The sequence below is a fragment of the Corynebacterium sp. KPL1814 genome, from assembly GCF_000478175.1.
GTDB lineage: Bacteria > Actinomycetota > Actinomycetes > Mycobacteriales > Mycobacteriaceae > Corynebacterium.
In genome coordinates, this window is sequence record NZ_KI515776.1 from 256,866 (window position 1) to 313,952 (window position 57,087).

Below are 57,087 nucleotides of genomic sequence, written 5' to 3' on the forward strand. Positions count from 1 at the left end.
AGATTCAGGTCGTGCTCGTTGCCATGGGTATCACCATGATGGTGGTCTCCTGGGTACCACCGCTGAACGTGCGGTGGAAGCTGGCCCTCTTCTTCGTCGCCGCCATCGCCTCAACCGTGCACTACGCGCCGTTTACCCTGCCGCAGGTCTATCCGTTGCTGGCCTGGATCGCGTATTTCATCGCCGGCATGCTGCTCTTTGAGGTCTACATCCGCCCAGGTAGCTTCCGCACGACGCTGCAATGGATTGTTACCGCGGTCAGCGCGGTGATTGCCGCGGTTGGCACCTACTTCCGCTTCGAGCCGGATATTCCCGGCTGGCTGCGCTTTACCGGCCACACCGGTGTCGCGGGCGAAATCCTGCTCTCCGTTGCAGTGGCTGCCGTGGTGCTGCACCTGTGCCTGCTCATCGGCAGCGCGGTACCCAAGCTCGTCTACCCCTTGGCCGCAATGGGCACGATGTCCCTGACCGTGTATGTCTTGCACGTGCTCTCCGCTTATTACTGGCAAAGCCACATCTCACTGCACAACACCGCGTGGGCGTGGGCATTTATTGGGCTATTCCTCGTACTCGCCACCATCTGGCGGAAATTCCTGGGTCAAGGCCCGCTTGAAAAGGCCGTCTCCTCCGCCGTTAAACTTGCCGTTCCTGCTGGAAAGAAGGACTAACATGTCGCGTAAAATTGCTACCGCTTTGACCACCGCTGGCATCATCGGGTTATTGGCCGCCCCCGCCAGCGCCCTTGAGCACGGCGAACCCGCCCCCGATAACGCCGAGTCCCAGACCGTCGCCGCTCTCAAGATGGGCCGCATAGGCAACTTCGGCGACTGCACCGGCACGCTGGTGGACAAGCAGTGGGTGCTTACCGCCCGCCACTGCCTGCAGTCCGTCAATAACGAAGGCACCCAGGCCCGCCTGGGAGGCAAGGTCTACGACGCGGATTCGTGGGCGCTGTCCCCGCTTTCCGATGCCGGATTGCTCCACCTCACCGAGCCCGTCACCGATATCAAGCCGGCCAAGATCTCCACCGATATTCCAGAGACCGGCGACCTTGGCACCCTGTACGGATGGAGCAGCAGCTCCTCCATGGCGCGCAAGGGCCAGCTGCCGATGGCAGAGATGAAGGTCTCCGAAATCCTGGGCGGCGGCCCAAGCGATGACTCCGCACAGAAGCCAGGCGCCGACAAGGAAGCCCCTGAAGGCTACGAGTCCGTGCCCGCTGAGGAAGCCATGCCGGGCCTCAAGATGCCGGGCGGCTCCAAGCCGGATGCAGACATGAAGGTCCCTGAAGGCTACGAATCCGTGCCGGCCGAAGAGGCCATGCCCGGTCTCAAGATGCCGGGATCTGGTTCGGGATCGGATAAGCCCAAGGTGGTCTCGCCGGGTGCCACCAAGCCGGGCGCCGAGCAGCCGCAGGTTGTCAAGCCAGACGGCAACGGTGGGGAAGTAATGCAGCCTGGCCAAGGCGGCATGGCCCCGATGATCAGCAGCCCGATCCTCGATGTCCACTCCACCGGTAATGCCGGCATGCAGGGCGGCGATTCCGGCGGACCGTTCTTCGTGGGCGGAAAGCTTGCGGGCCTAGCTACCGCGGGTACGTCCAATGCGGACCCGGATTTGCCCTCCCCAAGCGCGGCTATCACCACGCTCGCCGGCACCAAGGACTGGGTAGACGGCGTGATTAGCGGCAAGGATAAGGACGCCATCTTGACCGCGGAGACCACGCCTACCCCGCAGGCAACGCCGCAGACCAGCGGTGACCGCCCGTGGATCTACTTCACGGTAGCGGCCATTGGCCTTATCGGTGCCGCGGCGGCTGCGCGCACCTTCGCTACCGGTGCTGGCAACGGTGCCGCCCGCACGTCGCGCCGTTAAAAAATCTCGATGCGCCCGCCCAAGGATTCGGTCTGGCGCAGCTGCGCCACCCACTTCGGGCCGCCGGGGTGCAGGCGCAGCACCGGGCGGGAAGAAATCTTGACCGGGGAGACCGATTCCTTGCGCGCGCCCGACCTGGCCTCGATGCGGGTGCGGGCGCGGTAGCCGGCATCGGCAAGCTCGGCGATGGAAGGCTCGGGGGCGGCGAGCTTCTCCCGGGCATCGTGAAGCAGCTCCAGCGCCTCATCCAAGGCCTCCACCAGAGCCGGGGCATTAGTCTCGCACATCTGCCGCACGAGATCCGGGCGAGTGCCTGCCACCCGGGTCGCATCCTTGAAGGAACCGGCAGACAGGGACTGCGCCAAAATGCCGCCATTATCGCCCACCGTGGCGAGGGTCTCCGCAAAGATATGCGGCAGGTGGGAAATGCGAGCGACCGCCGCATCGTGGTTGGCCACGCGGATGGGCACGGCCTCTGCATGCACCATCTGGGTCATGCGCACGACGTCCGTAAAAGTCTCAATCCATTTCTTGGGAATCTTTTCCCCGCGCGCCTCATACTCGGCGGCGTAATCGTAGGTAATGCCCCACGCTGCGCGGCGGAAAAGCCCCGTTTGGGAGTGATCCCACCCAGATTTCGAGGTACCCGCCATGGGGTGCCCGCCCACGTAGCGATCCTCCATGCCGCGGTCACAGACCTGCTGGCGCACGGGAGTCTTTACGGAGACCACGTCCGTAATGCCGCAGCTAGGGGCGTGTTCCTGAATGGCATCCAAGACGCTGCCCACCGCGGTCATGGGAACGGCGATCACAATGAGCGCCTCTTCAATCTCGGCGCGGTTAAGCACCGCCGGCAAGTCATCATTGACGTCAAAGCCCTGCTTGACTGCGGTGCGGGCGGCGGACGTCGAGTGGTTGTATCCGAATACGTCGTGGTTATAGCCGGCGAGATCGCGCAGCAGGGAACCGCCGATGAGGCCGAGGCCGATAATGCAGATGGGGCGTTGAACATCTTGAGAACTCACGGTGACAATTGTGGCACAACACGACTAATCTCACGAGGTATGAGCAACGAAAACTACTCTTTCGCGGTTACCGTCGCCCGCAACGAGGGACAATGGGTCGTGCGCAGCTTCGATGATGACTTTGAGGATCCGCAAACCTCCATCACCGCAGTGCGCTCCCTGCGCTCCGAAGGCGCAGCTTTCGCCCTTCTCTGCGTCGAAGACGCCTACTTCATTGCCGTGCGGCCCGTGCCCGGTGGGGTGAAAATGTTAATTTCAGACGCCACCTACGGCGTTGACGATGACTTTGCCGCGGACTTCATGGAGCTCAATGACTACGAGATTCCAGACGTGGACCCGGAAGAGGCTGACCCCTACGGTGAGGGCGATTTCGATATCTTCGCTGACCTGGGCCTATCCGAGGACCAGGTGGGCTACATCATCGACGATGAGGACGATTGGCCCTCCGACATGCTCCTGCGCATCGCCGGCGACCTGGGCTTTGGGGATGAGCTAGAAGACGTCATTGATAACGCCTAAGCCCCTGCAGCGCGCGCAGGAACGGATGCGGCGCGCCCTCGCGGTGGCGCGCCAGACCCCCGCCGGGGATGTGCCGGTTGGGGCGGTGCTTTATGATGCCGCCGGCCGCGAGCTCGCCACCGGCGTCAACCGCCGCGAGCAATTGCGCGATCCCACCGCCCACGCCGAGGTCGAGGCGATCCGCCAGGCGGTGCGCATCCATGGCGATGGCTGGCGCTTGACCGGCTGCGAGCTCGTGGTCACCTTGGAGCCCTGCGCCATGTGTGCCGGCGCCCTGCAATCCGCCCGGGTGAGCTCGCTGGTTTTTGGCGCCTTTGAGCCGAAGACGGGTGCGTGCGGCTCGCTTATCGATGTCCTGCGTGCCCCCACCGCACCCTTTACCCCTCAGGTCCGCGGTGGCGTTTTGGAAAAGGACTGCGTGGCGTTGCTAGAAAAATTCTTCGCCACACTCCGCGAAAAGTGAGTATAGTGGCTGGCACACTGTAAGCGACTCATTTAAGGAGAGAGAAAATGGGCGATTTGGAAAATAAGAAGGACGACCTCGCAGGCAAGGCAAAGGAAGCTGTCGGCGAGGCAACCGGTAACGAAGACGTAGCCAACGAGGGCAAGGCCGACCAGGTCGTTTCCGATGCTAAGGACAAGCTGTCCGATGCTGCAGACAACATCAAGGACAAGGCTAACGACATCATCGGTGGCCTGAAGAAGGGCTAATTTTATAGTCTCCTTCATAGCGAAATCGCTGCGCCGGCTTAATGCTTGCGCAGCGATTTTGTTGCATCGGGGGTCCTCCCGTAATCTGGAACGCGGTGGCGTGTCCGAGCGGCCGAAGGTGATCGCCTCGAAAGCGATTGTTGGGTAACCCCCAACCGCGGGTTCAAATCCCGCCGCCACCGCGCAAGGCCCCGACCTGTTAATGCAGGTCGGGGCCTATTTTAGTTTTTCTCCGCCAGGGAGATATGGGGTGTTGGGGTAGCTAAAGCGTCCTGCTTTGGGCGTGCAGCCCGCGCGCGGCGGCGCTGCAGGGTGGGGAGGAACCACGTTGCGATGGCCGCGATGACAGCAATAATGCCCGCGCTCCACGCGAGGTATTTCACGGGGGTAAACCACCACGCCAGGGCCGCGATTATTGCGATGACGATCCATACGGCGGGCACGAGGAGGCTGGGTTGTTCGGCCCACGGTTCCCGGGGGAATCGGCTGCGGGCCTCTGCGCGGATGCGGCGTGGCGTTTTACGGGCAAGTGCCAAGGAACAGGCAACCACAGAGGCCAAGCCGATACCGGCGATGAGCAGGTTGCCGCTTACGCCGCCGAACATAAATACGCCGACGGAAAGAGCTAAGGATAAGCGTTCACCAATCGTGAGTGGGAAGTTCTGCGTGGGATCCACATCTGGATAGATGCTGGTGAAGATGTCTTTGCGGGGGTCGTTTTGCATTCTTTGCTTCTTATAGGGGTGGTTTATTGACAATCGGAAGAAGTTAGGTCAGGATACACTTACTTCACTAAGGCAAGCTTAGCCTATATGATTTTTAGGCACGAAAACAAGGTTCTTAATATGATTGGAAAACTGTGTAAGTCGGCGTTCGGCATCATCGTCGCTGCTTTTCTCGTCGCGGCATTCGCCCCACTTCTGTCATCTGCCCCAGTTGCCCACGGAGATGAATCCTGCACATGGAAATGGGGCATCAAGCAGTCATTCCGCAGCTACGTCAAAGGCAATATCGCCCACGGTGGATGGGGTGCCAATGGCATTGGCTTCACAGGCGACGAACAGGGCGATGGTGCGTTCGTCTTTACCCCAGGAAAGCCCGATGCGTCTGGTGGAAACGTCACGATACCGTTCAACGGAACGCTGAACTTTACCGGCCACGATGGGGTCCTGGACATGACGATGTCGGACTTCAAGGTCAAGGCCTCTGGTAAACAGGCGCAGATTTCCGTGGACTACGTCTCCTATGAGATGAACCGCCAAGACCTCAGCCGCGGTAAAAAGATCCAAGGCAATGATGAGGTAATCGCCACCATTGATCTGGCCAACCCCGTCGAAGATGGTGCCGGGAAGGTTGATTTGTCTGGATCTACCGCTCTGACCTCCGGCGGGGCCAAGCTATTTACCGGCTTCTACCAGCCGGGCGAAGCCTTAGATCCGTCCTCTGGCAGCATTGCGCTTGATGGCTCGTGCGCCGGATCTGGTTCCGGATCTGGCTCCGGTTCCGGTTCCGGTGAGAACCGCCCATTGACGTCTATTACGGGTTCCTTCACGGGCTTTAACAAGGAAGCCATGGACATCCTGTCTGAAACCAATGACACGATGAACGGGATTACTACGTTCATGGGCAATACCCAGGCGTTCCTGGATGAGTTGGAGTCTTTCAACAATCGGGGTGGATCGAACTCGAATTCGGGTGGTTCCACTTCGGGTACGTCGAACTCCACTGGAGGAAACTCAGCTTCTACTAACTCTGCAGCGGGAAATCCATCACCGAGCAACTTTGGTTCGGGCGGAGGCGGCGGTGCCTCAGGAACTGGCAAAGCAGCGGGATCTGGTCCTGCGCACTCTGGATCTGCGAACTCCGGTGCCCCGAGCTCAGGTAGTTCGGGCGAGGAAGGATCTGGCGGGGACGATGCCGTCTGTGAGGCCACTGGTGTAACTCAAGCCACCGCTCAGTGGGGGTTAAAGAAATCCTTCCAGTCCTATATCACCGGATCCATTGCTCAGGGCCGATGGGATCTCTCTGGTGTTGGCTATGACAATGGGCGTTTCCAATTCACGGGTAACTCCGGTGCCGTAAAAGATGGCGCGGGCTCCGTGCAATATGGCGGAAGCATGCAGTTCACCGGGCACCACGGCAAGCTGGACCTCAACATCGCCAACCTGGAAATCACCTTTAACGGCAATTCTGGCGAGCTTATCGCTGACGTGCGCTCTTCCAATATGGAAGGCAAGAAGAAAGACTTTGGACGCACTGTTATTGGCACCTTGAACTTCAATTCCCTCGACGTCGGCACGGACGCCGTGTCCGGTGAAGCTGCGGTATCGCTTTCTGAAGCCGGTTCCCAGGCACTCGCTGAGTTCTATGAACCAGGCACCCAGTTGGATCCGTTGAGCTTCCACGCCACCTTGGGCGGAAGCGCTGATTGCGGCGCCGTATCCGGTGGCGGCAGTTCTAGCTCCGGTTCTGGATCCGGCGGATCCGGCGGATCTGGCGCAGGCGGAAATGGAAAGGGAACTCCTGGTTCCAAAGGCGGCGCGCATGCCGCAGCCGGGGACCCAGTGCTAGCCGGTGACTCGGGGCAGGGATACGAGGACGGATCGAACAAATTTAAGGTCAAATCCGCGACGTCTCCCGGCGGGAGCCTAGAAAACCCGACCACCTATCTACTGCTCTTCATCGTCGGATTGATCATCGCCGGTGGTTCCACCAGCCGGCTTGTCATGAACAACTCTTAGAAAGATTGCCGTGAAACTCGTTCTTCGTTTCCTCGTACCATTCCTGTGCATCTTAGGCCTTACCGCGTGCGGTGTGCAGGGAAGCTATACCGATCAGCTGCCGGATCCCGCCGATCTCTCGGACCCCAGGTCCTTTGAAGGCGTCAGTGACGTCAAGGACTTTGACGATATCGAGCCGGTTACTGATAAGGCAGAGCCGGCGCTTCCGGTGGAGCTTACCGATGCCGATGGTAATGACGTCACCGTCACCGATGCCTCCCGCATCCTGGCTTTGGATATCTATGGCACCTATACCAAGACCCTTAGCGGCTTGGGGCTTGCGGATAATATCGTCGGCCGCACAGTTTCTTCTACCGAGCCTAACCTGGCGGATCTCCCGGTGGTGACCGAAGGCGGCCACAATATCAACGTGGAGGCGGTGCTGGAGCTGCAGCCGACGCTCGTCATTGCAGACCATTCCATTGGCCCGCGCGATGCCATCGAGCAAATCCGCGCGGCGGGTGTCACCACCGTGGTGATGGAACCTGAGCGCACGATCGATTCGGTGGGCGAGGACATCACCACACTTGGCGATGCCCTCGGCCTGCCCGACGAAGCACGCGAGCTGGCGGATCGTTCCACCAAGGAAATCGACGAGGCAAAGGAAGCCATCAAGGAGTTGGTTCCCGATGATCCGATGCGCATGGCGTTCCTTTACGCACGCGGAAACGGTGGCGTCTTCTTCATCATGGGTGATGGTACCGGTGCGCAAGATCTGATTGAAGGCATCGGCGGTGTGGATCTGGCTGCAGAAAACAACCTTTCCCATGCGGAACCGGCTAATGCTGAGGCGCTGGCGCGCATCAATCCAGAGGTGATCATCATGATGACCAATGGCCTGGAATCCACCGGTGGAATTGACGGCTTGCTGGAGCGGCCCGGCGTTGCTCAAACCACCGCCGGCCAAAAGAAGCGCATCGTGACCATCCCGGACGGCCAGTCGTTGGCATTTGGCCCCATGACTGGGCAAACGCTGGTGAAGCTAGCAAAGGCTGTGTATGACCCAGACAATGAGTAAGGGCACGGACACCTTCGCGCGCCGACGCACGCAGCGCACTTGGGTATTCGTACTGCTGGGGATCCTCACCGTTGTCGCGGCGCTCATCTCCGTCGTGCTGGGGCAATACTATGTACCGCTGTCTGATCTCTTTCCCATTTTGGCAGCTGGCCACGGGGAGGATTCCTTGACCGCAAGCGTGGTATGGGACATCCGCCTACCGCGTTTGGTCTTGGGGCTTGTGGTGGGCGCGGCCTTGGGCGTTGCCGGCACGCTGATGCAGGCGGTATTTGCCAACCCCTTGGCAGAGCCCTCCATTATCGGCGTTACCTCCGGTGCGGGCGTTGGTGCGGCCGTGGTCATCGTCTTTAATATCGAGTTCTTCGGCACCTTTACCGTTCCCGCCGCAGCCTTTCTGACGGCGCTGCTGGTTACCTTCATTATCTATCAGCTTGCGCGCCACAACGGACGGGTTGCCGTGGTGCACCTGATTCTTACCGGCATCGCCATCAATGCGGTATGCAACGCCATCATCTCTTTCATGGTGTACCTAGCGCCGACCGCCAACCGCGAAGCGATCATCTTCTGGCAGATGGGCTCCCTCAACGGCTCACAGTGGAAACACGTCTGGGCGGTACTGCCCATCGTGGTGGTTGGCCTCGCAGTGGCCTTGCGCCTGGGCAAGCAGTTGGACGTCCTCGCGCTCGGCGAGTGCGCCGCCGCACATACCGGCGTGAACGTGCCGCGGCTGCGCATCGTGGCGATTGTGGCATCGGCAGTGCTGACCGCCGCGGCCGTTTCCTTCGCCGGCCTCATTGGCTTTGTGGGACTTATCGTTCCCCACCTGCTGCGCAGCATCGTCGGACCAGAAAACCGCATCCTGTTGCCGGCTTCCGCCCTTGGCGGTGCTGTGCTCATTGGTTTCGCCGACGTGGCAGCGCGCACGATGATTCCCTTTGCGGATCTTCCCATCGGCATTTTCACCGCGCTGGTGGGTGGGCCAACGTTCTTCATCTTGCTGCGCCGCATGATGCGCAAAGGAGTGCACTGATGATAAACGTCAAAGACTTAACTGTTCGCGTGGGGGAGCACACCCTCGTGGACCAAGTGTCCTTTACCGCCCACGCGGGCGAAGTTACCGGGCTCATCGGTCCTAACGGCGCCGGCAAATCTACGGTACTTGCCGCTGTCGCCGGAGACATCGATTATTCCGGCGAGATTACCGTGGGTGGGTTATCGCCCAAGGCTCCACCGCGGGAGCTCGCACGCACGCGTGCGGTGATGCTCCAAGACGTCTCGGTGTCCTTCGAATTCCTCGTCCGTGATGTCGTTGCGATGGGGCGCCGCCCGTGGGAAGGAACTGCCTACGCAGACCTTGATGATGACTTTATTGACTCAGCCCTCGATGCCGCCGGCGTCGCGCACCTAGCGGGCCGAGACATCAGCACGCTGTCTGGCGGTGAGCGCGCCCGCGCGGCCTTCGCACGGGTGCTTGCCCAAAATACCCCGGTGATCTTGCTGGATGAGCCAACGGCCGCGCTGGATATCCGGCACCAAGAACAACTGTTGGGCTCAGTAAAAGCCCTTGCCCGCGAGGCAGGCGTCGCCGTCCTCGTGGTGCTGCATGACCTCAATGCGGCAGCAGCATATTGCGATCATCTCGTATGCCTGTCGTGCGGGGGATTAGCAGCCCAAGGGCGCGTAGATGAGGTCTTTACCAGTCCCACATTGTCTCAAGTGTATGGCTGGCCGATATCCGTCGAGGGGCTGCGGGTACATCCGCAGCGTGCTACGCCCACCATCAACCCACTCTTCTCACACAAATTGGAGGATTTCCATGTTTAAGAAAGTAGTGGTCACCGCTCTCGCGGCGACCGCACTCACCGTGCCGCACGCTTCTGCGGAAGAAACTTGCACCATCGAATCTGGTTCCTTGAACTGGGGAATTAAGCACTCGTGGCGTTCCTACCTCAAAAGCGGCTTTGCTGCTGGTGATTGGTCCACTAGTGGCCCAGTGACGCAAACCGGTGATCCTAAGGGGAAGGATTTCTCTTTCGGCTTCGAGGTCGATCCTGAAACCTCTACGGTAACGGTAGATGAGGAGGGCAATGTGGTGTCGTCCAATATCGAGAGTAAAGACTCCTCGATCACGTTTACCGGTCACCACGGCGCTCTACATTCCACGGTTGTGGCACCTTTTATCAAGACCTCCGGTAATGAAGCCCAGCTCGGTTCCGGCTACGAGGTCTATCACGTAGAGGGTAAGAATATGCTTCAATACACCGAGGACGATCACATCGACGCCAATAAGCGCACCGGGGAAGGGATCTTTGGCCACGGCACGGCGCAATGGACCAAGGAGGGTGATACGCTCACCCTTTCCGCCAGCGATGTGCGGTACAAGGAGCAGCAGGGAACAAAAGATGGAAAAATCGAGGGCGTAGACCAACTTTTCATGGGCATGTATAGCTCGGAGAACAAGCCTGAGCTTGATGATGCCCACCTAACCCTCAAGGTCTCCCCTGGTTGTGGCCAGAAGAAGGAAGAAACGCCGCAGGATCAGGAAAAGCCGCAGAATGAGCCTGCTCCCAAGCCGCCGGTAGCTTCGCCGGAAAAGGAAGAGAAGCCACAGAGTCAGCCACCAGCGACCTCGCAGACTCCGGCACCGCCGAAGGATCCGGAGACTCCAAAGACCCCTGAGACTTCGGAGCCTAAGAAGCCGGGCACTGATAAGCCAGAGAAGGACACTCCCTCCGGTTCTAGCTTTGCCAAGGTGTGGAACTACATCTTGGGCGTGGCAACCATTGGCAGCATGTTTGCCATTCTTGGGCAGGCCTTTATAAAGTCGGGCGCCCTTGAGAGCGTGCGTGCTCTTCTCCATTGGTAATAGGTGGTCAGCTAAGCGCGTCGTGATGGCAGCCGCATCCTAATGACGCGCGCACCGCAGGCGGTGGGGTAGGGAGTTAGTTCTTTTGGTTGATTTCTCCCCACAGGCCTTGTAAATAAGGATTGCCTAACCTTAAATTTAATTTTAGACATTAGGTAAGCATTACTTTGGAGGAAGTCAGTGACTGTGACGCTTAAGAAACCATTATCCGCCGCATTGCGCGAGGAGACCGCCCACGCTCACGAGAACGCGGAGGGTTCGGCGTTTATGCAGCGACTTATGTCAGGTCAGCTGAGCGCTGAGGCCGCCGCCGATTTAAGCGGCCAGCTGTGGTTTGTCTATGAGTCTCTGGAGCGTGCAGTCCGCAGTGTGGCGCATACTCCAATCGCCGGAGCGGTGGCCGATCCACGCCTTGAGCGGCGCTTTGCTCTGGAGGCGGATTTGGCGGCGCTCGTCGGTAGCGACTGGCGCGAAAAGATCCGGATCCTGCCGGCCACGGCATCCTACGTCGCCCGCCTAGAGGCGGTATCTGGCAGTGCAGCGGAAGTGGTGGCCCACCACTATGTTCGGTATCTCGGTGATATCTCCGGCGGCCAGGTGATTGCCGCGCGCCTCGGCACGCTTTATGACATCGAACCGGATGCACTGAACTTTTATGACTTCAGTGCCATCGGCAAGATTCCGCCGTACCGCAAGGGCTACCGCGAACGCCTGGATAGTCTCATGCTGACTGCGGAGCGGCGCGAGGCTTTGCTCTCGGAGGCGCAGCGCGCATTCGCTTTCAACTCGGGGATCTTCGCCGAGCTTGATAAGCGCCACTGATTTACTTTTTCTAATTTTCCAATTAAGGTAAGGCTGGCCTAATACTTTGGGCAAAGCTTCACCACTGCTCTCAAGAGGAGAAATTCATGAAAACAACATCCGTCATCGCCGTTGGAGCGGTTGCACTCGGCGCCGTCACCGCACCGGTAGCCTCTGCCGATGAGGCTCCAGCCGATGTCCCCGCCGTGGAATCCGGCCAATTGAACTGGCCCATCAAGGAATCCTTCATTCACCACGTGGACACCAACCCGCTTGCCAAAGGCATAATCAATACCACCGAAGGCGCGGAGAAGGTAGGAAAGGACTTCACCTTCCCGGTCGATGCGGCCCACACCACGCTGGATGCTGAGGGAAACGGCACTATTGGCACTCAGGGATCCGTGCAGATTCAAGGCTATCCAGGCTTCGGCCCTAATGGTTCCTACGGCGTCGATCTCACGTTCTCGGATATCAAGGTAGAAGTAGAAGGCCAAAACGCCACCATTACTGCGGATTATAAACTTACGGGCGCCTCCGGCCCGCTTAAGAACAAACCGGTTGAATTGTCTGGCGATGACGCCGCAATCTCTACCTTCACGCTTACTGAGCCCTTGGTGCCGGAAACCGGCAAGTCCTACGCCACAACTGATGCCCCCACCTCGTTGACCCAGACGGGCTCCGACATTTTCTTGGGCAAGTACTCAGTGGGGCAGCCGCTTGACGATGCCAACTCGGATCTCACCGTGGCATTCGACGGTGCCTCCGAAAACGCTAAACCATCTGACCAGGTAACCCCAGAAAAGAAGCCTTCGGGCGACAACGCTGCAGCCGATGGCTCCTCTTTCCACGGTTCTTCCTTCGGCACACTAGGCGAGACCATCGCCGCTGTTATCGAGCGGGTAAAGAAAATTGGCGCCTTCTTCTCTGACCTCGTTCTTCCTGGCCTGAGCTTGTCAAAGTACGTTTAAACAGCGAGCGCTCTCTCGCGGCCGTATTGCCTACGCCGCTCCGCCGTGGCCACCCGATCTAGTCCTTGACTGCATCGGGCGGCCACGGTTCTTTTTGGCCCGCCGCCTTGGCATCGTCTGTGAATACGGGCTGCCCGGCGGCTAAGTAATAGGGAATAAGGGGCACGGCAACTACACTAGGGCGAAGTTAAATCCGTCCGACTACGCGAATGCGAAGGTACATTTCCCGTGGCTAAACTCCTCTACCGGCTCGGGCGCTGGTCTTTCCTTAATAAATGGAAGGTCATCGTCACCTGGGTGGTCCTGCTTGCCGCCGCCGGCGGCGCTACCGCCTTGTTGATGAAACCGATGACGAGCGAGTTCGCTATCAAAGGCACCCCGTCCATCGATGCCACCTACAAAACGATGGATCTCTTCCCGGAAGGCGGCAATCCCGCCAACTCCCCATCGGTGAACTTGGTCTTCCAGGCCCCGGAGGGCCAAAAGCTCTCAGATCCCGCCAATGAAAAGGCCATCAAGGCGGTCATCACCCACCTCGAGGATAACCTGGAGATGGGCGATACCATGCGTTTGGGCAACCCCCTTGAGGTCTCGCCGCGGCTGCAGGATGAGGTCATCCACCAGTTCACGGAGATGGGGCTGCCGGAATCGTCCGCGCATGCCGATGCCGATAACCTCGCCATGGTCAACGAAGACAAGACCATTGCCTATACCACCTTCAACTTCGATGCCGAATCGCCCTATAGCGTGGACCAAGCCGATAAAGACATCGTGACGGAAGCGATGGACATCGGCAGGCAGCAGGGGCTTACCGTCGAGGCCGGCGGCGCCGGGTTTGGCGATGAGATTCGGGTTAACTCCACTTCCGAGATTATTGGCCTGGGCGTGGCCTTCCTCGTCCTCATTTTTACCTTCGGCTCCCTGGTCGCTTCTGGAATGCCGTTAATTTCGGCCGTCATCGGAGTCGGTCTGGGCGCATGCGGCATGCTGATTACCACGCACTGGATAGAGCTCAACAACATGACGCCGGTGCTGGCCATCATGATTGGCCTGGCGGTGGGCATCGACTATGCGCTATTTATCCTGTCCCGCTACCGCGCCGAGCGGGCCCGCATGTCCGCCCCAGCGGCCGCAGGTATGGCAGCAGGAACGGCGGGCTCGTCCGTGGTTTTCGCCGGAACCACCGTCTTTACCGCGCTTTTTGCCCTGCTCATTGCGCGCATCGAATTCCTCACCGCCATGGGGCTTTCCGCCGCAGCAACCGTGGCTATCGCCGTCCTTGTCTCCCTCACACTCATCCCCGCGATGCTCGGGCTTTTGGGGGACAAGGCGTTTAGCGGCCGCATCCCCGGCGTGGCCGGCAACCCTTCCCGCAAGGGCAAGGCGCGCCGCGGGCCTACCATGGGCCATCGCTGGGTACGACTGGTACAAAAGGTGCCCGGCTTGGCGATGGCCCTCGTCGTCCTCGCCCTCGGCGCCATGACCGCCCCCGTGCTTCACATGGAGTTGGCGCTGCCTGCCGATACCACCTCGAATCCCGATACCACCCAGCGCAAGGCTGCCGACCTGATGGCCGAGGGCTTCGGCCCCGGCGTCAACGGGCCGTTCCTCGCGGTTGTCGATGCCCACACCATCAACGCCGATTCCGCCGCACTCGCCCCATTGGTGGCGGCCCAGGGCGGAGAAGCCGAACCCGAAGAAGGTGCCGGCGAGCCGCCCGCCGAAAACCCGGAGGATCATGCGCCCGATAACGCGCCTGGGCCCGCGCCCAACGGGGCGCCCGATCAGCCATCGGACCAGCCAGCTGACCAGCCCGGCGATCACCCCGCGGACCAGCCTGGCGACCAGCCAGCGGAGCCGGAAATCGCCCCCGTCGCAGAGGTCGAGGACAAGGAAGACGCCGCCGCGCCGACCAGCGCCGAAGACAAGGCAGCGCTGGCGTCCTTCCTCTACACCGCGGATCAATTGAAGACGCTCGGCGGGGTAAAGCATGCACAAATCGTTTCGCTCAGCGAGGACCAGCGCTCGGCACAAATCATGGTGACTCCGGAAACCTCGCCAACGGAAGCCGCAACCATTAATGTTGCGCACGCGCTGCGCTCCGCCACCAAGGAGATCGAAGGCACCACCGGCACCGAGATCGGCCTGACAGGCCTGACCGCCGTGCAATTGGACATTACCGAGCGCTTGCGCGGTGCGATGGTGCCGTACCTCAGCATCGTTGTGGGGCTGGCGATCGTGCTGCTACTCGTCGTCTTCCGATCCCTCCTGGTGCCACTGGTGGCGGGCCTCGGCTTCCTGCTTTCGGTGGGCGGCGCCTTCGGACTGACGGTGCTGGTATGGCAAGACGGCCTGTGGGGCCTCGTCCCGGGCCCCGGCCCGCTGCTATCATTCATGCCGATCTTCCTCATCGGTGTGACCTTCGGCTTGGCCATGGACTACCAGGTCTTCCTGGTCACCCGCATGCGCGAGCACATTGCGCGGCATCCGAAGGGCACGTCGGGACCCTATAGCGCCGTCGATGAGGCCACCATCACCGGTTTTACCCAGGGCGCGCGCGTGGTGACGGCCGCGGCCATCATCATGATTTCGGTCTTCGTGGCCTTTATCAATCAGCCGCTGCCGTTCATCCAGATCTTCGGCTTTGCCTTGGCGGCGGGCGTGCTTTTCGATGCCTTCTTTGTCCGCATGACCCTCGTCCCCGCCTCCATGTTCCTCATGGGCCGCGCTACGTGGTGGATGCCCAAGTGGCTGGATAAGATCCTGCCCACCGTAGACATCGAAGGCACCGCGCTTGAGGAAGAATGGGAAGCACAACACGCGGATGACGGCCAGAAGACCAGGGAAGAAGAGGAAGAAAAGGAATGAAGGACTTAAGTTTCGACATCGATAAGCGCCTGCCCGAAGGCCCCGGCAAGCATGGTCGCAGTGGTGTTATCCACACCCCGCACGGCGATATCGCCACCCCGGCGTTTATCCCAGTGGCGACCAAGGCCACCGTGAAGACACTGACACCGGAGCAGATTCGCGCCACCGGAGCGCAGGCCATTTTGTCCAATGCCTATCACCTCTACCTCCAGCCGGGCCACGACATCGTGGACGAGGCCGGCGGCGTGGCGAAATTTGAGAACTGGCACGGGCCGACCTACACCGATTCCGGCGGATTCCAGGTGATGTCTTTGGGCGTGGGCTTTAAAAAGGTCATCGCCATGGACTTGGCGGATCTCACCGAAAAGGATATTCGGGCCGCGAAAAGGGAGCGCATGGCCAAGGTGGATGAGGAAGGCGTGGACTTCCGCTCGATTATCGATGGCTCCAAGCACCGCTTTACGCCCGAAAAGTCCATGCAGATTCAGCACGGGCTGGGCGCAGACATCATGTTTGCCTTCGACGAGCTGACCACGCTCATTGATTCGCGCACCTACCAGGAAGAATCCGTCGCCCGCACCCACCGGTGGGCGCAGCGCTGCCTGGAAGAACACGACCGGCTTACCCGCGAGCGCTACCACCGCCCGAAGCAATCGCTGTGGGGCGTGGTGCAGGGCGCGCAATACGAGGACCTGCGCCGCCAGGCCACCCGCGGCCTCTTGGACCTGGACCGCGCCGCGCGGGAGAAGGGCCAGCGCGGTTTCGGCGGCTTCGGCATCGGCGGCGCGCTGGAAAAGCAGAACCTCGGCACCATCGTGGGCTGGGTCTGCGATGAACTACCGGACGATAAACCGCGCCACCTGCTCGGCATCTCCGAACCCGATGACATCTTCACCGCGGTCGAGGCCGGCGCCGATACCTTCGATTGCGTCGCGCCGACCCGCCTGGCTCGCCGCGGTGGCGTCTACACGCTCGATGGCCGCCTGAACCTCACCAATGCGCGGTTCAAGCGGGACTTTAAGGGTGTAGACGAGGAGTTCGGCGGCTACGTCACGGAGAACTACTCGCGCGCCTACTTGCACCACCTGCTCAAGGCGAAGGAATTTTTGGCCGGCACGCTGTGCACCATCCACAACGTGGAATTCATGGTGCGGCTAGTAGATAATATCCGCGCCGCCATCAACGGCGGCTACTACGAGGACTACCGCGATGAATTCCTGGGCCGCTACTACGCGGCGTCGAAGGCGCGGTAATCCTCGCGCTTTTTCACCAGCTTGATAACAGTGGAGGTAATGGGCAAGAGGACGACCTCAATCAGCGTCTTCCACACAAAGCCCACCACCACGTAGTTGATGAAACCGCTCGTGGTGTCGATGCCGATGACGGGCGCGGCGATGGCGCAAAACAGCAAGGTATCGCCAAACTCGCCCACCACGGTGGAGGCAATCAGCCGGGAGAAAAGGCCCTTTTCGCCGCTGCGCTTCTTCATCGCGGTCAGCGTCCACGCGTTGAGCAGCTGGCCCACCAGGTAGCCGGCCAGGGAGGCCAAAACGATGCGCGGCACCAAGCCCAGCGTGGCGGCGAAGGCCTCCTGGCCCTCATAGAAATCCGCCGCGGGCAGCCAGATGGCGATGTAGAAACACACCACAGCGAGCAGGGCCATCGCAAAGCCGATGTAGATGGCGCGCCGGGTGGACTTGAAGCCGTAGCACTCGGACAAAACGTCGCCGACGATATAGGCCAGCGGGAAGAGGAAGAAGGCGCCGTCGGTCACGAGCGGCCCGAGCTGGACGCCCTTGGTGGCGTTGATATTAGAAATCAAAAACGTCACGACGAAGATCGTGACGAGCCAGGGATAGAGAGTGGAATGAACGGGGATAAAACGCACTTGAGAGGAGGGGGATTTTTCCATGCCCACCATTGTGCCAAACCGTATGCTGGGAATATGAATTCCGCGACCACCGGGGCGGGCCGCTACGCCCCGAGCCCTTCCGGCGACCTGCACTTTGGCAACCTCCGCACGGCGCTTCTCGCGTGGCTCTACGCGCGCTCGACGGGGCGCAGGTTTGTGGTGCGGGTGGAGGACATCGATAAGCAGCGCTCCTCCCGCGCGGCGGCCGAACGCCAGCTTGCGGACCTTGCGGCCCTGGGGCTGGAGTGGGATGGCGAGGTCATTTACCAGCAGGATCGCGATGCCGCCTATGCCGCGGCGCTCGAGCAGCTGCCGGTCTACGAGTGCTACTGCTCGCGCAAGGATATCCGCGAAGCCTCCCGCGCCCCGCACGCCATCCCCGGCCAGTACCCGGGCACCTGCCGCGCGCTTTCCGATGCCCAACGTGCCACCAAACGCGCCCAGCTCGCCGCCCAAAACCGCCAGCCGGCGCTGCGCCTGCGCGCCGATGTCTCCACCTTCACCATCCATGACGCCCTGCACGGCGATTACACCGGCGACGTCGATGATTTCATCTTGCGCCGCGGCGGGCAGGACGGCGGTTGGGCCTATAACCTGGCGGTGGTTGTGGATGATGCCTACCAGGGCATCGACCAGGTGGTCCGCGGCGACGATCTCTTATCCTCCGCCCCGCGCCAGGCTTATCTTGCTTCCTTATTGGGGATTGCACCGCCGAGCTACGTGCACGTGCCGCTGGTCCTGAATACCGCGGGCAAGCGCCTGGCCAAGCGCGATGGCGCGGTGACGATGCGGGAAATGGGGGAGCAGAGGGGCATCGTCAAGCAGCTGGCGCAGTCTTTGGGCTATGAGGCGGAGACCGCCGCCGAGCTCCTCGCGCAATTCCGGCCGGAGGAATTGCGCCGCGAGCCGTATATTTGGCGTCCGTAATACTATCGAGCCCATGGAAGTTTTATTGGTTCTCATCGGGCTCATGCTGCTGACCGTCTTCGTTGTTGCGATCGGCGATAGGGTCGGGCTGCCCTGGCCCGCGCTGCTGACGATTATTACCGCCTGCGCCGTTTTCGTGCCGGGGCTGCCGCAATTCGACATCCCCACCGAGCTCATCCTTCCCATCTTCTTGCCGCCGCTGCTGTGGGCGCTGGCGCGGCGCACGTCCTGGGGCGTGATTCGCGGGCAGTGGGTGACCATCCTGAGCCTGTCCGTGCTCCTCGTTGTCGCCACGACCCTCGCCGTGGGCGCGACCGCCTACGCCTTCCTGCCGGGAATTAGCATCGCCGCCGCCATCCTCATCGGCGCGGCCATCGCCCCGCCGGACCCCGTGGCCGTGGATGCGGTGGCCGAGCCCGCCGGCATCCCGCGCCGCATCATCACTACCCTGCAAACAGAGGGGCTATTTAATGATGCCGCCTCCATCGTCGCCTTCCACCTCGCGCTTGCCGCTGTGACCCAGGGCGGCGATATTTCCTTTGGCAGCGGCGTGCTGAGCTTCCTTTATTCGTCCGTCGTCGCGCTTGCCATTGGTTGGCTCATCGGGCGGCTGACGGCGCTGTTTATTACCCACGTCCACGATGTGGTCGCGCGCAACGCTTTGACCTGGGTGGTTCCTTTCGCCACCTTCCTCGTGGCCGAGGAATTGAAAGCCTCCGGGGTTATCGCCGTGGTCATCGCCGCCGTCGAGCTCAACTCGCGCGCCGATATCCAGGCCGAGGACCGGCTTTCCGGCCAGTCATTCTGGGAGACCATGGAGCTGCTGTTTACCGGCGTCGCGTTCGGCCTTATCGGGCTGACGGTTAATACGGCCATCGCGGAGGTCGGCTCGGATTTGTGGCACTCGGTTATGGTCGGCGTAATCCTCTCGCTGGTAGCCTTCGTGGTGCGTTTCGTGTGGATGTTCTTCTACTACCGCCTCAACGTCTCGCGCGGGCGCCCGCACGTTGCCCCGCTGCGGATGCAGGAGGTGCTGCTGATGACCTGGTCCGGCATGCGCGGCCTGGTGACCCTGGCGCTGGTTCTATCCATTCCCACCGGCGTCTTCGCCTTCCACCACGAGCTGGCCGTTATCGCCCTGACCGTCCTGTTGGTCACCATGGTGCTGCCCGGCCTGCTGCTGCCGTGGTTGATGAGGCAGCTCGATCTCACCGAGGCCTCGCAGGCCGCCAACGATAAGATGCGCGCCGCGGTGGTCTCGCGGGCGCGCGCCGCCAGCATCGATGCGCTATCGCAATTCCGCCCGGAAGACGATGCCACCGGCGAGGCCGAAACGGTCGATCCGGAGATTTCCGCCAACGTCATTCAGTGGTTCGAGGACCGCCTGGGCGATGGCGAAAACCCCGCCGAGAATAACGATATGCGCAAGCAGCGCGCCGAGGAGGCCCGCCGCGTCGCCCTGGAGGCCCGCCGCACCGCGCTGAACGCCGCGCAGAGCGAGCTCTTAGTCCTGCGCAAGGATCGGGCCTTCAATCCGGCCATCGTGGATGAGATACTGGAAGAGATCGACCGCATGGTCATCGGCACTAATCACCGGGAGATCTAGCCCATGGATCCACAACACTATGCCGAGCTCGAGGACGCGATGGACTACCTCTACGATTTCCTCGATGAGGATTTGGCGGACCGCGTGCGCGCCGAGCGCGAGTTCGTTCCGGCGGGCTTAGAAAGCTTGCTTGCCGATGACTCCCTCGACGACTACGTCTGGCTCTGGATCAAGGATTCCGGGCCGAACGGCTTCCGGCAGTACCTGCGCGATGGCGGTTATTCCGAGGCCGAGGTGCGCCAGACCTTTGCCTGGGCGCGCAGCGAGTGGGGCATGAATACCCCGCCGCATATCGCGTGGCTTAAAGAGGACGGCTACGAGCCACCGCGCATCGACTAGGCGAGGCGGTACGGCCCCGCCTTGCGCACCGCCGCATCGATGACCTCTGGGTCCACCGTGACGGACTCGGAGTGCTTGATGACGACATCCGCGGTGGCCTCCCCGGTCATCTCGAAGGTGGCTTGGCCCATTCCCGTATCGGCAAAGATGCCGTAGAGCTTTTGCAGGCACTTGCGCACGTCATTGTCGTTGCGGACGCCTTCGATGGCGATGCGGGTTTCGGTGACGGAAGATTTATCAGTCATAGAAACAGATTCTAATCCTTCGGTGTTAGATGCGGCCGTTGAAGGCCTGGAGCGCGGAATCCTCGCGGGTGCCGCCGCGGCCATCGCCGTAGTCGGCGTAATCACCAATCCAGGCAATGCGCGATACCCACTTCACGGCCTTATACCCGTGGTTCGACTCCACGCGGGCGCGCACTGGGGCGCCCAAGTGCAGATCGATGTCCTGGTCATTGCGCGAAATCGCCAAAATGGACTGATCTTCCATGGCGGTCTCGATATCGAAGGCCGCGTAGAAAGGCTCGCGCGGGCGGTTATCGTACATCTTTTGCGCCAAGCCATAGGACTCGATGAGCACGTAGTTGGCGCCTTCGGGGCGGGGGCAGAGTAGCTCGAGGACATCGGCAAGCTTGGGCCCTCCCCACTTGGAGGTCGCCGACCACCCCTGCATGCAGGTATGCGTGGCGATATAAGACGTCTGCGGCAGCTCCCGCAACTGCTCAAGGGTGACGGTCTTTTCGGTGCCGTTGACATCATCAGCCACGGTAATGGCGTAATCCTGCCAGCCATTGCGCTTGTACTCGGTCCACTCAGGGGACTCCTTCTCCGTCGGCGGCAGGCCGTTGGTCCAGTGGAAGGAGGAAATGGGCATCGGCGAGTCCTTGGTCTCCTTGGGCTTGCGCGGGTGGAAGTGATTCAGCGAAAGCTTGCGGCCGATTTCGGTGAACGAGACCAAGAAATTATGCGCCCGGGCGCGGTCTGCCAAGGTCCAGTAGGACAGGGCAATCCAGAAGATGATGACCGCCACGATGGTGATGACGACGGTGGTAAAGGCCTGCACATAGCGCTCGGTGGAGACGTCGCCGAAGACGATGTGGACCATGTTGTGCTCGCGGTGCACGAAGAAGACCAGCACCACGTGGACCAGGATGAACGCGGACATCAAGACCATGCCGATAAAGTGCAGTGAGCGAGCGCCCTGGTGCCCGCCCAACATCTTCACGAACCACGGGAAACGCACGCGGATGGCCGGCGACATGCCCAGACCGGTCACCATCATGAAGGGCGCGACGATGAAGATGACGAAGGCGTAGGCAAGCTGCTGGAGGGCATCGTAGGGCGTGAAGTGCTCGATGCCGGGCGCGCTGAGGCTGATATAGACCTTGAAGGTATCCCAAGCCTCCGGGATGATGTCCCAGGACGTGGGGATGAGGCGCTGCCACAGGCCAGTGGCAAAGAGCAGCACGACATATACCAAGCCATTGAGGACCCACAGCATGACCGATAGGCCGTGCCAGTGGCGGCCGAGGCCCACGTTTTCGCGGCCCGGCAGGGTCACCAGCGGCGACCACGAAAGCTCGTCCATCAAAGAGGTATATACGCCCTCTTCCTTGGGCAGCTTGCGCTTGGTAAATCGCAGCCATTCGGTGCCAGGGGCGCAGTCATTGCGCCACCACAGGCGCGGCATGGAAGAAAGCATTTCCAGCCCGGAGCGCAAGAGCATGCCGATGAGTACAAAGTTGATGAGGTGCGTCGCGCGAAGCCACAAAGGAAAATCGGGGTTTTCGCCGAGAGCCAAGACATAGTCCATGGGGGAGAGCGTCCTAGTGAGATAGTTTATGGGGAAAGGAACTATCTCTATTTTGACGGGTTTTCACGGATTAAACAAGCAGGCTGTAGATATGCGGAAATCCCGACCCTTTCGAGCCGGGATTTCCAGTGGCGGAGGATGTGGGATTTGAACCCACGAGGGGCGTGAACCCCGCACGCGTTCCAGGCGTGTGACATAGGCCGCTAGTCGAATCCTCCGAGAAGAAACATTAGCAGCCGTGGCAATTAGAATACCAATCGCCTGGTCAACCGTAATTTTTGGGCAATTATTGGGTTCCGGTGGGTCAGGGCGGTGCGCTCATCGTGCTGCTGCCGCTTGCCGATGCCTCCCACAGCCTTCCGCCTCGCCCAGGCAAATGCCGCGAGGTGGTGTATTTGGCTAATGCGGGCCGCGGGCGTTAAAGTGAAAGCAGGATTCCGCGTGGCGTCCATCCTCTGAACTCCCCCAGGGCAGGAATGCAGCAAGGGTCAGGAGGCTCTGACGGGTGCGCGGGGTCCCTTTTTTATGCAGGGTGCGTTAGTATTGGTGGCTAAACGTCGCACCACACTACGGAAGGTAAGACATACTAATGTCGCTTCTCACTCTGGAATCGTCCGCCTTGGCAGAACTTGCCGCGAAAGTCCGCGAAGAATATGCGGACCTGAAAGCAAAGGGCCTCAAGCTGGATTTGACCCGTGGCAAGCCATCGAAGGCGCAGCTCGATCTCTCCAACGCGCTGTTGTCGCTGCCGGGTGAGGGAAACTACACCGATGCTGAAGGTGCTGACCTGCGCAACTACGGCAACCTGAAGGGCGTTAAGAAGCTGCGCGAGCTGTGGGGCGAGCTTACCAATATTGACCCAGAGCTCTTATTGGCCGGCGATAGCTCCTCGCTCAACATCATGTTCGATCTCATTTCTTGGGCCTATACCTTCGGCACCAATGATTCGCCGCGCCCGTGGAGCGAGGAAGAAACCGTCAAGTGGATCTGCCCGGTTCCCGGCTATGACCGCCACTTCTCCATCACGGAGCTTTTCGGCTTCGAGCTGGTGACGGTGCCGATGGAAGACGACGGCCCAGATGTTGAGGCCATCGCAAAGCTCGCCCAAGACCCACAGGTCAAGGGCATGTGGATTATCCCCATGTTCTCCAACCCCACCGGCGTGCTCATTTCGGAGGACAAGACCCGCCGCCTGGCAGAAATGGATACCGCGGCGCCGGATTTCCGCATTGTGTGGGATAACGCCTATGCAGTACACACGCTGACAGACGAGTTCCCGGAAATCTTGCCGATTCTGGACATCGCCAAGCAGGGCGGGCACCCCAACCGCTTCTGGGCCATGTCCTCGAGCTCCAAGGTCACTTTCGCGGGCTCTGGCGTGAGCTTTTTCGGGTCCTCGGCAGAGAACCTCGACTGGTACCTGGCGAACGCGGGCATCCGCGGCATTGGACCGAATAAGATCAACCAGTTCGCCCACGCCGAGTTCTTTGGCTCCGCGGACGGCGTGCGCGAGCTAATGCGCAGCCACGCCGAGCTGCTGGCGCCGAAGTTCGCTGCCGCGCGCCGCATCCTGGATGAGCGTCTGGGCGAGTACGGCGTCGCGGAATGGACCGACCCTAAGGGTGGCTACTTCATTTCCATGGACGTCGTCGACGGCACCGCCACCCGCGTGTGGGAGTTGGCCAAGGACGCAGGCATCGTACTCACCAAGGCGGGCGCGGCCTACCCGCACGGCCGCGATGAGAACGACCGCAATATCCGCCTTGCGGTTTCGCTGCCGCCGCAGGAGGAAATCGAGGAAGCCATCGACGGCGTTGCCACCTGCGTGCTCCTGGCGGCCATCGAAAAGGCGGAGGGCTAAAATCAACGCCGACGAATCCGCCGTGTGGCTCAGCGAGGTCATCCCGGCTCCGCTGGAGTTCCGGTACGTCGACGGGCGCAGGCTGGGTTTAGCCACGCTTGCCGATGCCCAATCCCTCGCCCTCACCACCACCTTCAACGACGTCGATACCGGCCTGCGCAGCGATGCCGAAGGCCTGGATGTGCGCTGCGAATTGGTCACGGTGGCGCGCGTGGGCCAGCCCGAAGTCGCCGCCGCAGTGGGGGCTGCCGCCGCGAAGCTGGAGAAGGCGGGCGGCCTCTTGCCCGCGCAACCCGGCGTCTTGCTGCCGTCGCTTTTGGATCTCCCCGGCGAGCTGACCGTGCACCACGGACTGCTCATCGCCCCGTACCTTTGGGGCGGGCAGACGCCGCAGTACCGCGAGGATGACCGCCTGACGCTCGTGCTGCAGTTGGTCATGCTGACGGATGCGGAATATGCGTTTGGGGTGGAAGAGGGCGTCGGCAAGCTGCAGGAGGCCGTGGCCGAGCAGGGCATTGACCTGCTGGACTGGTCGCGCGAGGGTTAGCCGGTAAACTGGCTAACCGTGGCTTTATACCGGAAATACCGTCCAGCAACGTTTGCCGAGGTCGTGGGGCAAGAGCAGGTCACCACGCCGCTATCTGCCGCCCTCGACGCGGGGCGCATCAACCACGCCTACCTCTTTTCCGGCCCGCGCGGCTGCGGTAAGACGTCTTCGGCGCGGATTATGGCCCGCTCGCTCAACTGCGAGCACGGGCCCACGTCGACGCCGTGCGGCAAGTGCGATTCGTGCGTGTCGCTCGCGCCCGGCGGCCCTGGCAACCTGGACGTGACGGAGCTCGACGCCGCCTCGCACAATGGCGTGGAGGACATGCGCGAGCTGCGCGACCGCGCCTACTATGCGCCGGCGGAATCGCGCTACCGCATCTTCATCATCGACGAGGCGCACATGATTTCCCCGTCCGGTGCCAACGCGTTGCTCAAGGTGGTCGAAGAGCCGCCCGAGCACGTGATTTTTATCTTTGCGACGACGGAGCCGGAAAAAATCATCGGCACCATTCGCTCCCGTACGCACCACTATCCCTTCCGCTTGCTTACCCCGCCCGCGATGAAGGGGCTGCTGCAAAAGACCGTGGCCGCCGAGGGCGTGCAGGTCGAAGACGCCGTCTATCCCATGGTCATCGAGGCCGGCGGCGGTTCCCCGCGCGATACCCTGTCGCTGCTGGACCAGCTTTTGGCCGGCGCGGGTCCCAATGGTCTGACCTATGACCTCGCGCGCCCGCTGCTGGGCGTTACGGACGTCACGCTTCTCGATGACACCATCGCCACCCTCGCCGAAAACGACAAGGCCGGTCTTTTTGCGCAGATAGACAACGTCATCGAGGCCGGCCACGACCCGCGCCGGTTTGCGGTGGATTTGCTCGACCGATTGCGCGACCTGATGATCCTGCAGGCCGTGCCGGGCGCTATCGATGCCGGCCTAGTTTCCGCGCCCACCGACCGCGCCGAGGTGCTCACCTCCCAAGCGCAGCGTTTTTCCGGCCCGCAGCTAACTTATCTTGCCTCCACCGTCAATGACCGCATCAGCGATCTGACCGGGGCCACCTCGCCGCGCCTACTGCTCGAAATCATGTGCGCCCACTTGCTCATTGGTACCTCGTCCGGCGCGGCACCGAGTGCGGCATCCGCAGCCCAGCCAGCCCAACCCAGCGGCGCCCCGCAATCCGCGCAGACGGAACAGTTCAACCATGCTGGCCAAGGCGCACAGTCTGCACAGTCACCGCAGGCAGGACAGCCGGGCCAGTCAGCACCCTCTGCAGGAAACGGGCCAGCCTTTTCGGGCGCCCAGGATCCGCAGTCGGCAGCGGCCGCCATCATCGCGCGGCGCCGTGCAAAGTCCCAGGCTCAGCAAAACCAGGCCGCTACTGGCTCCACTGCTTCAGAGGCACCTGGACAACAACGGAATCAAGCGGCCGCGGGCACCGGGGCACCGGAGCCGGCCCCGGAATCGGCATCACCGTCAGCATTGTCATCGCCGTCTCAACCTGAGCAAACACACGAGCAGCGGGAGGCAACGGCGCAGCAATCGCAGGCCGGGCATGAGGACGCAGCGCAGCCGGCAGGAGCTGAGAATGAGGAACAATCAGCATCGTGGCCTGCGCAATCGAGCGCGGAGTATACGCAGCCGGGGCAGCAGCAAAAGGCTGGGCCATCTGATCAGGCAGAGCAGCCAGAAAGAGCTGATTGGGCTGGGCAGCCTGAGCAGCAGTCCACGGATTCGCAGTCTAGCGATGTGCCTGAAAAGGACGCTTCGGCTACCGAGGCAGGCGGCGACGTAGAAACTGACGGTAGCGCGAATCCATGGGGCCAGGAGCGCCAGGTTCCGCAGAATGCGCCAGGCCGAGGCAACGGCCAGGCGGAACCGCTGGAGAAACCGGTGCCGGCGGCGCCAGCGCAGCCGGAGAGGCAGGACCAGTCGAAGGGGGCATCGGCAAGCGGCGATGACGGTGATTTCGTGGAGGCAGTGAAGCGGAAATGGGTGGAGCTGAGGGGGAGCGTCGGCAAGCGTAATAAGGTTGCCGAAATCATGCTTGCCGAAGCCCGCGTGCTCGGGTTCCGCGATAATACGCTGACGCTGGGGCATACCACCGGTGCGCTGGCAGAACGCATCAATGCGCCGGCGAATAATTCCGTCATTGTGGACGTGCTGCGGGAGGAATTCCAGCGCGATATTCAGGTCAACTGCGTGGTAGGCACGGACCCGAAGACCGCCGGGTTCGATGCGCCGCGGGCGCCGCACAGCAAACCCGAATGGAACCCCAACGCACCCGAACGCGAGCCGAGCGACGACAAGGAGGCAGAGAGTAAGCCCGGGTGGCGCTCGCGCATTGCCAAGGCAACCGAGGTGGCGAAGCAGCGCGATGATGAATTCGCGCGCACGCCGCAATTTAGCAACGGGGTGCCGCTGCCGCCCGAGCCAGAAAGCCCCGCGGACGAGCCGCCGCCGGAAGAACCGCCGGCCTATACGCGCGATGACGAAGAACGCGACATGGTCGAAGCCGCGCAGTCCGCAGGCGAAATGGACCACCGCAGCGCCACTGAGATAGCGATAGAACTCGTGGAAAAGGAACTAGGCGCACGCCGTGTATAGGACTGTGGCACGGTAGACTCGAGCGGTAGCAAAGCTACAGTGGATTTATTTAGAAAGGACGAAAACTATGGCTGAACAAGATTCCACCCCACAACCCAACGACATGAACGACCTCATCGCGCAGGCAGCGCAGGTGCAGGCCGAGCTGCAGAAGGCGCAGGAAGAAATCCTGGCCACCAACGTTGAGGGCAGCGCGGGCAATGGTCTGGTTAAGGTGACCATGACCGGTGGCGCCGAGCTGGTAGACCTGCAGATTGATAAGTCCGTGGTTGACCCGGAGGACATCGACACGCTGCAGGACCTGGTGATGGGCGCGTTTAAGGATGCCCACGCCGCAGCGGGCAAGTTGGCACAGGAAAAGATTGGTCCCCTGTCGCAGGGCATGGGCGGCCAGGGTGGACCGTCGATGGATGACATGTTCGGCGGCTTCTAACCGCGCGATATTCTTAAAAGGCCGTTGCCCCGGTGATGGGGCCGCGGCCTTGACGTAATTTTGGGAGTTGTGGTGTTTGAAGGACCTCTGCAGGACCTCATTGATGAGTTTTCGCGCCTACCGGGCATCGGCCCGAAGTCGGCGCAGCGTATCGCGTTTCATGTGTTGCAAATGGAACCGGAGGATATCGAGCGCCTGCAAAATGCCTTAGGCGGCGTGCGCGACGGCGTTACTTTCTGCCGTATTTGTTGCAATATTTCGCGCGAGGATGTGTGCCGGATTTGCATCAATTCGCAGCGCGACGCCTCGACTATTTGCGTTGTGGAGGAGCCGAAGGACATCCAGGTCATCGAGCGCACGGGTGAGTACGAGGGGCGCTACCACGTGCTTGGCGGTGCGCTGGATCCGCTGGCCAATGTTGGGCCGAAGGATTTGAATATTTCCACGCTCCTCCAGCGGCTGGGCGGGGTGCTGCCGGATAGGGAGTTGGCGGATTCCACGCCAGAGGCCCCGCTTTACGACGACACCCCTACCATCCGTGAGGTCATCCTCGCCACCGACCCGAATACGGAGGGCGAGGCCACCGCGGCTTACCTGGTGCGGTTATTGCGGGACTTTCCCGATTTGAAGATCACCAGATTGGCCTCCGGCATGCCGCTCGGAGGCGATTTGGAGTTCGTGGACGAGCTCACCTTGTCCCGTGCGCTTTCGGGGCGCTTGACCATTTAGGAGTCCGCAGACTAACCGCGGTGCCATTCGGTAACGGCCTGGGACAATTGGTTTTCGCGGTTTAGGGCACGGCGGCGGTCGGCCCGCGTGGCGCGCGGCCAGTAAAGACTGGGGGAGGCGCATTCGGCTCCGGTGGCGACGCCGAGTCTGGCGGTGGCGCCGAACGTGACGGTGCAGCGGAGCCCGGCGGGGCGGGGCGGTCCGTGTGGCGCGGATGCGGCGGCAGCCAGGCGATGCGCCCGTTGATGCGCGCCATTCGCCCGCGCCCCGGAAGGCCGTTGATGGAATTGTGGTACGGGCACAAAAGGCACATATTCGCCGGGTGGGTGTGGCCACCACGGGCGTATTCGAAGATGTGGTGGGCTTGGCATTCAGTGGCGGGGCGTCTGCAAGCGGGCCAAGCGCAGCGCGCGCCTTCGGCCTCGAGCATGCGGCGCTGCTTGGCGGAGGCGTGGCGGGCACGGTAGAGATTGACGGGGCCTTCCTCGGGGTGGATGAGGGTGAAAAGTCCGGCTCCGGCGAGCGTGCGGCGGAGGAGATCGGCACCGGTGATGGTGGCGCCGTTGGTCATGGCGAGGCGGACTTCTGAGCCCTCGCCGCGCAGGATCTTCAGGTAATCTGGCAGCTCGATGATGACATTGGTGGTCACGCTGGTCGGCGCGACGGCGCGGGAACCGGTGAGCCAAGCGAGGGGATTATCCTTCGCAGCGGCCCAAATATCGGCCATTTCGGTGGCGGGGCCGGTAAAGCTCAGCGTGGTTTTCTCGCCGTGCAGGATGCGGCGCCCGCCGTCTTCGCGTTCGGGCGGCGGGGCGATTTCGCGCAGCAGGCGCGTGGCGGCGCGGGACACTTCGGCGGTGGTCCCAGCGGTAGCGCACAGGGTTTCGCGGAAGCGCCAGCGCTCGGTGGCATTCTTCACGCGCCGGGAACGGCGGGCGATGAGCGCGAGCGTGGCTAGGCTGTGCTGGTTGCGGCGCGCGGCGGCTAGGGCGCGGCGTTGATAGCGCGAGTGGCTGGTAGGTGCGAGGAAAGCCTCGGCGGTGCGGCGCAGATCGCGCGCGTGGTCCGCAGGCAGGGGCAGGTCAGCGGCGGCGTAGGCCTCTTCAATCAGGTCTACGCCGCGCTTGGCGATGTCCCCCAGCTGCTCCAATAATGTCATGCCCCGCAGCCTAGGGTTGGGGCCTGGGAGCTACAAGGCGGCCGAGCCCAGCCTGTGGATAACTTGGCTCAAATCGGCCCGTTTGGGTCGTGAGGGCCGAGAATTGGCGAAGTTATCCACAGGTTTAGCGCTGGGAGCGCGGTGGCTCGGCGGCGTTGAAGCGCTCGGTGCGCAGGCGGTCGACGGCGGGGATATCCAGCGGATCGAGATCGGCGAGCGGGATGCCCATGGCTTGGGCGAGGAGCAGATCCGCGAGCTGCGGGTTGCGGGCCAGGGCGGGGCCGTGCATATAGGTGGCGATGACGCTGCCCTGCACGGCGCCTTCGTAGGTGCGTTGGGTGGAGCCGTCGGCGAGGTCTGCGGTGGCGGCCTGGTCGGCATTGCCATTGCCGCGGGTGAGGGTTCCCAGCGGTTGGGCGGACGGGCCGAGGATGGTCGCGCCCAAGTGGTTTTCGAAGCCGGTGAGCGGCTCGGTGAGATCTGCGGTCACGCCGGCGCCGGTAGGGGTGGAGGATACCTCGCCGATGGCGCGGTCTTGCATGCCGGCGGTGGTGGCATCGATAAGCCCGACGCCATCGATAACCCGGCCGGAGGCGCGGAAGGACTCGCCGAGGACCTGCAGGCCAGCGCAAATGGCCAAGATGGGGCGGCCGGCCGTGGCGGCGCGGGTTAGCCCGCCATCGGCAATGAGGTGCTCCGCGGCAAGAATCTGCGCGGTGTCTTCGCCGCCGCCGATGGTATAAATATCCAGCGTCTCAGGCACGGGTTCGCCAAGCCGGATGGGGTGAATTCCGGCGTCGAGGCCGCGCATGCGGGCGCGTTGGCGCAGCACGAGGGCGTTGCCGTCATCGCCGTAGGTACCGAGGACATCGGGAAGCACTAGGCCGATATTAAGCATTATTAGCCTCCTTGGACAGGGCCTTTTTCAGATCGCGGAAGGCGGTGTAATTGGCAAGGACCTCGATGCGGCCCTCGGGGCAGGCGGCGAGCGCATCCATGGGATCTGGGATGAGTTCGTGAGTGATATCCGCGTACACGAGGCGGACGGCAAGGTCGGTGCCGCGCTCGCCGGCGGCCTTGACGCTGAGCCCGTTAAAGCCCTCGAATTTCACGTCCCAGAGCCAGGACATGTCGATGCCATCGGCAACCTGCCCGTTCGTGGCGATGACCAGCCCATCGGCGCTGCGGTCCACCATGGACAGGGCCTCTTGCCAGCCGGCGGGGTTCTTGGCCAGCAGCAGGCGAATCTCGCGGCCCTTCCAGTGGATGGTGGAATACCGGCCGGCGACGTCATCGATGCTTTCGGCCGCGGCAATAGCGCGATCCAAGTCCACGCCGAAGCCCTCGACGGCCGCAGCGATGGCTTGCGCGGCGTTACCGCGATTGGCGCGGCCCGGCAGCGCCAGGTTCAGCGGGCGCTTTGCGGTGGGGGTAATGACGCCATGCTTGTCGATGCCCCATGTCGGCTGCGGGCGGCGGAACTCGCGGCCATCGGCAAGCGGCTTTACTGCGTACCAGTCATCCTCGGTGCGCACGACGTGGCCGCCGGTGCGCGGGCAGGTGACGGAATCGCCGAGCCAGCCCGCGCCGGCGGAGACCCAAATGACGTTCTTGGCGTCATAGGCAACCGACGTCATGAGCACGTCATCGCAATTGGCGATGACCAGCATGTCCGGGTGGGCCTCCACGGCGCCGCGGAGGGCGCGCTCGATCTTGTTGATCTCGCCGACGCGGTCGAGCTGATCGCGGGTGAGGTTGAGCAGGACGAGCGCCTGCGGGTTGAGGTTATCGGCGACGTGCGGCACGTGCAGCTCGTCGACTTCGAGGACGAGGTGCGAGGCGTCCTTGCCAGCCATGAGTGCGGAGATGATGCCGGCGTCCATGTTATCGCCGCCGTCGTTGGTGGCGACGTGGTGCTCGGCGCGGATCGCGGCGGCGAGCATGCGGGTAGTGGTGGACTTGCCGTTGGTGCCGGTGACCAGCACGGCCGGGCGCCCGCCGCCCAAGTCGCTCATGATGGAGGGGTCAATGGCATTGGCGATAAGGCCGCCGATCATTCCGCCGGCGCCCCGGCCGGTGGCGCGGGAAGCGGTAGTGGCCAGCTTCGCGGCGGATGTCGCGGCGGTGGTGCGCAACTTCTTCAAGGCACCCGGGACTGAAAAACTCATGCCCCCTAGGGTAGCCGGGGAAGTGGGTTAGGCGTTGTTCTTGGGCGCCGAGCCGCCAGAATTTCGCCGTCCCCGGCCGCGCCCGCCGCGCCTGCGCCGCCGCTTCTGGCTCTTGCTCTGGTTATTTCCGCCGCTTTTTTGCGGGGGCTGGCGCCGCGCAGTGGTGGGGTCTTCGATGCGGGTGAGGGCATCGAGAAACGCGGCATCAGACATCAGCGGGATACCCTTGCGCTGGGCGTGCATCGCCTTGCCCACGAGATCCGTGGTGACATTGCACACGACAAGCGATGCCTCGCGGGTGAGCTTTTCCGAATAGTTCAGCTCTTCGCGCATGAGGGCGGAGATAATCGTATCCGGGTCCTCCAGGATTTCGGGGGCCACGACGATTTCCATGCCGCGGCGCAGCTCCTTGCCGGGCTCGTATTTGCCGGGGTTGTGGTGCTGCACGGGGGCCTCGGCGGCATCGACGCGCACGTGCGAGCGCTGCAGGCCAAAGCGGTCGGCGCGGACATCGTCTGGGGCATAGCTGCGCACCGGGCCGCGCTGCTGGTGCTGGTAGAGCTGGATGAGCAGCTCCGTCTCCTCCCGCGAGGTCTCCTGCTCCGGGCGGCGGGCGCGTTCCACTGTTGCCTTTGGATCGGCATCCAGGCCATTCTGCTTAGCGACGCCCCTCAGCCGCACATCATTCGACCGCACCCCCTGCGCATACGAGGTGGCCAAGGTATCGATGATGCGCACGGGCGCGGGCATGTGGCCCACCTTCTGGCGGCGCCGCTTGCCCTTATTGCGCCCGCGGTTGCGCGCGCGGTTTTGGCGGGCGGCGGTCATCATCGCGCGGCGGGCCTCGGCGACGATAAAGCCCCAGGTATAGGGGATATCGTGGACGACGAGGGTGCGGCCATCGATAAGCTTATCCAGCGACTTGAGGACTCTGCTAAAGGCCGGTGCCTGCTCGATATCCGCGACGGTCAGCCCGTGGAGGTGGTGCGGGCCGGCGTCGATATCCGGCTTGAGCACGGCGTGGAAGCGCTGGCCAATATCGCCGGCATTATCAAAGGCCACCGCATCGATGGTGACGATGCGGCCGGTCGAGGGGTGGATGCCCGTGGTCTGCAGGGTGAGGGCCACGTAGGGGTGCTTGGTGACGGTCTCGGCTTTTTCCGGCTGCTTTTGCGCGGCGCTGTCCGCGGTGGATGCGGAGGCCTCGGATGCTGTGGGGCTTGGAGCGGCCGAAGCGGCTGTATCGGCCGGGGTTTTCGGCTTCGCCGGCCCGCCGGAGGGGCGGACGGCGCGGCGCGGCCGAGACCGGCGCGGGCCCGGCTGCGCGGGGTCGGCGTCAGGATTGGCGGAGTCGGCTGCGGAGTGAGGGGACGCCTGGGCGTGGGTCCTAGCCGCATGCTGGGACGCCATAGTCGCCGGCGAGGGAGCCTGCGGCGACCGTGGGGAGGGGCCAGGTGTGTTATTCATCAGCCTTAGTCTAGTATCCCGGAATTCCTGTGGCGGGACAGGGCGCGCCGGGCTTTTTCGTTGCCTAATCCGGTTTAGTGGAAACTAAACCGCGACGATGAATACGGTCAGCAGGGCGACGACGGCGACCACGGCTATGGCCGTGACCCACCACCCAGTGTGGCGCGTAGGTTCCGGGGCAGCCGTTACTGCGCGAAAGCTGCTGGTTTCGAAAGTCTCGGTCGCCGCCTGCGTGGTGGGGGTGGCAACTGCCACGGAATCCTCGTTGGAAGCGGGTAGCGGGTCGCCGGCGTAGATGCTCAGCACACGGTCGTTGCCGCGCGGGGCGTGGTAGGCGTGGGCGAGGATGGGGGCATCGGCAAGCGGGGGCAGCGAGGGACCCGGGGATAGGGTGGTGAGGAATGTGGGGCCGAAGAAGACATCGACGGCGTCGGTAGAAGGCACCAGGTTGACCAGCACGTGCATCCGGGCTTGGGCGGGGATATCGAGATCCGCGGGGAGATCGGTGATATCGATGGGCGGGGCGTAGCCCAGCATCGTATAGGGCCCGCCGGGCGGATTATTCGCCGGCAGGCAGAGCCCGGGGCGGGGAAGCAGGAGGGTGACGTGGCCATCGGCATGCGGCTGGGCCGTGGCGGCCGGGGTGAGACCGGCGCGGAAAAGCAGGTCGATCTCAGGGTATTCCGCGCGGTCCGCGGCGCTGATGGTGCCGATCTGGCCCTGTGCTTCCACGCTTAAACCGCCCTCCTGGCTGGGAGCCAGGGTGACGGTAAATTCCTCCGTGCCCTTCACCGATGCGCCGTGAATGGGCAAGGCCTGCACCGCGCCGAGGCCGCGGTGGGGGATGAGGTAGGTAGAAGAAGGCATAGTCGATCTTCTACCATGCCCGGCTGCGTCCGCGTTAGGCCAACGCGCGGTTTACTGCGGAGGTGATCGCGTTGATGGAGGCGCGGGTCGTGGAACCAGCGATGCCCGCGCCCCAAACCTTGTTCTGGTTGACGTCAGCGGCAATGTAGCAGGCGGCCTCGGCATCATCGCCGGCCGAGCGCGATTGCTGGGAGTAATCGATGACTTCGAAGTCGATGTCCAAGGACTCCAGCGCATTAGCGTAGGCGGCGATGGGGCCGTTACCGGTGCCGGTGACCTCGGATTCCTTGCCGTTGTAGGTCACGGTGGCGGTGACGGTGGCATCGGTAGCATCGGCGGAAATATTGTCGATCTCAAACGATTCCAAGTGCAACGGGGTGGTGCGATCCAAGAATTCGGTGGCGAAGATGTCCCACATATTCTTGGAATTGACCTCGCCGCCTTCGGTATCGGTGATTTCCTGCACGACGGTGGAGAATTCTGCCTGCATGGCGCGGGGCATGTTGATGCCGTGGTCGGTCTTCATGATGTAGGCAACGCCGCCCTTGCCGGACTGGGAATTGACGCGGATAACGGCCTGGTAATCGCGGCCCACGTCCTTCGGGTCGATGGGCAGGTAGGGCACCTCCCAGATGGCATCGCGCAGCTCTTCCCAGCTGACGTCGGTGGAATTGGCCTCCGGGCGCACCGTTGCGGCCAGCGCATCCAGGCCCTTATTGATGGCGTCCTGGTGCGAGCCGGAGAACGCGGTAAAGACCAATTCGCCGCCGTAGGGGTGGCGCTCCGGAACGCGCAGCTGGTTGCAGTACTCCACGGTTTCGCGGATCTTGGGCAGATCGGTGAAGTCGATCTGGGGGTCAACGCCCTGGGTGAGCATGTTCAGACCCAAGGTCACTAGGTCCACGTTGCCGGTGCGCTCGCCGTTGCCAAACAGGCAGCCCTCGATGCGGTCGGCGCCGGCCATATAGCCCAGCTCGGCTGCGGCAACGCCCTCGCCGCGGTCATTGTGGGGGTGCAGCGAAATCAAGATGGAATCGCGCCGGGCCAGGTTGCGGTCCATCCACTCGATGGAATCGGCGTAGACATTCGGCGAAATCATCTCCACCGTGGACGGCAGGTTGATGATCATCGGGTTCTCGGGGCTGGGATCCATGATGGCGACCACGTCATCGCAGACCTCGCGGGCGAAATCCAGCTCGGTGCCGGTGAAGGACTCGGGGGAGTATTCCCAGCGCCAGTTGGTATCGGGGTAGTCGGCGGCAATGGATTTGATGAGCTCGGCGGCATCGGTAGCCAGCTTCTTGATGGCCGGTTTGTCCTTGCGGAAGACCACGCGGCGCTGCAGCTTCGAGGTGGAGTTATAAAAGTGCACGATGACGTTTTTTGCGCCGGCGCAGGCCTCGAAGGTGCGGCGGATCAGGTGCTCGCGGGCCTGGACGAGGACCTGGATGGTGACGTCTTCTGGAATCTTATCACCCTCGATGATTTCGCGGACGAAGTTGAAGTCCGTCTGGGAGGCGGAAGGGAAGCCCACCTCGATTTCCTTGTAGCCCATCTGCACCAGCAGGTCGAACATGCGGTGCTTGCGCTCGGGGCTCATGGGGTCGATCAGCGCCTGGTTGCCATCGCGCAGGTCTACGGCGCACCACTGCGGGGCGTGAGTGATCTTCTTGCCCGGCCAGGTGCGGTCCGGCAGGTCGATGTCCTCGACCTCTACTGCGAAGGGCTGGTAGCGGTCGAAGGGCATGGAGGAGCCGCGCTGTTTATTCCAAGCGGGCTGTCCCTCGCGGGGAGGGCCTGCAGGGGTGGTGATTTCGCGGGGTGCGCTAATGAAGGAATCGTTGGGAGACATGGGGTGCGGTGTCCTTAATATGTTTGGTGTCGGGAAGTGCGACGGCCAGCTGGGCTAAGGATTGCCAGACTCCGCGACGGGGCGCTGGCCGTAGGTTTAGGCCGAAATCCCGCCGCGGCAGATAAGGAGTAGGTCGTTCCGCAATGTCATACCGGTCACACTACAGAGGATCTCACGGTGTGGCAACATATTTCATTCAGCGGGACACCCGGGCGCGTGGCGTACCATGCTGATGTGCCTACTGTTCCTACCACCCGCCGCCCCGCAGCCGCGCCCGCGCTGCGCTGCTGGTTTTATGCTGCACTGGTGGCGGTTGCGGGAACGGCGATTCGCCTCAGCGTGCTCGCGGCGCTGGCCGCGGCGCAGGGCGATTCCCTCTGGGGGCTGCTGAATAAATGGGACGCCCACTACTATGTCGACATCGCCCGCGCGGGCTATGGCGGGGAAACCGCCCTCGCGTTCTTTCCCGGCTTCCCACTGGCGGTGCGGGCGGTCAGTAACCTGCTGGGCACGGATATTGCGGGCACGGCGATGGTCCTCAACCTCTTTTTCACCATCGCCTTGGCAGCGGGCGCTATGGCGCTGGCCCGGCAGATGGGGCTGGACACGCGCGGCCAGGTGCTCGGCGCGACGGTGGTTACCAGCGCGCCCATGAGCATCGTTTTTGCCATGCCCTATACGGAGGCGCTCTTCGGCGCGCTCGCGATCTGGGCCGTGGTGATGCTGCATGACCAGCGCTGGATTGCGGCCGGGGCGCTGATTTTTCTTGCGTCCTTCGTCCGCCTGACCGCGGTGGATCTCATCGTGGTCTTCGCGCTCATGGTGCTCTTCAAGGCGCGGCGCACTTGGTGGGCTTGGCTGAGCGTGGCGGTATCGGCGCTGCCCTTAGCTGGCTATATCTGGTGGGCGAATCGCCATTTATCCGGCGCCGGCGGGTACTTTGGCCTGCAGGAAAAGCACTGGAATTCCGGTTTCGACGGCGGCCGGGCGACGGTGACCTGGGTGGCGGAGACGCTGTCTAGCGCCACGAACGGCGGGTATCTGCTCAGTGCTGCGGTGATCATCGCCGCCCCGATCTGCCTGCTGCTGGCCTGGGGGCGCCTGCCGCTTCCTGCCTGGCTGTTTGCCGCGGTGCTGATGGCAAATGTGCTGCTTTCCGATGGCATTATGCACTCCCGCCCCCGCCTCTTACTGCCCGCAGCGGTGGTCTTGCTGCCGTGGGTGGGCAAGAAGGGGGCATCGGCAAGCGTGGGCGCCTGGGTGCTCTTCGGGGCCTGGTTTTCGGCCTATATGCTGGCCGTATTCGAGTGGGCCATCTAGCTGCGCTGGCTGACAGGATTGCGGGACAAAATGATGGTCGCGGCAATCATGACGCCGAGCGCGGCTATCATGACCAGCCAGCCAGCGGTGGAATCGATGAGGAATTTCTCGCCCAAGACCATGTAGCCCAAGCCGAAGGCGACGATGGGCTCGAAGATGGTCATGGCCGGCAGTGACTGCGCCAGCGGGCCGGCGTTGAAGGAGTACTGCTGCACCACGGTGCCGGTCAGGGCGAGGCCGATGAGGCCGTAGAACTGCCAGCTGCCCACCAGGACGCTCAGGCCCTCGTGGGTGAAGATATCGACCACGGCCTTGGATAGCAGGGCGACGAAGCCGTAGATGACGCCGCAGGCGGTGCCCAGGGCGAGCGGGCGCTGCTCGCGGAATTTATGGCCGGCAACGCCCAACGCGACCAAGGTGGCCAGGCCCAATAGCAGGGCGGGCCACCACTGGCTCCACTCGGGCCGGGGGTTACCGGCAACGGGGCGGCCGTAGACCACCATCACGCCGACCGCAATCGTGAGCGCAATGGACCAGAAGGTCTCGTGCACGGGCATGGGGCGCTTGGCATACCAGGCCGAAAGCGGCAGGGTAAACATGAGCGAGAGCACCAAAATGGGCTGGACCACCAGCAAAGTACCAAAGCCCAGGGCAACGACCTGGAGGCCATAGGCAAGGATGGCCGCGCCGGTGCCGACCCACCACAGTGGATTGGTCATAGCGGAGCGCATGACTGAATCGTCTGCTTCAAGGGCGATGCGGTGGCGAACGACCGTGCCCCAAGCAACCGTAAGCGCGGAGGCGATCGCGAAGAATACGGCGAGGAGGTTGCTTAACACCCGCTCAACGCTAGTAAAAAAGTGACGGAGATGCATTTTGCTTATCGATGCCGCCCCCGCCCCGCCACCCAGCGCGCGCACGGGGGTGGGTGTGAATAAAATAAAAGTATTGTCTCGGAATTATGATGAGGTGTAGCGCCTTGCGGGGTAGCATAGGAATTTGACTAGTGTCCGACAGGTATTTCTGTGGCGCGTCTGCGCGCAGGGGTGCCTTTTAAAACGAAAGGTGGCAACCACACCGTGGCCCTGATCGTTCAAAAATACGGCGGCTCCTCCCTCGAATCCGCAGATCGCATCCGCGCGGTAGCGGAGCGGATTGTGGCCACTAAAAAGCAGGGCAATGATGTCGTCGTGGTGTGCTCCGCTATGGGGGATACCACCGATGAGCTTCTTGACCTTGCAGCGCAGGTCAATCCTGTTCCCCCGCAGCGCGAAATGGATATGCTCCTTACAGCGGGCGAGCGCATCTCCAATGCGCTCGTGGCCATGGCGGTGGAGTCCCTAGGTGCGAAGGCCCAGTCCTTTACCGGCTCCCAGGCGGGCGTGCTGACGACCGAGCGCCACGGCAATGCGCGCATCGTTGACGTCACCCCCGGCCGCCTGACCGAGGCCTTAGAGGATGGACAGATCTGCATCGTCGCCGGTTTCCAGGGCGTGAATAAGGACTCGCGCGATGTGACCACCCTGGGCCGCGGCGGGTCCGATACCACCGCGGTGGCCCTGGCTGCGGCGCTGAAGGCGGATGTGTGCGAAATCTACTCCGATGTCGATGGCGTCTATACCGCCGATCCGCGCATCGTCCCGGATGCGCAAAAGCTAGAAAAGCTCTCTTTTGAAGAGATGCTGGAAATGGCCGCCGTAGGATCCAAGATTCTGGTCCTGCGCAGCGTGGAATACGCCCGCGCTTTCAATGTTCCGTTGCGAGTTCGCTCGTCTTATTCAAATGACCCCGGCACGTTGGTGACCGGCTCGATGGAGGATATTCCCGTGGAAGAAGCAGTACTTACTGGTGTAGCAACTGATAAATCCGAGGCGAAGGTAACCGTGTTGGGCATCCCAGATCGCCCGGGCGAGGCCGCGAAGCTTTTCCGCGTCATCGCCGATGCGGAGATCAATATCGATATGGTGCTGCAAAACGTCTCCTCCCTGGAGGATGGCACCACCGACATCACCTTCACCTGCCCGCGTGCCGATGGCCCCCGCGCGATGGAGCTATTGAGCAAGCTGAAGTCCGAGGGCGGCTGGTCCAATGTGCTTTACGATGACCAGGTGGGCAAGGTTTCCCTCGTCGGCGCCGGCATGAAGTCTCACCCAGGCGTGACGGCGGACTTCACCGAGGCCCTGCGCGATGTGGGAGTGAATATGGAGCTTATCTCCACCTCCGAAATCCGCATCTCCATGCTGACGCGCGAGGCGGACCTAGAGAAGGCGGCGCGCGCCCTGCACGATAAGTTCCAGCTCGGCGGCGAGGAAGAAGCCACCGTCTATGCTGGAACCGGACGCTAAACCAGAACAAATAAAGAGGAAGACAATGACTACCGTTGCAGTCGTCGGCGCTACCGGCCAGGTCGGCCGCGTGATGCGCTCCATTTTGGAAGAACGCAATTTCCCGGCGGATAAGGTGCGCTTTTTCGCCTCCGCCCGCTCCGCCGGCACCGAGCTGGAATTCCGCGGCGAGCAGATCGAAGTAGAGGACTTGGCCGAGGTCACCGAAGAATCCGTGGCCGATGTCGATATCGCGGTATTTTCCGCAGGCGGTTCCACCTCTGAGAAGTGGGCCCCGGTCTTCGCCGCCGCGGGCGCTACCGTGGTGGATAATTCTTCGGCCTACCGCAAGGACCCGGAGGTTCCGCTCGTGGTATCGGAGGTAAACCCCGAGGAGGCGAAGAACCCGCCGAAGGGCATCATCGCCAACCCGAACTGCACCACCATGGCCGCCATGCCGGTGCTCAAGGTCCTGCACGATGCCGCCGGCCTTAACAAGCTGCACGTATCGTCCTACCAGGCGGTATCCGGATCCGGCCTGGCGGGCGTGCAGACGCTGGCCGCGCAGGTCTACAGCTTGGGCGATCACAACGTGGATCTGGTCCACGATGGTTCTGCGCTCGATGATGAGGACCTGGGGCCCTTCGTCGCGCCCATCGCCTATAACGCGCTGCCCTTTGCCGGCAACCTCGTCGATGACGGCAGCAACGAGACCAACGAAGAGCAGAAGCTGCGCAACGAATCCCGCAAGATTCTCGGCCTACCGGACCTCAAGGTTGCCGGCACCTGCGTGCGCATCCCCGTCTTCACCGGCCACACCCTGACCATCCACGCGGAGTTCGACAAGCCCATCACCCCGGAGCAGGCCACCGAGCTTCTGGGCGATGCCCCAGGCGTGACGCTTGCCGATGTCCCCACCCCCCTCGCCGCCGCCGGCAAGGACGATTCCTTGGTTGGGCGCATCCGCCAGGATCAGACGGTAGATGACAATAAGGGCCTCGTGCTCGTCGTCTCCGGCGATAACCTGCGCAAGGGCGCTGCGCTCAATACCATTCAGATCGCAGAACTGTTGGTATAGCCGCAAGGCACCACCGCGCCGGCGCATAAAAATTCGGCTCCTCCTTCCTGTAGTAGGAAGTGAGGAGCCGAATTGCGTTTAGTGGCGCTTAAACCTTAGTCTTCGTCTTTCTTGCCAAAGTCCAGGTCGCTATCGACGGAAGGTACTTCCGGCTTCGTGTGCTGGACGTAGGTGACGGAAGGCGCAGGCTCCGAACGGTCATAGTCGAGTTCATCGTCCTCTTCGAGCTCCTCGTGGATGTCCTCGGCGATGTGATCGATAAACTCCTGCGTACCCATATTGGATGCTGCGGCTAGCATGCGCAGCTCGCGCTCATTCTTCTTGGTAAAGCGCTGGCGCGGGTCCAACTTGCGGGCGACGAGATCATGGGCGCGCATGCGGCGATCGGATTCATCGGCAAGCATGCCGCGGTTTTTAATGCGGTTATAAACCATCACGACAATCATCAGCAGGCCGAGGTAACCCAGGATGGGGTAGACGTTGCTGACTAGGGACTGGAAGCCGATGAAGGACAGGATGAAGCCGATGATGCAGGATGCGGCATATACGGGGTAGAAGCGCTGTGGGTTATTGCGGGTCAGGCGCTTGCCCAGCGCGTAGAACATACCGATGGCCGTGTTAAAGACCATGCCGTAGATGACGAAGGTCATCAAGACGCCGAGAACCGGGTGGATGCCGGTAATCAGCTTCAGCACCGGCATGTCCTCGCCGTTGACGTCCTTGGCCTCGAAGAAGAGGGCGAAGACGAGCAGGGCCAACAAGATGAGGTAGAGGAAACCACCGATGACGCCGCCGATGCCCACGGCGCGGTTATCCAGGAAGTTACCGCCGATGACGATGGACATGGACACGGCCGTCATGACGTTCAGGCCGGTGTAGTTCAGGGCGGAGAGCCACCAGTTTGGCAGCGAGGTATTGACATTATCGATGGCCCACGTGTTTAGGGACGCGAAGTCCACATCGGCTGTAAGGATGGTATAGCCGGTGGCCAGCACCACGAAGAAGATGATGAACGGGGTGATGGTACCGATGACGCGGGTGACGCGGTCCACGTCCATAAGGCCCACCAGCAGCACGAGGATCAGCATGACGGTGCCGCCGACCCACACAGGGATGCTGGGGAATTGCTGGTTGATATTGGAGCCACCACCGGCGAACATGACGAAACCGATGGAAAACAGCGTAATAAGCGTGGACCAGTCCAAGATCTTGGCGGTGACTGGTGAAGCGATCTTGTTATAAACAGCGGTGTGTTCCACCGCTTGGAAATAGGAGCCCAGCTGCAGGATGGACACGCCGGTGACCATCATGAGGGCGGCGGCGAGGGCGATGCCCCACAGGCCCCACTCGCCGAAAGCTACGAAGTACTGCATGGCTTCTTGGCCCGAAGCAAAGCCTGCGCCCACAACGATGCCAATAAACGCCATGGAGATTCCGATTGCGCGTTTAATCATGAGGGGAGAAACTCTCTTACTCACACTCGCCGGGCCCGGCTTTGGGAACGCGCGGGCCCGGATCGACGGTCGATTTATCACGTGTGTGTATCTAATAGAATCACATTTCACCCGTGACTTCACAGCTGAAATCGTGTCACTTTAGTATTTTTCTACCCCGCCCTCAGGCCGCATGCGCCCGCTGCGCTGCCCTAAGTACCTGCACTTTGATAAGTATTGCGGCGAAAGTATGTGTCCAAGCGCTCGAACATTCGGGGGTATTAATTTGCGCCCTCGATGAGGTCCTTGCGGGCGCGCGCCACGCGGGAGCGGATGGTGCCAACGCGCACACCGGCGATCTTGGCCGCTTCCTCATAGGTATAGCCCAGTACCTGGGTGAGGATAAGGGCTTCGCGGCGGTCGGCGGGCAGGGCATCGATAAGCGCCCGGGCATCGATCCAATCGCTCCAGGAACCGGAGTTTTCCGCGGCGGAGCCCATGGCGTCCTCGTATTGCGTGGCGGATTTGCGGGGTCGGGCCATGTCGTGGCGGATATTATCCACCCAGACGCGCCGGGCCAGCGAGAGCAACCAGGTGCGGGCGGAAGAGCGGGCGGCAAAGCGCGGCAAGGCGCCGATGACGCGCAGGTAGGTCTCTTGGGTGAGGTCGTCGGCGATTTCGGGGCCGCCCAGGTGGGCGAGGAGGCGCCAGACATCATCCTGGGTGGCCTTGATGAACTCCGTAAGTGCTGCTCGGTCGCCGCGCCCAGCCCGGAGGGCGAGCTCGGTGACGCGGGCGTCGTCTGCTGCGGAGTGGTGTGTCACCTGAATGAATCTACCAGTAGCTCCTGCATTTCTTATCCAAGGTTGCGGTGGCTGGGGCATCGGCAAGCGGCATATGTGCGGAAAGGGTAGCGCAGCACCGTTATACGTAGTAAACTATGGGTTGTCCGTGATTGATAATTGACCCCAAATTATCGACTGATTGCCAGGAGGCAAAGACTTACCATGACTGATTCCACCGCTGATGAGATCCTGAACAAGGGACAACGTCCCGCAGGTAAGGGCAATACTACCCGCCCGTCCGGCCAGCCCGTGCCTTCCGAGAACACGTCCGTGACCGCCGGTCCCCAGGGTCCGGTCGCGCTCAACGATACTCATCTCATTGAAAAGCTCGCCCACTTCAACCGTGAGCGCGTACCCGAGCGTACCCCGCACGCCAAGGGGCACGGTGCTTACGGCGAGCTGCACATCACCGAAGACGTGTCCGCCTACACCAAGGCAAAGGTTTTCCAGAAGGGCACCGTCACCCCGATGATGGGCCGCTTTTCCACCGTCGCTGGCGAGCAAGGCTCCCCGGATACCTGGCGCGACGTGCACGGCTTTGCCCTCCGCTTCTACACCGAAGACGGCAACTTCGACATCGTGGGCAATAACACCCCGGTATTCTTCCTGCGCGATGGCATGAAGTTCCCGGACTTCATCCACTCCCAAAAGCGCCTGGGTTCCAATGGCCTGCGCGATGCCGATATGCAGTGGGACTTCTGGACCCGCAACCCGGAATCCGCCCACCAGGTGACTTACCTGATGGGTGACCGCGGCACCCCGAAGACCACCCGCCACCAAAATGGCTACGGTTCCCACACCTTCCAGTGGGTCAACGAAGACGGCGAGGCATTCTGGGTGAAGTACCACTTCATCTCCCGCCAGGGTGTTGAGAACTTCACCGATGAAGAGGCCACCGTGGAAGCCGGTAAGAACCCGGATAGCCACCGTGCGGATCTTTACAACGCCATCGAAGAGGGCAACTACCCCATCTGGGACGTCAAGGTGCAGATCATGCCGCTTGCGGAGGCAGAGGACTACCGCTTCAACCCCTTCGATCTGACCAAGGTCTGGTCCAAGAAGGACTACCCATTGCACGATGTGGGCTACTTCGAGCTCAACCGCAACCCGCGCAACTTCTTTGCTCAGATCGAGCAGGTTGCGCTGGATCCCTCCAATATCGTGCCGGGCGTTGGCCTGTCCCCGGATAAGATGCTGCAGGCCCGCGTCTTTGCCTATGCGGATCAGCAGCGCTACCGCATCGGGCCGAATTACAAGCAGTTGCCGGTCAACCAGCCGCGCAATGCGGAGAAGGTCAATACCTACGAGCACGAGGGTCCAATGCAGTATTTCTACAATGCTCCAGAGGATCCGGTGTACTCGCCCAACCGCCATGCGAAGGGTACGGGCGTGCTTGACGATGCCTCCGTAAACAACCGCGAGGACCTAGAGACCACCACTGCGGCGGACCTCTACGTGAACCCGGATCCCCACGGTCGGGACTTGGTCCGCGCGCCGTACGTACGCCATGCGGAAGACGATGACTTCGTCCAAGCGCGCGACCTGTACGAAAACGTCTACGACGACGCCGCCAAGGAGCGCTTGGTCACCAATATCACCAACGCGATGGCCGGCGTGTCCGAAGAAACCGAAGAGCGCGTGTACCAGTACTGGACCAACGTTCACCCGGACTTGGGCCAGCGCGTGCGCGAGGTCTTCGCTGAAAAGAAGTAGCAAGCCACTGCGGTTGTACTGCTTCTTAGGGGCATAAATACAAGGCCGCCTTCGACCATCCCCGCGTCCTCACCCCACAGCGATCTGCTGTGAGATGGGTGCGGTGGGGTAATTGGTCGAAGGCGGCTTGTGCGTTAGGCGAGATTAATCGCAGCGGCGCATATTGTCTGCAACAAAGCTAGGCGCGCCCTGATCGATCCATTTGTCCACGTCATAGCACGGTGCGGTCAAACCACTATTTGCTACACCGATGGGCTCAATAGTTGTCCATGCGCCATCGTTAAAGCGCGCCCAGGCGGTCCAATCTGTACTGTCTTTGCCAAAATGAGCCCATTCCCCGTCGCAATCCGACACCAAAATATTGCCCATATCGGGCTCTAGAGAAGAGAAGGCGCTTGGGGAGCAATCACCTTTGGCTTGCGTGGTAGTGGTAGTGACTGTTGTCTCCTGCGGTGCAGGTGGTTGTGCAGTAGTCTCTGCCGGGGAGGTTGTGGGCGAGTCGGTCGTAGTCGCCGTTTGCTCCGTGGAACTTGTAGGGCTGGAGCTAGAGCTGGATTGTGCCACGGCGTCGGAAAATTGGGGCTCGCTGGGGTCGGCGGAGTTATCGGCATCATCGGCGCAGGACACCAGTGCCATGCTCAGCGGAAACGCGGCCGTGTAGGTTAGCGTGCGGGAGAGAACGGATTTTCGGGGGACAGGCATGTCTTAATAGTAGATTCTCTTTGTTATGCGCGGGGATCGGCGCGCCTGCAGAAAGGGAATGACCTGCAGCGATAGGTTACTAGCATGACCAAAATCCTTGCCTCGACCGCGTCTACTGCGTCCGCGAGTTCCTCGCGGTGGCGCAACCTCTTACTGCTCGTATTGCTCGCCGTACCGCTTATCGTTGGTACCGCAGTGGCGGCCTGGTCGCAGTGGGAACCGGCGCATGCGTGGTCGAGCGCCGCGCAGCCTTATGGCGCGCCGCAGGCGAATTCGACCTCGCCAGAGCTTAAGGAAGCCGCCGAGGCCGCCAGCCACGCCCAAGCGCAGGCTAGCATCCTGAAATCTGGCGCGGATCGGTTAAACAAGGGCACCAGTGAGCTGGATAAGGGTGCTGGGGAATTAGGCGATGGCGTCGAAAAGCTCGCCGGTGGTTCGCAAGAGCTGGTGTCGGGGCTTAACCAGTTGCAGTCAGGGACCAATACCCTCGGCGGAGGGGCGACGGAACTGGCCAATACCGTCGGCGGGGCCGTCGACCAGGTCGTGGGACTGGGAGCCGTCCAAGGCCAAATCCTGGAAGCCATCGACGGTACGGTGCGCGACCTGGAGGGAAATAATTCCAAGGAAGCGAAACAAGTTCGTTCTCAGCTGGGGGATTTGCGCAAGCAGGTGGAAAACTTCCGCCTCGATGAATCCCTGACCGGGGAGCTGAAGAAGCTGAAGGACGGCTCGCGCGATCTCTCCAATCAGCTGGCGGTAAGCGGTTATGCCTACCACGATGGCATCAACCAGGCCGTGGCAGGCGCGCAACAGCTCAACCAGTCCATAGCGGAGCTCAATAGCCGTGTGGATGAGGCTCTCGATGGGGTGGGCCAGCTTGACGATGGCGCCGGCAAGCTCACCGGCATGGCGGAACAAAACCAATCGAACCTGGGCGCGGTGCAGCGCGCCCTGCCTCCTGCGCACGTAGCCGCAGAAGAGGACGCACGCCAGCTAAGCCCGGTCATCGCCATGCTCATTTCCGAGCTCGTCCTGCTGGCTGGTTCCGCCGCTGGGGTGGCATGGAAACTGGGCTTCCACCCGTGGCTGATGGTTCTAGGCGGATCGCTGGCCGCGGTGGCCATCGGGGAGATCCTGCTCTTCGTCTTGTCCATCGGCCTGACCCCCATCGCTGCGGTAGCCGCCGGAGGGGCGCTGTTCTTGGGCGCCCTGTCCTCTGCGCTTATCGTGCGGGGCTTGCTCGAACTGTGTGGCATGACTGTGGGATCCATCCTCGCCGCGATCTTTGGCACTGGGCAGACCGCATTGGTGGGGTGGCTGTGGAAATCCGCGGCCATCGCCGGGGTGGACAAGGTGTGGCAGGTAGTAGCTAACCTTTTGCCGCTCAACTGGACAACGGCCGCAGTCACCGTGGCGGGCAACGATGGTGAGGCAGTGGTGCTGTGGACCGGCCTGGCTGTCTTGGGCGCTATCACTCTCGTAGGTCTGAGTGCAGTGAAATGGCTCGTGCCTGCCAGGAAGAACCCAAAAACAGGCGCTAAAGTATGAAATTGTGTACTTAAATAGGTAAAAGCTTGTATAAAGCTGGCAATATTTGCCATCGCTATGGTTGGAATGCGAAGAGTGTTATTCTTGCTAGTGCTCACACCGCCTACTTAGGGGGTAGGCGAACGGCTTGCGCCGTTGTGAGTGATAGGGAATAGGGACGACGCGGTGCTGTAGGGGCGCCGCGTCGTTTCCCGTTTTGCCCAAAGCTGGGTTAAGTAGCAAAATGTGTGTCTGGTGGGCGTGTCGTCGGTTGGGCGCCTTTTGTCATTTCATGGGTCCTTTTCTGATTCCTATGGAGTGTGAGTATTCGGTTGGGATAGCGTTGTCGTAGAAGGCTGGTCGGCCTGTTTCCGGGTCGGCTGTGTTGTGGTCTTCTGGGGTAAGGCCTTGGACTTTGGCGAGTTGGTCTTGCCCGAAATTGCACTGCCTGGCGATCTCTAATGGGTCGTCAGGCAGTTGTGTTTGTGAATACAGGTACCATTCCAGCATTTTGCGTTGTCGTTCTCCTGTTCTTCCACGGTGAGCATCAGCGATGCGTTTGAGCGGGGCGTTAACTCCGCCTTCGAGGCTGTTTGTCGTTGCTACCCAACGCTGTGGCATAAGAGCATGTGGTGGTGGCTTAAGGTAGGTAAATAGATGTTGTTTCTGCGAAAGGTTTCGCAGTGATTTATAGGCTTGGCGAACGCGTAAATGGGTCCATTCCCACTTACGGTTGGACCTGCGGCGGTGTGTAGGGGTCAGGGTTTTCTCGGAAAGGAAGTGTTTATAGACCTGGCCGAAGTCATGCAGGTTCTTCGTCCATTCCCGTGCTTGGTCTAGGGTGCTGATTTTGGTTAATTGCAGTGCTAGGCCATAGATGGCTTTGCCGGCATCGGTGCGTGGCCGGCTGGTGGTGTATCGGCGGATTACGCGTTGGGCATGGACTAGGCAGCGCTGGATTGGTGTGTGTGGCCAGCATGTTGCGATGGCTGATTGGGCGCCGAGTCCGCCATCAAGTACGACGCATAACGGTGGCGCTATGTTTTTAAGTAATTGAATATAGGCGTCGGTGGATTCCTTTTTAGCCCAGTGCCAGGCAATGACGTGGTCATGGCTTGCTGCGACAAGCAGGCAGCCTGCCGCGGTGTAGGTGCCGTCGATGAAGATTTGGTCGTAGATTCGGTGAGGGTCCGGGGTATTAGGGATATCGATAAGCCAAAAGGGTTCAAACCGGCGGTTGAGAGTCCACCGGCTTATTCCTTGTTGCTGAGCGAGCTGGTTCAATGACGTTGTAGATACCGCGTAGCGGTAGAAGGCGCGGAAGTCCCGGGACTGGGTATGGTCAGTTCGTTGGCGCGTTAGGGAGCTTCCGCAGTTGGGGTCTTTGCATCGCCATCTGGTTTTCCCTTTGGATGTTGTGCCATTTTTCTTCATCTGCCCTGCACAAATAGGGCATCGTGGTCGGTTAGTAGTCACCGGAAAATTCAACCAGCTCACCACATACCACATGCAGGTGCCATTCCGGTGGATTGAACAAAAAGCAGGGCCGAATAGGCCCCAGAAGCTTATTCAGCTCCTATTTAAACAAGCTAACCAGCGCTTACGCTGAAACCGAGACACACTTCCTGCTACTTAACCCCCAAAGCTATTTATCCAGGTCGGCCCAGGGGGATATGTGCGGCCCACGGCAGGAATGTGCGCTACCACACAGCAATGTTTAACATTAGCTATACGTCTATTGGCTAATGGCGTGCGCCAGGCGGGCGCCAGTGACTTTTGAAGGAGCGCAATGCAGACCTCCCTCGGGCTGACCCTGATGGGACTGGCCATCATCTTTGTGACGGTGGGCATCCTCATCCGTGGACGCGTTAATCCCATTATTCCCATGACCTTGGTGCCCGTCATCGGCGCTGTGATAGCCGGTTTCGGTGTAGAAGATATAGCGGATTTCTTCGGCGAAGGCTTAAGCTCTGTCATCAACGTCGTGGTGATGTTCATCTTCGCCATCATTTTCTTCGGCATTTTGCAAGATGTGGGACTTTTTACTCCGGTGATCCGCAGCCTCATTAAGGCGACCCGCGGCAATGTCATGGCCGTGACCATTGGCACGGCCGCCATCGGTATCGTGGCGCACCTCGATGGATCGGGTTCCACGACCTTTCTTATTACGATTCCCGCATTGCTGCCGTTGTACCGGGCGCTGCACATGTCGCGCTATGTGCTGATTACTATCGTGGCCCTGGCCGCTTCGGTGATGAATATGGTCCCGTGGGGCGGGCCACTGGGCCGTGCCGGTGCGGTGGTTGAGCAAGACCCGAACGATATCTGGCTGCACTTATTGCCCATCCAAGGTGTGGCAGTGGTCCTCATCTTCACCATTGCCGCCCTGTTGGGATGGCGCGAAAAGCGCCGTTTGGTCAAGCTGCAGGAAAGCGGCGAAATCAAGGGCTCTATCTCTGTGGACGTGAATTCCTTGGCGGATGATTTTTCCGCCAAGCAGGCCGAGGAACAGCAGAAACTCGGGTTCAGGTACAGGAAATCCCGGTGGGTGACCATCGCGAATATCGTCGTTGCCTTGGCCGTGCTTGCTGCCCTGCTTTCGGGCTTGCTGCCACCGGCGCCCGCGTTCCTTATTGCTACCACCATTGCCTTGGTGGTCAACTTCGACGGCGCGATGGAGCAGGGCGATGCCTTGCGGCGCCACGCCCCCAACGCTTTGTCCATGGCCGGAGTGATCATTGCGGCCGCGATGTTTTTGGGCGTGCTCAATGAGACCAAGATGCTAGAAGAAATCGCGCTGAGCCTGGTGAATATTCTGCCGGAAGGAGTGGCACCGTATCTGCACGTCATCGTGGGATTCTTTGGGGTTCCGCTAGACCTGTTGACCTCCACGGATGCGTATTACTTCTCGGTACTGCCCATTGTCCAAGGCACGGTGGAGTCCTTCGGCGTCAGCGGAATGGGCGCTGCGAGCGCCCTCATTATCGGCAACGTGGTGGGAACCTTCGTCTCCCCATTTTCGCCAGCGCTGTGGCTGGCGCTGGGACTGGCGGATGGTCAGATGGGCAAGTACCTCAAGATAGCCTTCCCCATCGCATGGATATTTTCCATTATCCTCGTCGCCATCGCATTCTTTACCGGGATGCTGGCCTAAGCGGGCCCTGGAATCCGCCGGCCCTATAGGCATGGAAATAGCCCGCAGTTTCCTGCGGGCTATTGTCGGGATAACAGGATTTGAACCTGCGACCTCTTCGTCCCGAACGAAGCGCGCTACCAACCTGCGCCATATCCCGGTCACTGCTTAAAAGCAGTACTGAGATACTTTAACGCATGGTGAATGAGATCGACAAAACGGCAGGTCTAGTCCACCTCAGTGATCCTCAACAGGGTGGCTGAGGGGCGGCAGAATAAACGCACCGGGGCGAATTTGGACGTGCCCAAGCCATTGGAGACGTGCATCTTCATCGGGCCGAAATCGTGCAGGCCCTGTGCGCGCGGGCGGTCGATGCCGCAATTGGTCACGATGGCGCGCGAACCAGGAAGGCAAATTTGCCCACCGTGGGTATGGCCGGAAAGGGAGAGCTGGTAACCATCGGCGGCGAACTTTTCGAGCACGCGCGGCTCGGGGGCGTGGAGTAGGGCGAGCGAGAGATCGGCGTCCTCGTGGGGCGGGCCGGCGATTTCGGAGTAATCATCCAAGTCGTGGTGCGGATCGTCCACCCCAGCCACGGCGAGGCGGACATTGCCTACCTTGAACTCGTGACGGGCCTGATTGCCGTCGTACCAACCGTGCTCCACGAAGGCCGCACGCATGCCGCGCCAGGGAAGGTCCAGGTAGGAGGGCTCGCGCTTTTTGCCCAGCAGGTATTTGAAGGGGTTGACCGGGCGCGGCGCCCAATAATCATTGGTGCCGAACACGAAGACGCCGGGCCGGGCGAGCAGCGGGCCGAGCGCGCGCAGGGTATCGGGCACGGCCTGCTTATCGGAGAGGTTGTCGCCGGTATTGACCACGAGGTCTGGCTCCAGCGCATCGAGGGCGGAGACCCAATCGATCTTCGTCTGCTGGCCCGGGATCATGTGCAGGTCAGAAATGTGCAGCAGGCGGAACTCTTCTTCGCCGCGCAGGGTGCCTTTGGGCAGGAGCGGAAGGGTAAATTCCTTGAGTTCGAATTTCGTGAGCTCGCTAAAGCCCCAAGCAGCAACACCTAGGCCGGCGGCGACGCCGCCAAGAATCCGTTGAAGTTTCACAGCTTCTACACTACCTGCCTTAAATGGACGTATATTGAAAGGCATGAGCGAGCTAAAAGATACTATTCGAGCAGATCTGAAAACGTCGATGAAGGCCAAGGAAAAGCAGCGCACCAGCGCCATTCGCGCGTTGCTGGCGGCAATCCAGGCCGAGGAAACCACTGGGTCCCGCCACGAGCTAGAGGATGAAGACATCCTCAAGGTCATCGCGCGCGAGATTAAAAAGCGTCGCGAGTCCGCAGAGGTCTATGAAGAAAATGGCCGCCCGGAATTGGCAGAGGCTGAGCTTGCCGATGTCCCCTTCTTCGAGGCCTACCAGCCGCGCCAGCTCGATGATGCGGAGCTTAAGGCCTTGGTAGAAGAAGCAATTGCTGAGGTAGAAAAGGAAAACGGCGAAGCACCCACCATGAAGCAGATGGGTGCGGTCATGAAGGTGGCCAACGCAAAGGCCGCCGGCCAGGCCGACGGCAAGCGCCTTTCCGCAGAGGTAAAGGGCCAGCTTAACTAATCTTTAGCGGCCGAGGAGATTGCGGATATCGTTGCGGAAGTTATCGATATCTTCTTGGCGGATTCCAAAGTCCTCTGGGCTGAGGTTCAATCCGCCGCCGTTATTTCCTCCCCAGTTGCTCACACCGGTAGTGTTCGCGCTGCCGGTGTTATTTTGTGCGCCGGTCGTATTCGCACTGCCCACGCCGCTGGAGGGGGATTGGGTGGCAGAGGTGCCATCGGAAAGCTGCAGGGTAATCTCGGCGCCGTCCTTCTTGCCATCCTTGCCGGTAATCGCGCGCACCACTCGGCCGTAGGGGACATCCCCGCCGACGACGCGGGAGGTTTTTACCACATAGCCCTTGGCTTCAAGGGTGCTGCGGGCCTGTGACTCGTTTTTGCCGCGCAAGCTATCGAGCAACTTATCCCCGGTGGTGCCGTCATCGTATTTCTTATTGTAATTGGGCAGACCGCTCTGAGTAGCCTGCGGTAGCTGCGATGCCATGGTGAAAAATGTCTGCGCGGGCTCTAAGCCACCAAAGAGGTTGCCAGCTCCGGTGCACTGGCGCACGGGGGAGGTACACAGAGGCTGGGTATCGGTGCCGTCGTTATAAATATAAGGAGCGGCGGCGAGTCCGTCGTTGAATCCCAAAAATGCCGAGGACTGGTTGGACTCGGTGGTACCGGTCTTGGCGGCGACGGGGGAGCTAAAGCCAGCAGCGTGGGCGGCATCCTTGGCGGTTCCCTGCTTGGCATCTTCAGACAGCGCATTGGCCAGGGCGTGGGCCACATCCTGGTCTACCGCCTGCTCGCACGGGGTCTCTTTGAGGTAGACCTCGTTGCCGTTCTTATCTAGGACCTTGTCAATGGGATTGGGCTCGCACCACCGGCCATTGGAGGCAATCGTTGCGCCGACATTGGATAGTTCCAGCGGATTTACCGGATTGGGGCCCAGGGTAAAGGAACCGGAATTGGCGTCCTTCGTGCGCTGCGCGATGGAGGTGTCCTTATCAAAGGTGCCCTTTTCGTCATAGGAGCGCAGGCCAAGGCGCACCGCCATATCTACGATGGGTGCCACGCCAACCTGCTCGGTGAGCTTGATAAATGGCGTATTGGGCGAGTGGGCCAAGGCCTCTTGCAGCGTCATCGTGGCCTTATAATTGCCCGCGTTTTCCACACAGTAGCGGTTGGCGGGGCAGTTATCGGCGCCGCCGTGGCCAAGGCCTTCGGCCTCGTAGCGGGTGGGCACATCCACCGTATTCTTAATGCCGTAGCCAGATTCGAGGGCGGCCGCGGCGGTAAAGGCCTTAAAAACCGACCCCGCGCCATTGCCCACCAAGGAGTTGGTCTGCGGCAGCAGGGTTTCATTATTGTCTTGGTCCAGCCCGTACGCACGGGACGAGACCATGGCCAGGACCTTGCGGTCCGACGTGCCCGGTTCGATAACGTCCATCACCTCAGCGACGCCCTGGGCATTTGGGTTGGTGCGCGACTGCACTGCGGACAGCGCCGAATCCTGCACCTGCGGGTCCAGCGTGGTCTTTACGGTGTATCCACCGTGGGCGAGCTGGTCTTGGTCTATGCCCTTTTCCTCGAGGTACTGCAGCACATAATCGCAGAAAAAACCGCGATCATCTGCGCCGATGCAGCCATTGGCCAGGGTATTGGGCTGCTTGCCGACGCCCAATTCTTCCCCCTTATACTCATCCGCATCCGCCTGCTCCAGATAGCCGTTATCCACCATGGATTGGAGCACGACGTTGCGGCGGTCAAGCACCTCTTCCTCATTGGTATAAGGGTTGAGGCGCTCTGAAGACTGCACCATACCCGCCAGCATCGCCGCCTGCGGCACCGTGAGGTCCGCGGCGTGGCTATCAAAGTAGGTCCGCGCGGCGGCTTCCACACCGTAGGCATGGTTACCAAAGGAGACCAGATTGAGGTAATTGGTGAGGATTTCCTGCTTATCCAACTCCTCATTCATCTGCGTTGCCATGCGCATTTCGCGCAGCTTGCGGGTGGCGGACTGCTCGGTCGCAGCAGCCCGTTCTTCATCGTTTTGTGCGGAGACGAGCAGGAGGTAGTTCTTGACGTACTGCTGGTCAATGGTGGATGCGCCCTGAGATACCCCGCCGGAGGTCAGGTTGGTCCACAGAGCGCGGAAATTGCCTTGGAGATCGACGCCGCCGTGCTCGTAAAAGCGCTCGTCTTCAATGGAGACGATGGCGTTTTTCATCGCATCCGAGATCTCGTCACTATCTACGGGGTGGCGGCGTTGGCTATAGACGTAGGCCATATCTTTGCCCGAGGAATCCTGCACCGTGGTAACGCCGGGGATATTGCCCGCTGTTAGGTCTTGCAGGTCTGATTGCATGGTCTGGTTGGTGCGGGTGATCGCTACGCCGGAAATGCCCGCAAAGGGGGCGAGCGCGAGCGCGATGAGCGCGGCTACCAAGACCGTGGACAGGGCTATCTTGGACAAAGATTTGAAGACAGTCACGCCCAATACCCTACGTGGTCTGCCTGGCAATGGGGAAGGTGACTTGCACCCCCTAAAGTGTGACCTCGTAGACAATCTCGCGTTCTAGTGAATAGACTCAGGCTTCGGTACATAGTATTCCGTCTGGGAAGGAGAACACTCACCCATGACCGTTCGAGTGAAGACTGCGGGAATGTCCAATACAGCCCGAAATCCCGAGCGTGGTGAGTGGGTCACTCAAGCAAAGTGCCGCAATGAGGACCCGGACGCATTATTCGTGCGCGGCGCTGAACAGCGCAAAGCCGCCGTCATTTGCCGCCACTGCCCCGTTTTAACGGAATGCCGCGCAGACGCCCTTGATAACCGCGTGGAATTTGGCGTGTGGGGCGGGTTGACCGAGCGTCAGCGCCGCGCGCTGCTGCGCAAGAACCCCCACATCACGGACTGGGCCAATTACCTGGCTAAGGGTGGCGAACTCGTCGGTATTTAAGGCGGTCAGGGGTGTGACTGCCCGCGTAGCGGTGGCAGCGCTGCCGAATAGGGGCGGCATAAGTCGTACTAAATCGCTAGAATGAATCCCATGACTAAATGGGAATACGCAACCGCACCAGTACTGACCCACGCCACCAAGCAGATCCTTGATTCTTGGGGCGAAGACGGATGGGAATTGGTCTCCATCACCCCTGGCCCGAACCCGGAGAACGTGGTGGCCTACTTTAAGCGCGAGGTGGCAGAGTAAATGAGCTTTTCCGCTCGCTTGAAAGAGATGGGGGTGGAGCTGCCGGGCGTCGCTAAGCCGCTGGCTTCCTATGTGCCCGCGCTGCGCGTGGGCGACCAGGTATGGACCTCTGGGCAGCTTCCCCTGGTGGATGGATCGCTGCCGGTGACCGGCAAGGTCGGCGCTGAGGTCACCACGGAGCAGGCCCAAGAACAGGCCCGCACTGCAGTACTCAACGCCTTGGCGGCCGTTGATGCGGAGATCGGGCTGGATAATATCTCCCGCGTGATCAAGATCGTGGGCTTCGTGGCCTCGGATCCCAGCTACGAAGAACAGCCCGCGGTGGTCAACGGGGCATCGGATTTCATCGGGGAGGTATTCGGCGAGGCCGGCACGCACGCGCGTTCTGCAGTCGGCGTTGCTGCCTTACCCAAGAATGCCCCGGTGGAGATCGAATTGATCGTAGAGATCGCTGAGTGATCGGTTAGGCTGGTAGGCATGGAGCACCCCGCATACAGTCAATTGCGTCCCGTAAGCCAATCCGTTGGCGTAGTCCTTTGTGATAATCCCAGCTATACCGCCCTCGAGGGCACGAATACCTGGATTATCAGTGCCGCTGAAGACTCTCGGTCGATCGTCGTAGACCCGGGGCCGGAGGATGAAGGCCACCTCAACGTAGTGCATCGCCATGCCGGTGAGGTGGCTTTAATTCTGCTTACCCACCGCCACGATGACCACGCTTCGGGCGCACAACGTCTCCGGCAGATGACCGGCGCGCCCATCCGCGCCTTCGATCCCAGCTATTGCAATGGCGCGGAGGCGTTGCAGAAGGGTGAAATCCTGACCCTAGAAGGCATCACCCCGCAACTGGAGGTCCTGCACACGCCGGGTCACACCGCGGACTCCACGTCCTTTTTCGTGTGGAGCGGTGAGGCGGATAATTCCCGGTTAGAAGGCATCGCCACCGGCGATACCATCGCGGGGCGCCACACCGTTTTGCTCTCAGAAACAGACGGCGATTTGGCGGATTACCTGCGTACCCTGGATGTGCTGGAATCTCGCGGGAAGGATGTTCCGCTCTTCCCGGGCCACGGGCCGGATTTGGAGGATACCTCGCAGGTGGCGCGCAAGTACATTGATCGCCGCCACTACCGCTTGGATCAGATCCGGGAAATTCGCTCCCGGCTGGGTGATGACGTGGACCTGACCACCTTGGTCAATGAAATGTATGACGATGTGGATCCGGTGCTGCGCCATGCCGCAGAGCAGTCTACGCGCACCGCGTTGAAGTACCTCGACGGTACCGATAACTAACGCGCGGCGCGGCAGGACGCCGGCTAAAACGCTTATTCCCTCCGCCCCTGGTGCTTATGCACGGGGGACGAAGGGAATTTGTGGTTTTATCGCGCGCGGCGGGCGAGGTGCTCGGTATCGACGATGAGCACGGACTTGCCCTCGAGGCGAATCCAACCGCGGTGGGCGAAGGTAGCCAGGGCCTTATTAACGGTCTCGCGGGAAGCGCCTACCAGCTGGGCAATCTCTTCCTGGGTGAGATCGTGGTTGACGCGCAGCGCGCTGCCTTCCTGGACGCCGAAGCGGTTAGCCAGCTGCAGCAGGGTCTTGGCAACGCGGCCGGGCACGTCGGTGAAGATGAGGTCCGCCAGGTTAGCGTTAGTGCGGCGCAGGCGGCGGGCCAGCACGCGCAGCAGCTGCTGAGCGATGGCGGGGTGATCGCTTACCCATTTATCCAGCAACTCGGAGTTCATGGTGGCGGCCTGGACCTCGGTCACGCAGACGGCAGACGAGGTGCGTGGGCCCGGATCGAAGATGGAAAGCTCACCGAACATATCGGACGGGCCCATCACAGTCAGGAGGTTTTCGCGGCCATCCGGGGCGTGGCGGGCGAGCTTAATCTTGCCGGAGGTGATGATATACAACCGGTCACCAGGCTCGCCTTCATCGAAGATGGTGGTACCGCGCGGGAAGCGCACTGTCTCCATCTGCTCGAGAAGATTCTGCACTGCTACGGGATCAACGCCTTGGAAGATTCCGGCGCGGGAGAGGGTGTCCTGTACGCCTTCCACGTTTTACTCCTTGGATGTCGACTGCGAAAAGTCACTAAAGTGCTTGGGCCACATCCTTTTGCGGGCTCCAGGGAGGCACGCTAATGCGGAACAAGCGGGGTCAATTTTTAGCGTACCCCATTCTACAGTGCAGTTAGTCACTTTTGGACACTGTCCCCATAATGGTCACACGACAGAAATGGGTTCACTTACGCCCCTAGTGTTACAGCCAGCGGATTTCCGGCTAATCGGCGAAGACAACTGCTTCCAATTTTTCCATGAGGAGGGCGAAAAGGGCGATACCAAGCGGTACAAAAATAACAAGTGAAATCATGTATTCCTATCCTACTAAGCTTGGCGGCATGAGTTCATCACTGCCGGCCACCGCGGCCCCGAGTAAGAGAGCGCCCATCATTAACGAGCGATTGGCAAGCGAACAC

Annotated in this window: 54 protein-coding genes, 3 tRNA genes and 1 other RNA gene (2 of these 58 running past the window's edge); 37 read left to right on the forward strand and 21 right to left on the reverse strand. The window is 61.3% G+C overall.

The genetic code is table 11. The features are described from left to right. On the forward strand, positions 1–668 hold the 3' portion of the coding sequence (locus HMPREF1257_RS07325; RefSeq protein ID WP_023024952.1) for a DUF418 domain-containing protein. Its footprint begins 262 nt before the window's first position; 668 of the gene's 930 nt are visible here — the last part of the coding sequence; its start codon lies beyond the left edge, outside the window; its stop codon occupies positions 666–668. Position 669: 1 nt separating this feature from the next. Next, the gene (locus HMPREF1257_RS07330; RefSeq protein WP_023024954.1) at positions 670–1,875 is read left to right on the forward strand and encodes a trypsin-like serine protease; all 1,206 of its coding nucleotides are present in this window, start codon (positions 670–672) and stop codon (positions 1,873–1,875) included. Here HMPREF1257_RS07330 and HMPREF1257_RS07335 read toward each other — a convergent pair. Next, positions 1,872–2,900 (reverse strand): prephenate dehydrogenase, encoded by a 1,029-nt coding sequence (locus tag HMPREF1257_RS07335; RefSeq protein ID WP_023024957.1) that lies wholly within the window; start codon positions 2,898–2,900, stop codon positions 1,872–1,874. The two genes, HMPREF1257_RS07330 and HMPREF1257_RS07335, sit on opposite strands and share 4 nt — an antisense overlap. Positions 2,901–2,939: 39 nt before the next feature. On the opposite strand from HMPREF1257_RS07335, the gene HMPREF1257_RS07340 reads away from it, so the two are divergent. From HMPREF1257_RS07340 to HMPREF1257_RS07355, 4 genes are all read left to right on the forward strand, one after another. Then, on the forward strand, positions 2,940–3,419 hold the full coding sequence (locus HMPREF1257_RS07340) for a tRNA adenosine deaminase-associated protein (RefSeq protein WP_023024959.1): 480 nt from the start codon (positions 2,940–2,942) through the stop codon (positions 3,417–3,419). Further along, positions 3,406–3,882: a nucleoside deaminase gene (locus HMPREF1257_RS07345; RefSeq protein ID WP_255342566.1), complete on the forward strand. Its 477-nt coding sequence runs from the start codon at positions 3,406–3,408 to the stop codon at positions 3,880–3,882. Before HMPREF1257_RS07340 ends, HMPREF1257_RS07345 begins: the two co-directional genes overlap by 14 nt. 47 nt (positions 3,883–3,929) lie before the next feature. Continuing rightward, positions 3,930–4,130, forward strand: a complete 201-nt coding sequence (locus HMPREF1257_RS07350; RefSeq protein WP_023024963.1) for a CsbD family protein — start codon at positions 3,930–3,932, stop codon at positions 4,128–4,130. A gap of 94 nt (positions 4,131–4,224) precedes the next feature. Further along, positions 4,225–4,312, forward strand: a tRNA-Ser gene (locus HMPREF1257_RS07355). A 39-nt stretch (positions 4,313–4,351) separates the two neighbouring features. Here the strand turns inward: HMPREF1257_RS07355 and HMPREF1257_RS07360 are convergent. Further along, on the reverse strand, positions 4,352–4,855 hold the full coding sequence (locus HMPREF1257_RS07360) for a hypothetical protein (protein ID WP_023024965.1): 504 nt from the start codon (positions 4,853–4,855) through the stop codon (positions 4,352–4,354). A 120-nt stretch (positions 4,856–4,975) separates the two neighbouring features. Here HMPREF1257_RS07360 and HMPREF1257_RS07365 point away from each other — a divergent pair, with 120 nt between their 5' ends. The 9 genes from HMPREF1257_RS07365 to tgt all read left to right on the forward strand — a co-directional run bounded on the left by HMPREF1257_RS07365 (position 4,976) and on the right by tgt (position 16,684). Further along, positions 4,976–6,871, forward strand: a complete 1,896-nt coding sequence (locus tag HMPREF1257_RS07365; protein ID WP_034659496.1) for an HtaA domain-containing protein — start codon at positions 4,976–4,978, stop codon at positions 6,869–6,871. Positions 6,872–6,881: 10 nt separating this feature from the next. Then, positions 6,882–7,928, forward strand: a complete 1,047-nt coding sequence (locus HMPREF1257_RS07370) for a hemin ABC transporter substrate-binding protein (RefSeq protein WP_023024969.1) — start codon at positions 6,882–6,884, stop codon at positions 7,926–7,928. Then, the gene (locus tag HMPREF1257_RS07375; RefSeq protein ID WP_023024971.1) at positions 7,909–8,958 is read left to right on the forward strand and encodes an iron ABC transporter permease; all 1,050 of its coding nucleotides are present in this window, start codon (positions 7,909–7,911) and stop codon (positions 8,956–8,958) included. The genes HMPREF1257_RS07370 and HMPREF1257_RS07375 overlap by 20 nt, the downstream gene beginning before the upstream one ends. After that, entirely contained in the window at positions 8,958–9,752 is a 795-nt protein-coding gene (locus HMPREF1257_RS07380) for a heme ABC transporter ATP-binding protein (RefSeq protein ID WP_023024973.1), read from the forward strand. Before HMPREF1257_RS07375 ends, HMPREF1257_RS07380 begins: the two co-directional genes overlap by 1 nt. Further along, the gene (locus HMPREF1257_RS07385; protein ID WP_023024975.1) at positions 9,745–10,794 is read left to right on the forward strand and encodes an HtaA domain-containing protein; all 1,050 of its coding nucleotides are present in this window, start codon (positions 9,745–9,747) and stop codon (positions 10,792–10,794) included. The genes HMPREF1257_RS07380 and HMPREF1257_RS07385 overlap by 8 nt, the downstream gene beginning before the upstream one ends. Before the next feature lie 180 nt (positions 10,795–10,974). Further along, the gene (locus tag HMPREF1257_RS07390; RefSeq protein ID WP_023024977.1) at positions 10,975–11,616 is read left to right on the forward strand and encodes a heme oxygenase (biliverdin-producing); all 642 of its coding nucleotides are present in this window, start codon (positions 10,975–10,977) and stop codon (positions 11,614–11,616) included. Between the two features lie 86 nt (positions 11,617–11,702). Next, the gene (locus HMPREF1257_RS07395; protein WP_023024979.1) at positions 11,703–12,563 is read left to right on the forward strand and encodes an HtaA domain-containing protein; all 861 of its coding nucleotides are present in this window, start codon (positions 11,703–11,705) and stop codon (positions 12,561–12,563) included. Positions 12,564–12,791: 228 nt separating this feature from the next. Next, positions 12,792–15,431, forward strand: a complete 2,640-nt coding sequence (locus HMPREF1257_RS07400) for an MMPL family transporter (protein WP_023024981.1) — start codon at positions 12,792–12,794, stop codon at positions 15,429–15,431. Next, a complete protein-coding gene (gene tgt / locus HMPREF1257_RS07405) occupies positions 15,428–16,684 on the forward strand; it encodes a tRNA guanosine(34) transglycosylase Tgt (protein WP_023024983.1) in 1,257 nt (418 codons plus the stop codon). Before HMPREF1257_RS07400 ends, tgt begins: the two co-directional genes overlap by 4 nt. Here tgt and HMPREF1257_RS07410 read toward each other — a convergent pair. Further along, positions 16,660–17,352, reverse strand: coding sequence for a queuosine precursor transporter (locus tag HMPREF1257_RS07410; protein WP_023024985.1), 693 nt, complete (start codon positions 17,350–17,352; stop codon positions 16,660–16,662). The genes tgt and HMPREF1257_RS07410 overlap by 25 nt on opposite strands. Positions 17,353–17,376: 24 nt before the next feature. Between HMPREF1257_RS07410 and gluQRS the strand changes: the two genes are divergently transcribed. From gluQRS to HMPREF1257_RS07425, 3 genes are read left to right on the forward strand one after another with little or no spacing between them, the layout of a single operon-like run. Then, on the forward strand, positions 17,377–18,270 hold the full coding sequence (gene gluQRS, locus HMPREF1257_RS07415) for a tRNA glutamyl-Q(34) synthetase GluQRS (RefSeq protein WP_023024987.1): 894 nt from the start codon (positions 17,377–17,379) through the stop codon (positions 18,268–18,270). Between the two features lie 13 nt (positions 18,271–18,283). Next, positions 18,284–19,876 carry a sodium:proton antiporter gene (locus HMPREF1257_RS07420; RefSeq protein WP_023024989.1) on the forward strand — a complete coding sequence of 531 codons (1,593 nt, stop codon included), beginning with the start codon at positions 18,284–18,286 and terminating at the stop codon, positions 19,874–19,876. A gap of 3 nt (positions 19,877–19,879) precedes the next feature. Further along, complete coding sequence (locus HMPREF1257_RS07425; RefSeq protein ID WP_005276440.1) at positions 19,880–20,215, forward strand: hypothetical protein; 336 nt, start codon at positions 19,880–19,882, stop codon at positions 20,213–20,215. Here the strand turns inward: HMPREF1257_RS07425 and HMPREF1257_RS07430 are convergent. The 3 genes from HMPREF1257_RS07430 to HMPREF1257_RS07440 form a co-directional block, all read right to left on the reverse strand. After that, complete coding sequence (locus HMPREF1257_RS07430; protein ID WP_005276443.1) at positions 20,212–20,460, reverse strand: hypothetical protein; 249 nt, start codon at positions 20,458–20,460, stop codon at positions 20,212–20,214. The genes HMPREF1257_RS07425 and HMPREF1257_RS07430 overlap by 4 nt on opposite strands. 25 nt (positions 20,461–20,485) lie before the next feature. Next, a complete protein-coding gene (locus tag HMPREF1257_RS07435) occupies positions 20,486–22,027 on the reverse strand; it encodes a molybdopterin-dependent oxidoreductase (protein WP_023024992.1) in 1,542 nt (513 codons plus the stop codon). Positions 22,028–22,156: 129 nt separating this feature from the next. Continuing rightward, positions 22,157–22,245, reverse strand: a tRNA-Ser gene (locus tag HMPREF1257_RS07440). A 60-nt stretch (positions 22,246–22,305) separates the two neighbouring features. Between HMPREF1257_RS07440 and HMPREF1257_RS12245 the strand changes: the two genes are divergently transcribed. The 7 genes from HMPREF1257_RS12245 to recR all read left to right on the forward strand — a co-directional run bounded on the left by HMPREF1257_RS12245 (position 22,306) and on the right by recR (position 28,201). After that, on the forward strand, positions 22,306–22,449 hold the full coding sequence (locus tag HMPREF1257_RS12245; protein WP_156904650.1) for a hypothetical protein: 144 nt from the start codon (positions 22,306–22,308) through the stop codon (positions 22,447–22,449). 6 nt (positions 22,450–22,455) lie between these two features. Beyond that, positions 22,456–22,552: signal recognition particle sRNA small type (ffs, locus tag HMPREF1257_RS11915), an RNA gene on the forward strand. A 64-nt stretch (positions 22,553–22,616) separates the two neighbouring features. Further along, the gene (locus HMPREF1257_RS07450; protein WP_023024994.1) at positions 22,617–23,888 is read left to right on the forward strand and encodes an aminotransferase class I/II-fold pyridoxal phosphate-dependent enzyme; all 1,272 of its coding nucleotides are present in this window, start codon (positions 22,617–22,619) and stop codon (positions 23,886–23,888) included. A gap of 22 nt (positions 23,889–23,910) precedes the next feature. Then, the gene (locus HMPREF1257_RS07455) at positions 23,911–24,435 is read left to right on the forward strand and encodes a suppressor of fused domain protein (protein ID WP_023024995.1); all 525 of its coding nucleotides are present in this window, start codon (positions 23,911–23,913) and stop codon (positions 24,433–24,435) included. An 18-nt stretch (positions 24,436–24,453) separates the two neighbouring features. After that, a complete protein-coding gene (locus HMPREF1257_RS07460; RefSeq protein ID WP_034659460.1) occupies positions 24,454–27,039 on the forward strand; it encodes a DNA polymerase III subunit gamma and tau in 2,586 nt (861 codons plus the stop codon). Between the two features lie 67 nt (positions 27,040–27,106). Next, entirely contained in the window at positions 27,107–27,472 is a 366-nt protein-coding gene (locus HMPREF1257_RS07465; protein ID WP_023024999.1) for a YbaB/EbfC family nucleoid-associated protein, read from the forward strand. 72 nt (positions 27,473–27,544) lie between these two features. After that, positions 27,545–28,201 carry a recombination mediator RecR gene (gene recR, locus HMPREF1257_RS07470; protein ID WP_023025001.1) on the forward strand — a complete coding sequence of 219 codons (657 nt, stop codon included), beginning with the start codon at positions 27,545–27,547 and terminating at the stop codon, positions 28,199–28,201. A gap of 61 nt (positions 28,202–28,262) precedes the next feature. Here recR and HMPREF1257_RS07475 read toward each other — a convergent pair whose 3' ends face one another. The 6 genes from HMPREF1257_RS07475 to leuA form a co-directional block, all read right to left on the reverse strand. Next, positions 28,263–29,360 carry an HNH endonuclease signature motif containing protein gene (locus HMPREF1257_RS07475; protein ID WP_023025003.1) on the reverse strand — a complete coding sequence of 366 codons (1,098 nt, stop codon included), beginning with the start codon at positions 29,358–29,360 and terminating at the stop codon, positions 28,263–28,265. A 124-nt stretch (positions 29,361–29,484) separates the two neighbouring features. Then, a complete protein-coding gene (locus tag HMPREF1257_RS07480; RefSeq protein ID WP_023025006.1) occupies positions 29,485–30,258 on the reverse strand; it encodes a type 1 glutamine amidotransferase in 774 nt (257 codons plus the stop codon). Next, a complete protein-coding gene (locus HMPREF1257_RS07485) occupies positions 30,251–31,528 on the reverse strand; it encodes a MurT ligase domain-containing protein (RefSeq protein ID WP_023025008.1) in 1,278 nt (425 codons plus the stop codon). The genes HMPREF1257_RS07480 and HMPREF1257_RS07485 overlap by 8 nt, the downstream gene beginning before the upstream one ends. A 27-nt stretch (positions 31,529–31,555) precedes the next feature. Further along, positions 31,556–32,656: an exonuclease domain-containing protein gene (locus HMPREF1257_RS07490; RefSeq protein ID WP_369707605.1), complete on the reverse strand. Its 1,101-nt coding sequence runs from the start codon at positions 32,654–32,656 to the stop codon at positions 31,556–31,558. Between the two features lie 423 nt (positions 32,657–33,079). Continuing rightward, a complete protein-coding gene (locus HMPREF1257_RS07495) occupies positions 33,080–33,862 on the reverse strand; it encodes a hypothetical protein (RefSeq protein ID WP_023025012.1) in 783 nt (260 codons plus the stop codon). Positions 33,863–33,896: 34 nt separating this feature from the next. Then, positions 33,897–35,714, reverse strand: coding sequence for a 2-isopropylmalate synthase (gene leuA / locus HMPREF1257_RS07500; RefSeq protein ID WP_023025013.1), 1,818 nt, complete (start codon positions 35,712–35,714; stop codon positions 33,897–33,899). Positions 35,715–35,948: 234 nt separating this feature from the next. Here leuA and HMPREF1257_RS07505 point away from each other — a divergent pair, with 234 nt between their 5' ends. Next, complete coding sequence (locus tag HMPREF1257_RS07505) at positions 35,949–37,034, forward strand: mannosyltransferase family protein (RefSeq protein ID WP_051138401.1); 1,086 nt, start codon at positions 35,949–35,951, stop codon at positions 37,032–37,034. Here HMPREF1257_RS07505 and HMPREF1257_RS07510 read toward each other — a convergent pair. Continuing rightward, entirely contained in the window at positions 37,031–37,873 is an 843-nt protein-coding gene (locus tag HMPREF1257_RS07510; RefSeq protein WP_034659461.1) for a DMT family transporter, read from the reverse strand. The two genes, HMPREF1257_RS07505 and HMPREF1257_RS07510, sit on opposite strands and share 4 nt — an antisense overlap. A 240-nt stretch (positions 37,874–38,113) precedes the next feature. Here HMPREF1257_RS07510 and HMPREF1257_RS07515 point away from each other — a divergent pair, with 240 nt between their 5' ends. Continuing rightward, entirely contained in the window at positions 38,114–39,379 is a 1,266-nt protein-coding gene (locus HMPREF1257_RS07515; protein ID WP_023025016.1) for an aspartate kinase, read from the forward strand. Positions 39,380–39,404: 25 nt separating this feature from the next. After that, a complete protein-coding gene (locus HMPREF1257_RS07520; RefSeq protein WP_023025017.1) occupies positions 39,405–40,436 on the forward strand; it encodes an aspartate-semialdehyde dehydrogenase in 1,032 nt (343 codons plus the stop codon). 95 nt (positions 40,437–40,531) lie between these two features. Here the strand turns inward: HMPREF1257_RS07520 and HMPREF1257_RS07525 are convergent, their stop codons facing one another. Together HMPREF1257_RS07525 and HMPREF1257_RS07530 are read right to left on the reverse strand one after the other, a co-directional pair. Then, entirely contained in the window at positions 40,532–41,890 is a 1,359-nt protein-coding gene (locus HMPREF1257_RS07525; protein WP_034659462.1) for a membrane protein, read from the reverse strand. Positions 41,891–42,150: 260 nt separating this feature from the next. Continuing rightward, entirely contained in the window at positions 42,151–42,693 is a 543-nt protein-coding gene (locus tag HMPREF1257_RS07530) for an RNA polymerase sigma factor (RefSeq protein WP_023025019.1), read from the reverse strand. Between the two features lie 183 nt (positions 42,694–42,876). Here HMPREF1257_RS07530 and HMPREF1257_RS07535 point away from each other — a divergent pair, with 183 nt between their 5' ends. After that, on the forward strand, positions 42,877–44,427 hold the full coding sequence (locus HMPREF1257_RS07535; RefSeq protein WP_023025020.1) for a catalase: 1,551 nt from the start codon (positions 42,877–42,879) through the stop codon (positions 44,425–44,427). A gap of 144 nt (positions 44,428–44,571) precedes the next feature. Here HMPREF1257_RS07535 and HMPREF1257_RS07540 read toward each other — a convergent pair whose 3' ends face one another. Next, positions 44,572–45,129: a hypothetical protein gene (locus tag HMPREF1257_RS07540; RefSeq protein ID WP_023025021.1), complete on the reverse strand. Its 558-nt coding sequence runs from the start codon at positions 45,127–45,129 to the stop codon at positions 44,572–44,574. Positions 45,130–45,213: 84 nt separating this feature from the next. Here HMPREF1257_RS07540 and HMPREF1257_RS07545 point away from each other — a divergent pair, with 84 nt between their 5' ends. Beyond that, on the forward strand, positions 45,214–46,677 hold the full coding sequence (locus tag HMPREF1257_RS07545; RefSeq protein WP_023025022.1) for a hypothetical protein: 1,464 nt from the start codon (positions 45,214–45,216) through the stop codon (positions 46,675–46,677). 264 nt (positions 46,678–46,941) lie between these two features. Here the strand turns inward: HMPREF1257_RS07545 and HMPREF1257_RS07550 are convergent, their stop codons facing one another. Continuing rightward, the gene (locus HMPREF1257_RS07550; protein ID WP_034659221.1) at positions 46,942–48,132 is read right to left on the reverse strand and encodes an IS1249 family transposase; all 1,191 of its coding nucleotides are present in this window, start codon (positions 48,130–48,132) and stop codon (positions 46,942–46,944) included. Positions 48,133–48,445: 313 nt separating this feature from the next. On the opposite strand from HMPREF1257_RS07550, the gene HMPREF1257_RS07555 reads away from it, so the two are divergent. Then, entirely contained in the window at positions 48,446–49,810 is a 1,365-nt protein-coding gene (locus HMPREF1257_RS07555) for a CitMHS family transporter (protein WP_023025023.1), read from the forward strand. A gap of 65 nt (positions 49,811–49,875) precedes the next feature. Here HMPREF1257_RS07555 and HMPREF1257_RS07560 read toward each other — a convergent pair. Then, positions 49,876–49,949, reverse strand: a tRNA-Pro gene (locus HMPREF1257_RS07560). A gap of 67 nt (positions 49,950–50,016) precedes the next feature. Next, the gene (locus HMPREF1257_RS07565; protein ID WP_023025024.1) at positions 50,017–50,904 is read right to left on the reverse strand and encodes a metallophosphoesterase; all 888 of its coding nucleotides are present in this window, start codon (positions 50,902–50,904) and stop codon (positions 50,017–50,019) included. A gap of 43 nt (positions 50,905–50,947) precedes the next feature. Between HMPREF1257_RS07565 and HMPREF1257_RS07570 the strand changes: the two genes are divergently transcribed. Then, positions 50,948–51,412, forward strand: coding sequence for a GatB/YqeY domain-containing protein (locus HMPREF1257_RS07570; RefSeq protein ID WP_023025025.1), 465 nt, complete (start codon positions 50,948–50,950; stop codon positions 51,410–51,412). Positions 51,413–51,415: 3 nt separating this feature from the next. Here the strand turns inward: HMPREF1257_RS07570 and HMPREF1257_RS07575 are convergent, their stop codons facing one another. Then, positions 51,416–53,887, reverse strand: coding sequence for a transglycosylase domain-containing protein (locus tag HMPREF1257_RS07575; protein ID WP_023025026.1), 2,472 nt, complete (start codon positions 53,885–53,887; stop codon positions 51,416–51,418). A 145-nt stretch (positions 53,888–54,032) separates the two neighbouring features. On the opposite strand from HMPREF1257_RS07575, the gene HMPREF1257_RS07580 reads away from it, so the two are divergent. The 4 genes from HMPREF1257_RS07580 (at position 54,033) to HMPREF1257_RS07590 (ending at position 55,898) form a co-directional block, all read left to right on the forward strand. Then, positions 54,033–54,356: a WhiB family transcriptional regulator gene (locus tag HMPREF1257_RS07580; protein ID WP_005276491.1), complete on the forward strand. Its 324-nt coding sequence runs from the start codon at positions 54,033–54,035 to the stop codon at positions 54,354–54,356. 90 nt (positions 54,357–54,446) lie between these two features. Beyond that, entirely contained in the window at positions 54,447–54,605 is a 159-nt protein-coding gene (locus tag HMPREF1257_RS12250; RefSeq protein ID WP_126318073.1) for a DUF4177 domain-containing protein, read from the forward strand. Next, positions 54,606–55,064, forward strand: a complete 459-nt coding sequence (locus HMPREF1257_RS07585; protein ID WP_023025028.1) for a RidA family protein — start codon at positions 54,606–54,608, stop codon at positions 55,062–55,064. 18 nt (positions 55,065–55,082) lie between these two features. Next, on the forward strand, positions 55,083–55,898 hold the full coding sequence (locus HMPREF1257_RS07590; protein ID WP_023025029.1) for an MBL fold metallo-hydrolase: 816 nt from the start codon (positions 55,083–55,085) through the stop codon (positions 55,896–55,898). 86 nt (positions 55,899–55,984) lie between these two features. Here the strand turns inward: HMPREF1257_RS07590 and glxR are convergent, their stop codons facing one another. Further along, complete coding sequence (glxR, locus tag HMPREF1257_RS07595; protein WP_005276495.1) at positions 55,985–56,668, reverse strand: CRP-like cAMP-activated global transcriptional regulator GlxR; 684 nt, start codon at positions 56,666–56,668, stop codon at positions 55,985–55,987. A gap of 341 nt (positions 56,669–57,009) precedes the next feature. Between glxR and nth the strand changes: the two genes are divergently transcribed. After that, positions 57,010–57,087, forward strand: partial view of an endonuclease III gene (nth, locus tag HMPREF1257_RS07600; RefSeq protein WP_034659463.1) — the beginning only. The gene runs 576 nt beyond the window's last position; 78 of the gene's 654 nt are visible here — the first part of the coding sequence; the start codon lies at positions 57,010–57,012; its stop codon lies beyond the right edge, outside the window.

Coding starts and splice junctions, on each gene's coding strand:
- tgt (WP_023024983.1), top strand. CDS start 15,428: ATGAAGGACTTAAGTTTCGACATCGATAAGCGCCTGCCCGAAGGCCCC.
- HMPREF1257_RS07420 (WP_023024989.1), top strand. CDS start 18,284: ATGGAAGTTTTATTGGTTCTCATCGGGCTCATGCTGCTGACCGTCTTC.
- HMPREF1257_RS12250 (WP_126318073.1), top strand. CDS start 54,447: ATGACTAAATGGGAATACGCAACCGCACCAGTACTGACCCACGCCACC.
- HMPREF1257_RS07365 (WP_034659496.1), top strand. CDS start 4,976: ATGATTGGAAAACTGTGTAAGTCGGCGTTCGGCATCATCGTCGCTGCT.
- gluQRS (WP_023024987.1), top strand. CDS start 17,377: ATGAATTCCGCGACCACCGGGGCGGGCCGCTACGCCCCGAGCCCTTCC.
- HMPREF1257_RS07380 (WP_023024973.1), top strand. CDS start 8,958: ATGATAAACGTCAAAGACTTAACTGTTCGCGTGGGGGAGCACACCCTC.
- HMPREF1257_RS07570 (WP_023025025.1), top strand. CDS start 50,948: ATGAGCGAGCTAAAAGATACTATTCGAGCAGATCTGAAAACGTCGATG.
- HMPREF1257_RS07480 (WP_023025006.1), bottom strand. CDS start 30,258: ATGCTTAATATCGGCCTAGTGCTTCCCGATGTCCTCGGTACCTACGGC.
- HMPREF1257_RS07590 (WP_023025029.1), top strand. CDS start 55,083: ATGGAGCACCCCGCATACAGTCAATTGCGTCCCGTAAGCCAATCCGTT.
- HMPREF1257_RS07330 (WP_023024954.1), top strand. CDS start 670: ATGTCGCGTAAAATTGCTACCGCTTTGACCACCGCTGGCATCATCGGG.
- HMPREF1257_RS07340 (WP_023024959.1), top strand. CDS start 2,940: ATGAGCAACGAAAACTACTCTTTCGCGGTTACCGTCGCCCGCAACGAG.
- HMPREF1257_RS07585 (WP_023025028.1), top strand. CDS start 54,606: ATGAGCTTTTCCGCTCGCTTGAAAGAGATGGGGGTGGAGCTGCCGGGC.
- HMPREF1257_RS07520 (WP_023025017.1), top strand. CDS start 39,405: ATGACTACCGTTGCAGTCGTCGGCGCTACCGGCCAGGTCGGCCGCGTG.
- HMPREF1257_RS07350 (WP_023024963.1), top strand. CDS start 3,930: ATGGGCGATTTGGAAAATAAGAAGGACGACCTCGCAGGCAAGGCAAAG.
- HMPREF1257_RS07410 (WP_023024985.1), bottom strand. CDS start 17,352: ATGGTGGGCATGGAAAAATCCCCCTCCTCTCAAGTGCGTTTTATCCCC.
- HMPREF1257_RS07360 (WP_023024965.1), bottom strand. CDS start 4,855: ATGCAAAACGACCCCCGCAAAGACATCTTCACCAGCATCTATCCAGAT.
- HMPREF1257_RS07385 (WP_023024975.1), top strand. CDS start 9,745: ATGTTTAAGAAAGTAGTGGTCACCGCTCTCGCGGCGACCGCACTCACC.
- HMPREF1257_RS07495 (WP_023025012.1), bottom strand. CDS start 33,862: ATGCCTTCTTCTACCTACCTCATCCCCCACCGCGGCCTCGGCGCGGTG.
- HMPREF1257_RS07430 (WP_005276443.1), bottom strand. CDS start 20,460: ATGACTGATAAATCTTCCGTCACCGAAACCCGCATCGCCATCGAAGGC.
- HMPREF1257_RS07555 (WP_023025023.1), top strand. CDS start 48,446: ATGCAGACCTCCCTCGGGCTGACCCTGATGGGACTGGCCATCATCTTT.
- HMPREF1257_RS07450 (WP_023024994.1), top strand. CDS start 22,617: ATGTCGCTTCTCACTCTGGAATCGTCCGCCTTGGCAGAACTTGCCGCG.
- HMPREF1257_RS07475 (WP_023025003.1), bottom strand. CDS start 29,360: ATGACATTATTGGAGCAGCTGGGGGACATCGCCAAGCGCGGCGTAGAC.
- HMPREF1257_RS07465 (WP_023024999.1), top strand. CDS start 27,107: ATGGCTGAACAAGATTCCACCCCACAACCCAACGACATGAACGACCTC.
- HMPREF1257_RS07525 (WP_034659462.1), bottom strand. CDS start 41,890: ATGATTAAACGCGCAATCGGAATCTCCATGGCGTTTATTGGCATCGTT.
- HMPREF1257_RS07395 (WP_023024979.1), top strand. CDS start 11,703: ATGAAAACAACATCCGTCATCGCCGTTGGAGCGGTTGCACTCGGCGCC.
- HMPREF1257_RS07535 (WP_023025020.1), top strand. CDS start 42,877: ATGACTGATTCCACCGCTGATGAGATCCTGAACAAGGGACAACGTCCC.
- HMPREF1257_RS07540 (WP_023025021.1), bottom strand. CDS start 45,129: ATGCCTGTCCCCCGAAAATCCGTTCTCTCCCGCACGCTAACCTACACG.
- leuA (WP_023025013.1), bottom strand. CDS start 35,714: ATGTCTCCCAACGATTCCTTCATTAGCGCACCCCGCGAAATCACCACC.
- HMPREF1257_RS07425 (WP_005276440.1), top strand. CDS start 19,880: ATGGATCCACAACACTATGCCGAGCTCGAGGACGCGATGGACTACCTC.
- HMPREF1257_RS07435 (WP_023024992.1), bottom strand. CDS start 22,027: ATGGACTATGTCTTGGCTCTCGGCGAAAACCCCGATTTTCCTTTGTGG.
- HMPREF1257_RS07485 (WP_023025008.1), bottom strand. CDS start 31,528: ATGAGTTTTTCAGTCCCGGGTGCCTTGAAGAAGTTGCGCACCACCGCC.
- HMPREF1257_RS07375 (WP_023024971.1), top strand. CDS start 7,909: ATGACCCAGACAATGAGTAAGGGCACGGACACCTTCGCGCGCCGACGC.
- HMPREF1257_RS07580 (WP_005276491.1), top strand. CDS start 54,033: ATGACCGTTCGAGTGAAGACTGCGGGAATGTCCAATACAGCCCGAAAT.
- HMPREF1257_RS07545 (WP_023025022.1), top strand. CDS start 45,214: ATGACCAAAATCCTTGCCTCGACCGCGTCTACTGCGTCCGCGAGTTCC.